General features: G+C 60.6%; 47 protein-coding genes and 1 pseudogene (2 of these 48 only partly in view). 20 read left to right on the top strand and 28 right to left on the bottom strand.

Going from position 1 to position 57,671, the window contains the following annotated elements; all coding sequences use genetic code 11:
* The 18 genes and pseudogenes from JFY56_RS18225 to plsB all read right to left on the bottom strand — a co-directional run.
* Positions 1-767, bottom strand: partial view of an undecaprenyl-phosphate glucose phosphotransferase gene (locus tag JFY56_RS18225; RefSeq protein WP_208315348.1) — the 5' portion only. The gene continues 649 nt to the left of window position 1, outside the view; the window shows 767 of its 1,416 coding nt (coding positions 1-767); it begins with the start codon at positions 765-767; its stop codon lies off the left edge, out of view.
* A 193-nt stretch (positions 768-960) separates the two neighbouring features.
* On the bottom strand, positions 961-1,866 hold the full coding sequence (rfbD, locus tag JFY56_RS18220) for a dTDP-4-dehydrorhamnose reductase (RefSeq protein WP_208315347.1): 906 nt from the start codon (positions 1,864-1,866) through the stop codon (positions 961-963).
* A 1-nt stretch (position 1,867) separates the two neighbouring features.
* Positions 1,868-2,410: a dTDP-4-dehydrorhamnose 3,5-epimerase gene (gene rfbC / locus JFY56_RS18215; protein ID WP_208315346.1), complete on the bottom strand. Its 543-nt coding sequence runs from the start codon at positions 2,408-2,410 to the stop codon at positions 1,868-1,870.
* Positions 2,407-3,285, bottom strand: coding sequence for a glucose-1-phosphate thymidylyltransferase RfbA (rfbA, locus tag JFY56_RS18210; protein WP_208315345.1), 879 nt, complete (start codon positions 3,283-3,285; stop codon positions 2,407-2,409). The genes rfbC and rfbA overlap by 4 nt, the downstream gene beginning before the upstream one ends.
* Before the next feature lie 79 nt (positions 3,286-3,364).
* Positions 3,365-4,435 (bottom strand): dTDP-glucose 4,6-dehydratase, encoded by a 1,071-nt coding sequence (rfbB, locus tag JFY56_RS18205; RefSeq protein WP_208315344.1) that lies wholly within the window; start codon positions 4,433-4,435, stop codon positions 3,365-3,367.
* Positions 4,436-4,467: 32 nt separating this feature from the next.
* Positions 4,468-5,490, bottom strand: a complete 1,023-nt coding sequence (galE, locus tag JFY56_RS18200) for a UDP-glucose 4-epimerase GalE (RefSeq protein ID WP_208315343.1) — start codon at positions 5,488-5,490, stop codon at positions 4,468-4,470.
* A 40-nt stretch (positions 5,491-5,530) separates the two neighbouring features.
* Positions 5,531-6,949, bottom strand: a complete 1,419-nt coding sequence (locus tag JFY56_RS18195; protein ID WP_208315342.1) for a mannose-1-phosphate guanylyltransferase/mannose-6-phosphate isomerase — start codon at positions 6,947-6,949, stop codon at positions 5,531-5,533.
* A 60-nt stretch (positions 6,950-7,009) separates the two neighbouring features.
* Positions 7,010-8,068: a polysaccharide pyruvyl transferase family protein gene (locus JFY56_RS18190; RefSeq protein ID WP_208315341.1), complete on the bottom strand. Its 1,059-nt coding sequence runs from the start codon at positions 8,066-8,068 to the stop codon at positions 7,010-7,012.
* Positions 8,065-9,096 (bottom strand): glycosyltransferase family 4 protein, encoded by a 1,032-nt coding sequence (locus JFY56_RS18185; RefSeq protein WP_208315340.1) that lies wholly within the window; start codon positions 9,094-9,096, stop codon positions 8,065-8,067. Before JFY56_RS18185 ends, JFY56_RS18190 begins: the two co-directional genes overlap by 4 nt.
* 1 nt (position 9,097) lies before the next feature.
* The gene (locus JFY56_RS18180; protein WP_208315339.1) at positions 9,098-10,102 is read right to left on the bottom strand and encodes a glycosyltransferase; all 1,005 of its coding nucleotides are present in this window, start codon (positions 10,100-10,102) and stop codon (positions 9,098-9,100) included.
* A 2-nt stretch (positions 10,103-10,104) separates the two neighbouring features.
* On the bottom strand, positions 10,105-11,097 hold the full coding sequence (locus tag JFY56_RS18175) for an EpsG family protein (protein WP_208315338.1): 993 nt from the start codon (positions 11,095-11,097) through the stop codon (positions 10,105-10,107).
* 26 nt (positions 11,098-11,123) lie between these two features.
* Positions 11,124-11,852 carry a glycosyltransferase family 25 protein gene (locus JFY56_RS18170; RefSeq protein ID WP_208315337.1) on the bottom strand — a complete coding sequence of 243 codons (729 nt, stop codon included), beginning with the start codon at positions 11,850-11,852 and terminating at the stop codon, positions 11,124-11,126.
* An 11-nt stretch (positions 11,853-11,863) separates the two neighbouring features.
* The gene (locus JFY56_RS18165; RefSeq protein WP_208315336.1) at positions 11,864-13,102 is read right to left on the bottom strand and encodes an oligosaccharide flippase family protein; all 1,239 of its coding nucleotides are present in this window, start codon (positions 13,100-13,102) and stop codon (positions 11,864-11,866) included.
* A 552-nt stretch (positions 13,103-13,654) separates the two neighbouring features.
* Positions 13,655-13,855, bottom strand: a pseudogene (locus JFY56_RS24450) (hypothetical protein); the annotation flags it as partial.
* A gap of 684 nt (positions 13,856-14,539) precedes the next feature.
* Positions 14,540-15,043, bottom strand: coding sequence for a transcription/translation regulatory transformer protein RfaH (rfaH, locus tag JFY56_RS18155; RefSeq protein WP_208315335.1), 504 nt, complete (start codon positions 15,041-15,043; stop codon positions 14,540-14,542).
* A gap of 169 nt (positions 15,044-15,212) precedes the next feature.
* Positions 15,213-17,441, bottom strand: coding sequence for a polysaccharide biosynthesis tyrosine autokinase (locus JFY56_RS18150; RefSeq protein ID WP_208315334.1), 2,229 nt, complete (start codon positions 17,439-17,441; stop codon positions 15,213-15,215).
* 25 nt (positions 17,442-17,466) lie between these two features.
* Positions 17,467-17,913 (bottom strand): low molecular weight protein-tyrosine-phosphatase, encoded by a 447-nt coding sequence (locus tag JFY56_RS18145; RefSeq protein ID WP_208315333.1) that lies wholly within the window; start codon positions 17,911-17,913, stop codon positions 17,467-17,469.
* 412 nt (positions 17,914-18,325) lie between these two features.
* Entirely contained in the window at positions 18,326-20,794 is a 2,469-nt protein-coding gene (plsB, locus tag JFY56_RS18140; protein WP_208315332.1) for a glycerol-3-phosphate 1-O-acyltransferase PlsB, read from the bottom strand.
* A 382-nt stretch (positions 20,795-21,176) separates the two neighbouring features.
* Here plsB and JFY56_RS18135 point away from each other — a divergent pair, with 382 nt between their 5' ends.
* The 5 genes from JFY56_RS18135 to JFY56_RS18115 all read left to right on the top strand — a co-directional run bounded on the left by JFY56_RS18135 (position 21,177) and on the right by JFY56_RS18115 (position 26,447).
* Positions 21,177-22,097 carry an ABC transporter ATP-binding protein gene (locus tag JFY56_RS18135; protein ID WP_208315331.1) on the top strand — a complete coding sequence of 307 codons (921 nt, stop codon included), beginning with the start codon at positions 21,177-21,179 and terminating at the stop codon, positions 22,095-22,097.
* Positions 22,094-22,828: an ABC transporter permease subunit gene (locus JFY56_RS18130; protein WP_208315330.1), complete on the top strand. Its 735-nt coding sequence runs from the start codon at positions 22,094-22,096 to the stop codon at positions 22,826-22,828. Before JFY56_RS18135 ends, JFY56_RS18130 begins: the two co-directional genes overlap by 4 nt.
* Positions 22,829-22,982: 154 nt before the next feature.
* Entirely contained in the window at positions 22,983-24,815 is a 1,833-nt protein-coding gene (locus JFY56_RS18125; RefSeq protein WP_208315329.1) for a GldG family protein, read from the top strand.
* Positions 24,816-24,826: 11 nt separating this feature from the next.
* Entirely contained in the window at positions 24,827-25,804 is a 978-nt protein-coding gene (locus JFY56_RS18120) for a DUF4340 domain-containing protein (protein ID WP_208315328.1), read from the top strand.
* 433 nt (positions 25,805-26,237) lie between these two features.
* The gene (locus tag JFY56_RS18115; RefSeq protein ID WP_015476243.1) at positions 26,238-26,447 is read left to right on the top strand and encodes a cold-shock protein; all 210 of its coding nucleotides are present in this window, start codon (positions 26,238-26,240) and stop codon (positions 26,445-26,447) included.
* A 154-nt stretch (positions 26,448-26,601) separates the two neighbouring features.
* On the opposite strand, the gene JFY56_RS18110 is transcribed toward JFY56_RS18115, so the two are convergent.
* The 6 genes from JFY56_RS18110 to mfd form a co-directional block, all read right to left on the bottom strand.
* Positions 26,602-26,985: a hypothetical protein gene (locus JFY56_RS18110; protein ID WP_208315327.1), complete on the bottom strand. Its 384-nt coding sequence runs from the start codon at positions 26,983-26,985 to the stop codon at positions 26,602-26,604.
* A gap of 15 nt (positions 26,986-27,000) precedes the next feature.
* A complete protein-coding gene (locus tag JFY56_RS18105; protein WP_208315326.1) occupies positions 27,001-27,804 on the bottom strand; it encodes a putative RNA methyltransferase in 804 nt (267 codons plus the stop codon).
* Entirely contained in the window at positions 27,804-28,952 is a 1,149-nt protein-coding gene (dapE, locus tag JFY56_RS18100; protein ID WP_208315325.1) for a succinyl-diaminopimelate desuccinylase, read from the bottom strand. The genes JFY56_RS18105 and dapE overlap by 1 nt, the downstream gene beginning before the upstream one ends.
* Positions 28,953-29,247: 295 nt before the next feature.
* Complete coding sequence (locus JFY56_RS18095) at positions 29,248-32,544, bottom strand: DEAD/DEAH box helicase (protein WP_208315324.1); 3,297 nt, start codon at positions 32,542-32,544, stop codon at positions 29,248-29,250.
* A gap of 15 nt (positions 32,545-32,559) precedes the next feature.
* Positions 32,560-33,243 (bottom strand): CsiV family protein, encoded by a 684-nt coding sequence (locus JFY56_RS18090; protein WP_208315323.1) that lies wholly within the window; start codon positions 33,241-33,243, stop codon positions 32,560-32,562.
* Positions 33,244-33,252: 9 nt separating this feature from the next.
* Positions 33,253-36,714, bottom strand: a complete 3,462-nt coding sequence (gene mfd, locus JFY56_RS18085) for a transcription-repair coupling factor (RefSeq protein WP_208315322.1) — start codon at positions 36,712-36,714, stop codon at positions 33,253-33,255.
* Positions 36,715-36,854: 140 nt separating this feature from the next.
* Here mfd and JFY56_RS18080 point away from each other — a divergent pair, with 140 nt between their 5' ends.
* The 4 genes from JFY56_RS18080 (at position 36,855) to sthA (ending at position 42,808) form a co-directional block, all read left to right on the top strand.
* Entirely contained in the window at positions 36,855-38,321 is a 1,467-nt protein-coding gene (locus JFY56_RS18080; RefSeq protein WP_208315321.1) for a glyceraldehyde-3-phosphate dehydrogenase, read from the top strand.
* Between the two features lie 95 nt (positions 38,322-38,416).
* Complete coding sequence (locus tag JFY56_RS18075; RefSeq protein WP_208315320.1) at positions 38,417-39,817, top strand: amino acid permease; 1,401 nt, start codon at positions 38,417-38,419, stop codon at positions 39,815-39,817.
* Positions 39,818-40,261: 444 nt separating this feature from the next.
* The gene (locus tag JFY56_RS18070) at positions 40,262-41,254 is read left to right on the top strand and encodes an FAD:protein FMN transferase (protein WP_208315612.1); all 993 of its coding nucleotides are present in this window, start codon (positions 40,262-40,264) and stop codon (positions 41,252-41,254) included.
* A 159-nt stretch (positions 41,255-41,413) separates the two neighbouring features.
* A complete protein-coding gene (sthA, locus tag JFY56_RS18065; RefSeq protein ID WP_208315319.1) occupies positions 41,414-42,808 on the top strand; it encodes a Si-specific NAD(P)(+) transhydrogenase in 1,395 nt (464 codons plus the stop codon).
* A gap of 42 nt (positions 42,809-42,850) precedes the next feature.
* On the opposite strand, the gene JFY56_RS18060 is transcribed toward sthA, so the two are convergent.
* Complete coding sequence (locus JFY56_RS18060) at positions 42,851-43,573, bottom strand: glycerophosphodiester phosphodiesterase (RefSeq protein ID WP_208315318.1); 723 nt, start codon at positions 43,571-43,573, stop codon at positions 42,851-42,853.
* A 137-nt stretch (positions 43,574-43,710) separates the two neighbouring features.
* Positions 43,711-44,286, bottom strand: a complete 576-nt coding sequence (locus tag JFY56_RS18055) for a PilZ domain-containing protein (protein WP_208315317.1) — start codon at positions 44,284-44,286, stop codon at positions 43,711-43,713.
* A gap of 161 nt (positions 44,287-44,447) precedes the next feature.
* On the opposite strand from JFY56_RS18055, the gene JFY56_RS18050 reads away from it, so the two are divergent.
* The 3 genes from JFY56_RS18050 to JFY56_RS18040 are packed head-to-tail and all read left to right on the top strand — an operon-like array spanning position 44,448 to position 47,650.
* On the top strand, positions 44,448-45,701 hold the full coding sequence (locus tag JFY56_RS18050; RefSeq protein WP_208315316.1) for a lipoprotein-releasing ABC transporter permease subunit: 1,254 nt from the start codon (positions 44,448-44,450) through the stop codon (positions 45,699-45,701).
* A complete protein-coding gene (lolD, locus tag JFY56_RS18045; protein WP_208315315.1) occupies positions 45,694-46,392 on the top strand; it encodes a lipoprotein-releasing ABC transporter ATP-binding protein LolD in 699 nt (232 codons plus the stop codon). The genes JFY56_RS18050 and lolD overlap by 8 nt, the downstream gene beginning before the upstream one ends.
* A gap of 10 nt (positions 46,393-46,402) precedes the next feature.
* The gene (locus tag JFY56_RS18040) at positions 46,403-47,650 is read left to right on the top strand and encodes a lipoprotein-releasing ABC transporter permease subunit (protein ID WP_208315314.1); all 1,248 of its coding nucleotides are present in this window, start codon (positions 46,403-46,405) and stop codon (positions 47,648-47,650) included.
* Between the two features lie 98 nt (positions 47,651-47,748).
* On the opposite strand, the gene JFY56_RS18035 is transcribed toward JFY56_RS18040, so the two are convergent.
* Positions 47,749-48,267: a DUF2062 domain-containing protein gene (locus JFY56_RS18035; RefSeq protein WP_208315313.1), complete on the bottom strand. Its 519-nt coding sequence runs from the start codon at positions 48,265-48,267 to the stop codon at positions 47,749-47,751.
* Between the two features lie 149 nt (positions 48,268-48,416).
* Here JFY56_RS18035 and JFY56_RS18030 point away from each other — a divergent pair, with 149 nt between their 5' ends.
* From JFY56_RS18030 to murB, 8 genes are all read left to right on the top strand, one after another.
* Positions 48,417-50,627 (top strand): DNA internalization-related competence protein ComEC/Rec2, encoded by a 2,211-nt coding sequence (locus tag JFY56_RS18030; protein ID WP_208315312.1) that lies wholly within the window; start codon positions 48,417-48,419, stop codon positions 50,625-50,627.
* Positions 50,628-50,701: 74 nt separating this feature from the next.
* Entirely contained in the window at positions 50,702-51,337 is a 636-nt protein-coding gene (locus tag JFY56_RS18025) for a MotA/TolQ/ExbB proton channel family protein (protein WP_208315311.1), read from the top strand.
* Entirely contained in the window at positions 51,334-51,777 is a 444-nt protein-coding gene (locus JFY56_RS18020) for an ExbD/TolR family protein (protein WP_208315310.1), read from the top strand. Before JFY56_RS18025 ends, JFY56_RS18020 begins: the two co-directional genes overlap by 4 nt.
* Positions 51,777-52,775, top strand: a complete 999-nt coding sequence (gene lpxK, locus JFY56_RS18015) for a tetraacyldisaccharide 4'-kinase (RefSeq protein WP_208315309.1) — start codon at positions 51,777-51,779, stop codon at positions 52,773-52,775. Before JFY56_RS18020 ends, lpxK begins: the two co-directional genes overlap by 1 nt.
* Before the next feature lie 41 nt (positions 52,776-52,816).
* Positions 52,817-53,002: a Trm112 family protein gene (locus JFY56_RS18010; protein ID WP_081519465.1), complete on the top strand. Its 186-nt coding sequence runs from the start codon at positions 52,817-52,819 to the stop codon at positions 53,000-53,002.
* Between the two features lie 23 nt (positions 53,003-53,025).
* On the top strand, positions 53,026-53,790 hold the full coding sequence (gene kdsB / locus JFY56_RS18005) for a 3-deoxy-manno-octulosonate cytidylyltransferase (RefSeq protein WP_208315308.1): 765 nt from the start codon (positions 53,026-53,028) through the stop codon (positions 53,788-53,790).
* Positions 53,790-54,254, top strand: coding sequence for a low molecular weight protein-tyrosine-phosphatase (locus tag JFY56_RS18000; protein WP_208315307.1), 465 nt, complete (start codon positions 53,790-53,792; stop codon positions 54,252-54,254). The genes kdsB and JFY56_RS18000 overlap by 1 nt, the downstream gene beginning before the upstream one ends.
* Entirely contained in the window at positions 54,251-55,270 is a 1,020-nt protein-coding gene (gene murB, locus JFY56_RS17995) for a UDP-N-acetylmuramate dehydrogenase (protein ID WP_208315306.1), read from the top strand. The genes JFY56_RS18000 and murB overlap by 4 nt, the downstream gene beginning before the upstream one ends.
* 331 nt (positions 55,271-55,601) lie before the next feature.
* Here murB and rne read toward each other — a convergent pair whose 3' ends face one another.
* Positions 55,602-57,671: the 3' portion of a ribonuclease E gene (gene rne / locus JFY56_RS17990; RefSeq protein WP_208315305.1), read on the bottom strand. Its footprint extends 1,044 nt past the window's final position; the window shows 2,070 of its 3,114 coding nt (coding positions 1,045-3,114); its start codon lies off the right edge, out of view; the stop codon is at positions 55,602-55,604.

Raw genomic sequence — 57,671 nt, 5'->3', positions numbered from 1 at the left:
CGCGCATGCAGTAGTTCGAAGATGAACACGTCTGGAACGATGAATACCGAAGTGGTGGTATCGCTCAGTTGATCGACCAGCCAGCGAATGCGCGCCTCGCTGCGCATCGGTAGGGTGATGTAGATACGGTCGATCTCTCCGGCCCGCGCCTCGGCCACCAACTGCTCCAGCGTCCCGGAAACCGGCAGGCTCAGCTTGCTCTTCGGCAGGTGTACCGGATCACGACGCTTGTCGTCATAAAAGCCCAGCAGCTCCAGCCCCATCCAGGGTGCACCAGCGATATTGCGCGCCAGCCGCTGCCCCAGCGCACCGGCACCGGCGATGGCTACCGAACGGGTATTGAAGCCCTTGCGCCGCAGCAAATTCAGGGCCAGCCGCAGGCCAACCCGATAGATGCACAGGCCCAGCAATGTCTGGCAGAACCACTGCGCCAGGTCCAGTGCATCGAGCACCGGCATACTGACTACGAACTTATCGACGAGCAATACGCTGGCAAAACTGATTGCCCAGATCCAGCAAACCCGGCGCAACTCCACGATGACCCGCTCGCCGCGCCAGGAACTGTACAACTGGGCGAAATCGCTCAACAGGTAGAACACCACCAGCGCAAGCAAGGTCGCGATCAGTTGACCCCTATCGAAGTCGTCCCCGTGCAGGATCACAGTGCCGACGATGCCGGCCAGGATAACCAGCAGATCCAGCAGTCTTTGCACTATCGAGATATTGGCCTGATGGGGGCGGAGAATTCCGCGGTCCCTGCTGTTCATTGCGGCACTCCTTTACGTCTGTAGGTCAGAGGCATGTGAGAGTTGTTGATGGAAAGTGTTCTTGCGGGGCAGCGTAATGACGCCGTGAATCAGGCTGTTCCGGGTGTCGCTGGAGTTCTTGTCGTTATTCGGGCGTGCCAACGTCTAGCCCGCATCACGTAACGGATGCGGGCCAGGGGCATGCTTCTATTGATTACTGTTCAGGAGTTACTTTATCGGCAGGGCCGTTCAGTTCCTGTAGTACATCGAGCAGATCGTGGTGCCAATCGGAAGCCGCTATGCTGAATGTTTGTTGCAGCTTCTGACTGCTCATCACCGACCAAGCTGGGCGTTTTGCAGGCGTCGGGTAGTCGCGAGTTGCAATGGCATTCACCAGCGGTTGTCGTTCGATCATTCCCAACGCGTGCGCCTGCTGGAAAATTTCCATGGCAAATTCATGCCAGGTGCAGGCCGGGGCGCCACTGAAGTGGTAAATCCCCCATGCCGCTGTGCCTTCATCTCGAATCTTTGCGGCAACGCGCCATAGCGCACCGGCAATGCTCGCTGCGGAGGTCGGACATCCGCGCTGATCGGCCACCACGCCCAGTTCACTGCGCTCGCGTCCGAGGCGCAGCATGGTCTTCACGAAGTTGTTGCCATGCACGCCGAACACCCAACTGGTGCGCAGTATCAGGTGTTGTGCGCACAAATCGACCAAGGCCTGTTCACCGGCCAGCTTGCTGGCACCGTAAATACCGGTAGGGCCGGTGGCATCGTTTTCCCGATAGGGCACATCCGCATCGCCGGCGAAGACATAGTCGGTGGAAATATGCAGCAGCGGAATTCCTGCTTCATTCGCCGCTTTCGCCAGATGCGCAACGCCGTCCCGGTTGATTGCATATGCCCGCTCCGGCTCGCTTTCCGCTTTATCGACAGCGGTATAGGCAGCGGCATTGATGATCAACTGCGGACGGATGCGTGCAACAGCTTCCCGGATCTGTTCTTCATTGGTGATATCCAGCTCACTGGAGCCCATACCGGTCACAACGAAGCCAGCAGGTGCGCGGCGCAGCAGTTCGAATCCAACCTGACCGCGTGCACCGGTAACCAATACCTGCATGTCAGTTCCCCTTGCCAAGCAATTCGCGCAGGCTGGGGTTGAGCTTGTCCTTTTCGGACAGCAGCGGATCGGTCAACGGCCACGGAATGTTCACGTCCGGGTCGTTCCAGATCAGCCCGCCTTCGTCGGCAGGGAAGTACAGGTCAGTGCATTTGTACTGGAAGTCCGCAACATCACTCAGCACACAGAAACCATGGGCGTATCCTGGCGGAATCCATAGCTGGCGATGGTTGTCGTCGCTCAACTCCACGCCAACGAACTGGCCACAGGTCGGCGACTCGGGATTGATATCCACGGCGACGTCGTACACCACGCCGCGACTCACACTGACCAGCTTGCCCTGTGGGCGAGTACGCTGGAAATGCAATCCGCGCAAAACACCACGCGGCGACCGGGAGTGATTGTCCTGGACGAATGGCAGGTCGATACCAGCGTCGCGGTAGCGCTCGATGTGGAAGCTCTCGAGGAAGAATCCACGAGCATCGCCGAATACCTTGGGCTCGATGATCAGCACGCCCGGCAGAGCAGTTTCGATCACTTTCATGGATGAGTCTCCTGTGCCAGTACGCTCAGCAGATACTGACCGTATCCCGTCTTGCTCAGCACCTGGGCTTGCTGGCGGAGTTGTTCTGCCGACAGCCAGCCCTGGTGGTAGGCAATCTCTTCCAGACAGGCCACTTTGAGGCCTTGGCGGGTTTCGATGGTCTGCACGTAGTGGCTGGCCTCCATCAGGGAGTCATGGGTGCCGGTATCCAGCCAGGCGAAGCCACGGCCCAGCAGGCTGACATGCAGGTCGCCACGTTGCAGGTAGGCGTTGTTCACATCGGTGATTTCCAGTTCGCCGCGAGCGGAAGGTTTTACCTGCTTGGCGATCTCCACAACCGAGTTGTCGTAGAAGTACAGACCGGTAACCGCGTAATGGGATTTCGGCGTCTTGGGCTTCTCTTCGATGGAGATGGCTTTGCCGTTGGCGTCGAACTCGACGACCCCGAAACGCTCCGGATCATTCACGTGGTAGCCGAAGACGGTTGCACCATGCTGACGGGCGGCCGCTTCACGCAGCATGGCGGTGAAACCATAGCCGTAGAAGATATTGTCGCCGAGGATCAGGCACACACTGCTGTCGCCAATGAACTCCTCGCCAATCAGGAACGCCTGGGCCAGCCCGTCCGGCGACGGTTGTTCGGCATAATTGAGGCTGATACCGAACTCCGAGCCATCGCCCAGCAGCTTACGGAAGTTGGGCAAGTCCTCCGGAGTGGAAATCACCAGGATTTCCCTGATTCCCGCCAACATCAGGACCGACAGCGGGTAATAGATCATCGGCTTGTCATAGATCGGCAGCAACTGCTTGGAAATACCGCGAGTGATCGGGTGAAGACGTGTACCGGAGCCGCCGGCCAGGACAATGCCTTTCATTCAAAACTCCAGAAACTCGAAGATCGGATCGAAACTGTAGGAGCGAGGGGGACGCCTAGTCCTTGCTCGCGAGCAGCGTTCAGGCGCCTTCGCCCAACCGGCCCAAACGATAATCACCGCTCAGCACCCGTTCCCACCACTGACGATTATCCAGATACCACTGTACCGTCTTGCGGATACCCGACTCGAAGGTCTCCTGCGGCTTCCAGCCCAGCTCACGCTCGATCTTCGAAGCATCGATGGCGTACCGCCGATCATGCCCCGGCCGATCCTTCACAAAAGTAATCAGCTCCTTGTAGGAGCGAGCTTGCTCGCGATCGCCCTTTCGTGGAACCAGCTCATCCATCAGGTCGCAGATCGTCTCCACCACCTCCAGATTACGCTTCTCGTTATGCCCACCAATGTTGTACGTCTCACCGACCACCCCACGCGTAACCACCTCGACCAGCGCCCGGGCATGATCCTCGACATACAGCCAGTCACGAATCTGCGACCCGTCGCCATATACCGGTAGCGGCTTGCCGGCCAGGGCATTGAGGATCATGTGCGGGATTAGCTTCTCGGGGAAGTGATAGGGCCCGTAGTTGTTCGAGCAGTTGGTCACCAGCACTGGCAGGCCGTAAGTACGCTGCCAAGCGCGGACCAGGTGATCCGAACTGGCCTTGGAGGCCGAGTAGGGCGAACTGGGCGAGTAGGGAGTGCTTTCGGTGAACAGATCATCCGTACCTTCGAGGTCGCCATACACCTCATCGGTAGAAATATGGTGGAAGCGGAATGCGGCCTTGGCTTCTACTTCCAGACCGCTCCAGTAGCGACGGGCCGCCTCCAGCAGCGTATAGGTGCCAACGATATTGGTCTGGATGAACTCGGCAGGCCCATCGATGGAGCGGTCCACGTGCGACTCGGCGGCCAGGTGCATCACAGACGTGGGGCGGAGTTCGGAAAATACCTTGTCCAAGGCCGCTGCATCGCAGATGTCCACTTGGTAGAACCGGTAACGAGGCGAGCCGGCTACATCGGTCAGCGACTCCAGATTGCCGGCATAGGTGAGCTTGTCGAGGTTGGCGACCTCGTGATCGGTGTTCTGGATCAGGTGGCGAACCACTGCTGATCCGATGAAGCCGGCGCCGCCGGTAACTAGAATTCGCACAAATTATTGCTCCGCATTTTTGACGCGCCAGTCTACTCCATATACCCCTGTGGGTTGCCTGATTGCCATCGCCAAGTATCGAGCATCATTTCTTCCAATCCTCGTTTGGCTTGCCAACCTAGCTCGCGAGCGGCCTTGGAGGGGTCTGCCCAGCATTCAGCGATGTCGCCGGGACGACGAGGTGCGATGCGATACGGTACAGGCACCCCGCTGGCGTGCTCAAATGCTTTAATCATTTCCAGCACGCTGTAGCCAGTTCCGGTTCCAAGGTTCCATACATGTATACCGCTCTGAGTGGAAATTGCTTGCAGGGCTTTTAGGTGACCGTCAGCCAGATCGACTACATGGATGTAGTCACGAATACCTGTTCCATCGCGAGTGGAATAGTCGTTTCCGAATACGGCAAGTTCCTTGAGCTTGCCGATGCTGACTTGACTGATGTAGGGCAGCAAATTGTTGGGAATTCCATTGGGGTCCTCTCCGATTAAGCCGCTCTCGTGAGCGCCAATCGGATTGAAATAGCGCAGTAGAGCAATACTCCAGCGCGGATCGGAGTGCGCCAAATCCTTGAGTAACTCCTCTACCATGAGCTTCGAGCGCCCATAAGGATTAGTAGGAGTACCTATAGGGGCATTCTCGCTGATCGGCATTTGCTCAGGTTCGCCATAGACGGTGGCTGAAGAACTGAATACCAAATGAAACACCCCTGCACGGGCCATTGCCTGATAAAGGTTCAGGCTGCCAGCGACATTGTTGGAGTAATAGTCGAGCGGTTTCTGAACGCTCTCACCAACAGCTTTAAGGCCCGCAAAATGCAGTACTGCGTCAATGCGATGCTCAGTGAAAATGTTATCTAGTATTGCATTGTTACGAATGTCACCCTGGATAAATACAGGTGCCTTACCGCATATACGCTCAATCCGCCGTAATGATTCAGCTGTGCTATTGCAAAGATTATCCAATACTACCACTTGGATGCCGGCTTCGAGTAGGGAAAGTGTCATGTGCGAGCCGATATAACCAGCGCCGCCGGTTACAAGGACCGTTTCAGTCATTATTGAGAGTCCCATGTGGTGTTTTCATTAGTTTTGAGGATCAAGCTCTGCCGTACTTGTCTTCGAAGCGAATAATGTCATCTTCGCCGAGATAAGTGCCGGATTGAACTTCGATCAGCTCTAGCGGAATCTTTCCGGGGTTTTCCAAAGCATGAATCTGGCCTGTAGGGATATAGGTCGACTGGTTCTCTGTTACTAAATAGATCTGGTCACCATTGGTCACCTTTGCTGTTCCGCTGACGACAATCCAGTGTTCTGCTCGGTGGTGGTGCATTTGAACAGAGAGTTTAGCGCCGGGTTGTACAGTAATCCGCTTTACTTGGTAGCGTTTGCCATTGTCGATAGATTCATAAATGCCCCATGGGCGATAAACTTCTCGATGGTTCAGATGCTCGCTGCGAGTTTCTTTCTTCAAACGGTCGACGATCTTTTTTACATCCTGAACATGATCTTTATGTGCAACGAGTACTGCATCCTTAGTTTCCACGATTACCAGATTTTCTAACCCGACGGTTGCAACCAGTCGGCTATCGGCATGGACGTAGGTCTGGCGCGTCTGCTCATCGAAAACGTCGCCTTTGAATACGTTTCCTTGTTCATTCTTCTGGCTCGCATCCCAAAGAGCAGACCAAGACCCAATATCGCTCCACCCTGCATCTAATGGCACCATTACTGCGTCGGTAGTCTTTTCCATTACTGCATAATCGATGGAGTCCTCTGGGCAGGCCAGAAACTCTGTTGGCTCAACGCGAGTGAAGTGCATGTCCTGAGTGGCGCCGGCGATGGCCTTCCGGCAGGCATCGAGAATGTCAGGGCGGAACCGTTCAAGCTCTTCTAGATATCGGCTAGCGCGGAACATGAACATGCCGCTGTTCCAGTAGTGTCTACCGCTTACAAAATACTCTTGAGCGGTGAGCAAAGTCGGCTTTTCGACGAAGCGGATAACCATATATCCACTGTCGCTTACTGGCTCACCTTTTTCGATGTAGCCGTAACCAGTTTCCGGGTGGTTGGGGACAATTCCAAAGGTAACCAGCTTGCCTTCTGCAACAAGCGGCAAAGCTGAACGGATGCCTGAGTGAAACGAAGCAACGTCCCGGATCAGATGGTCAGCTGCCTGCACCAAGAGGATTGGATCATTCGCTTCATCTATGGCCTGCAGTGCAGCGAGTGCAATTGCTGGCGCAGTATTACGGCCAGCTGGCTCAAGCAAAATTTTGGCCTGTTCCATCCCCAATTGGCGGAGTTGTTCGGCTGCGAGAAATCGGTGCTGATCGTTGCAGATTAGATATGGAAGAGCGACATTGAGCCCTTCCAAACGCCGAATTGTGGCTTGCAGCATCGATAGCTCACCGTTCGCTAGTGGAAGAAATTGCTTAGGATTGAGTTGGCGTGACAATGGCCAAAGACGTGATCCTGATCCTCCAGCCATAACTACAGGAACTAATGAGAGGTTCATTTATTTTCCTATGTGTAGGGAGTGATTTTTTATAAGAATGTTGGGTGGGTTAGTTTTGCTTTAATTGGTTGCTAGTTTTCTTATGTGTTTGAGTATGGAGTCGTGCTCTAGTAGTGTCTTGCTTTTAGCGCTTGCTATACATTTTTTATAGGCGCTACGAACATCTATGTCTTCAGTTAGCGAGTGTATTTGACTATAAATGGTGTCGATACAGAAGTTGTTGACATTGTGGACGTATTGGGGAAGTCCTAGGTCGCCAAAGGCGCCGAATCCCTTTCTTTCATAAGAGAGATGTATAACAAAGTGACCGGCAGCGAGCGCCATTAATGCCGCATGTAACCGCATTGCAATAACAACTCTGGGTTTATTGTTTCGGTCTATAAAATTCTCTCTTGGAATTATATGTTGGGGCCTCAATAAGCTTGTGGCGGGTCTGTCATCATTGCTGCGAACAGTGCTTTGAATATAGGCGTCATAAATCTCAAAGCGTGATATTAAGTCTAGCACGCCTATTGGGATGATGCCGTTTAAGAAACGTACAGAGAAAATTGGTTCGAGGCTAGCTAGTTCTAGCTTACATTCAGTGTTTTTGAAAACCTCAAGTATGGCTAGATCGGCCATTCTGCTTGCTGTTGGAACAGGAAAATCGCTCATGCTCCTATTGTCTCGGAGGAACACATTGCGTAGTTTACTAAGGAGTAAATAGAAGGTGGGTTTTAATATTCTGTGAATAGGGCCAATGCTCTGGGGGAGGTATATTGATTTGCGGCCATTGAATGCTGCGCAAATAAGCTGTGGCCCGTGAACTAATAATGTCTTTAAAGCCTCATTGTAATTTCCGGCTCTCAAGTATCCTCCGCCGACACCAATGATGACATCAAACTTTCTTGCCGAAAAAAGGGTTCTTAAGTATCTTGTGTTGTATCCATACCATTTGGGCATGGAGTCCAGTATTTTTATGTTGCTAAGTTGGGCGAATGATTTCGGGTGCGATGCGCAGATTGTAATTTCAATTTGTTCGCCAAGAGCTTCTTTGGCGAGATTTATGGCTTGTGAGACTAATAGCCCGTCACCGGCATTTTCTGCGCTATAAGCATGCAATATCAGAACCTTATTCATGAGTTTATTAGCTCTTTGTAGGTTTCAATATGCTTGTCTATGCTTGAGTTCCAACTGAATTTTGAAACCCAGTCGGGGGCATTTTTTATGCAGTTTAGTCGTTCCTTATTATTGGTTAGCGCGTCATGGATTCCTGATGCTATGGATCCTGAGTCTAACTCTTGAAATGCTAAAGAAGGGCCTGAAACCTCTGCCAGAGAACCTTTTCTTGAGGTAATTACAACTGTTCCAGCTGCCAATGCTTCTAGAATTGGAAACCCGAAGCCTTCGTATAAGCTAGGAAAGGCAAAGAGTGACGAGTTTTGCATAAGTGCCACTCTGTCACTGTCATCTACAAAGCCTAGATAGATAACATTTTTTGAGTTGTTGATAGCTTTGAGAATTTCCTTGTAGTTCCAGGCTGGTCTTCCGGCAATTACAAGTGGGATATTTAGAGCTCTGAGATCCGGCGACCTAAAAGCGTCTATAAGAGGGATTATGTTCTTCCTCGGTTCTAGGTTGCCAAGATATAGTACATATTGGCTCGGCAGTATCTTCGCAATATTTTCAGATAATTGCGTTTTTTGGGAGAAGACATCGGTATCGATACCGTGATGAATTACTTTTATACTCTTGCGGTCCACGCCAAATATTTCAGCTATGTCGTCAGCGCTCGAATTTGAAACAGTTATTATGTTGTTGGTGGATTTGATTGCAAGGCCAACTCTTCTTCGCCATATGTACTCTTGCGTTGAGGTGCGCGCTACATTAATCCAGCGGCTTGCGACTCCGTGAACTGTTACAATTGATTTGCTCCTTGTCTTAAAAAGAGGCCCTGTGTCTGCTGAGTAATGCAGAATTGTGTCCTTGCTGAATTTTCTTAAACCATAAAGTGATTCGTAAAAGATCGTACTGTATGGAGATCTTCCTGCCGGAATCCTTCTGACATTCACTCCCCTAGCCTGCAAACCTTGTGATATTTTTCGAGTATAGGTAGTGTTCCCACCTACGTGGCGATCAATTATTCGCTCAGGAAAGTGCACCTCCATATTATTCTCCATTATAAATATTGAGCAGTGCTTTTTTCTGTGTGGAGTAGTTCATTCGTGCAAGTGTCGCATTATTCGCTTGTCGTGCGAGATTAAGTTTTTCTGTGTCCTTTATTAACTCCAGAATGGACGCTGCTGCTTCTGAAGGGGTCTTCACTTTGATGAATGTGTCTTCACTAAAGGCAGGAATGTCACGAACTAACACAGCGAGCCCACTGGATGCGGCGTCAAGGACACTTAATGGATATCCTTCATAGCTAGCAGTGTGGAAATAGATGCATGCAGAGGATAGCCGATTGGCTAGTTGCACCTCATCAAGCCAGCCTGTGACTTCAACACCTAATTTGGATAGCATCTTTCTATATTTTTCTTCGCCATCACCTATCCAGGTGAATTTAATATTCTCTTCAGTTGTAATTAATTTTATTGTTTCGGCAAAAAAAAATGGCGCTTTTTGGGGGGCCAGACGTCCAACCATGACAATTTCTTTTATTGAGTTAGATTTTTTTTTGCTCGGGAGATTTTGAATTGTCGGCGCATTGGGTAAGTATAAGGATTTGGCTTTTGAGTTGATCTTACACGCTAGTTTTTTTTCGTGCTCAGAGAGATGAATTATGCATTCCGAGTTTCTACTTAGTATGGACTCCGCTAGGAAGTAGAATGCTCTTGTTGTTGGCTTTCTTTCTGGGTCATCGAATGCAAAGCAGTGTGGTTGGTATATGACTCTGCATGGCAGTGGTAGAAGCCTAGTGTAAACACCTGCCCAACTAGAGTGAGCGTGGACAATATCAGGCCTAATTATGTTTACTAGTGTTCGTACTAGCTTTACTTTTTTTAGAATTCCACCATGAATTTGGAAGGTCTCGATGTAATTTGATTTTTCTGTTGGAGATTCTTTTCCGGACCACGCAAGGTAGTGGTCGTATGTTGGAGTGATTTTGGTAATTGTGTCTATAGCTCTGCTAACTCCACCAGCGTAACAGTCTGTTACGTGAAGAATTTTCATAATTATATCCTTCTTATAGTGGGTAGTTTATACAGGCTCCCCAAGTTATAGGAGCGAAGGAGGTTTTCAAGGGATAGTGTTAAGAATATTCCTGGTAGAAAGTATGCGGCATAACCAAGACGATTGGCCAATATAGGGTTCGTATAGAATATGAAGAAAAATGCAGCAGTTAATATAAAGATTGATGTAATTTTATGGATGTCCTTATGTGATTTCTCACGACGAGATAGCAAAAGAAAGAAAAGAGACACATAGATCGCTATTGTATTTTTAATTGACGCCGTGCTCGCCGAATCAATGGAGTGATGCCCTGATGTATAGAAGTCAACTTTTGTCTGAAGGTTGTTTGAGAATATTCCTGAAATATTAATTATATCGTTGGATATTTGGATAAATGGGGAGTGGAAGTCAAGTTTGAAAACTGAGTTGACGATTCCTATAAATAAAATTGTGCCCAGCATTGATTTATTGAGAAAAATTTTTGAAAGATCCCGCAAAATTAGTGGAAGCCATAATATTGATGATATCTGACTAAATATCATCAATATTGAGTAAATTAATTTTGTGCGCGGATTTCTAGATGTAATAGCAAGTATCGCAAATTCAAAAGCAAAAGATTGCCTTAATAAGAAGGCTGTGATTGAGTGGAATGAAGGTAATAAAAATGCGAGCATTAAAATTATTTTTATGATGCTGCCTTTTCCAATGGTGTTGGATATTCTATTTAATATGAATATCCAAGAAAGGCTTTTTATGAATAGAAATTCAAAATAAGAAAGTCCGAGCAGGGAGCTGGCGTGCATTATAAGGGCTGGCACAAACTCAATGCCGAAGGGGAAGGGATTCATAGAAATATTCATATATCTAGATAGATACATTTCATTATCCAGAATCATTTCTGTTTCGAATGCAGATGTCCAGGAAATAAATATGAATATAGGTAGGAATGCTATTCCCGCTATTAGCTTTGTTGGTGAAATTCGAAGCGTATTCATTTTGATTGGAGATTGCTCTGGGGCTTCTAAGAAAAGGCTAGTTTTATACTTCTTGCAAAGCCTCGAGCGTATCGTATTATATTGAATAATGGGTTGTTTTCTTTGAAATTCATCCGCTCTTTTTCAATTGCGCTATCAAAATTTCTGTATCCCTCTAGGACAAGCAAGGGGTTACTATGCCAGATCTCAATGTCATTATTGCGGAAGTGATTCCAGTCATCAGCAGTTGCAATAATGTTTTTAGTGAGGCTCGACAGCTTTGAGGCTCCAGTTTTTGTAACTAGGTAAGCAACTGTCCCGCATTTCCATTCTCTATGAGGGTGGCCTAACTTCACCAAGTCTGTGCTTTTCTTTATTTTAAGTGGATTGAACCTGAATATTTTTCTTTTGTCCTCTGGTGGGATTTTTGAGTAGCCCAGGATAATGACATCAGGCTTTTTGTTCAAATTTTCAATAATATTGATTATTTCGAGTACTGTTGCGTCGAAATTCTCTTGTAGAATTGCGTCGTCTTCAAGTATCACTGTGTAGTTGTGATTTTTTGCCACGGAGTAGATTAGGTTATGGCACTTAGCACAACAATATTCCCCTTGTGTTAGGCGAGTGTCTTCTGGGATTTTTTCTGGAAGTTGTTCTGGAGTTAGTGCGTCAAAAAATGAGAATGCCAGTCCTCTACTCTCAAGTTGAGACTGGATGTTTGCCCTTCGCAAGTTCTCTTGCGGAAGGGATAGAACAATAATTTTAGGGAAATTCATGAGGGATGATTTTAGTTTGAAATAGTGATGTTTGTGTTGTTTCTTTTTCTTTTGTATAGGATGTGTAGCGTTATCATTATGAGTACGCCGAGAGTTTCACCCGCTAATAGCCCAATTATCGCGCTTAAGTACCCATACTCTTCGTGAAGTGAATACATTGTCAATAAGCTTGTTGCGGATACGAATATATTTGATGCTGTGTTGATTTTTTCTAGTTTTAGCGGAATGCTGATTTGAGTGTTTATGAATACTGCTGCGGATGTGCTTAAGGCTACACCAGCGCATAGCGCTATATCTTTGAAAGAGTAATCTGCTTGGCTGGCCGTCAGGAAGTTGATAACCGGGAGCCCAAGTGGTAACCCTATAATAGCTAGTGCTAATAATAATAATACGAACCCCTTGAGAGTTCTTTTTATAGTCTTTTTGTAGGTCCCAGTACTCCTCGATAATACAGCTTGTGTGGTGAAGAATTTAGAATAAGTGCCGGTTATGTTTGTTGGGACTAGAATTAGTTGTTTTAAGATATTTAATTTTGCAAGATGAGCTTCACCTAGTAAGGAGCCAATTAGTATCTGGTCTAGTTGTTGGTAAGATGTTGCGATTCCCGAGTTGGTATAGAAATGCTTTGCGCTTTTAATTTCTTGCCATGCGTCGAGAAGTTTTGTGATTTTTAATGGCTTGGTTACGTTTTCTTTCCAAGCCATAAGAAAACCGAGGAGATTCGTTGAAACTATTAAGGTGCTTGTTATTAGTGCATAGATTGTTATGTCGCCTTCATTTTTTATGCTGAGCAGCAAAAGAATTATGGCGATTGCCCTTAGTGAAAGGTTTCTCCAAAATAACATTTTGTATAATTGTTTGGCGTAAAAATACCAGTCGACATTTAATGAAGATGAAATTGTGGCTATAAGAAATAGGCATGTTATTGCTTTGTTGTTTGTTGGTATAATGGTTGTTGCTGTTGTATAAATTAAAAATAATGGTATTGTCAATAAAAATTGGCATGTGATTAGTTTTATGAAACACTTTTCTTCTTCTTTTCTTAATGTCGACTCTAGATAAGATCGGTTTGCGCTTGATGAAAATGAGAGGATGACTATGCTGTTGGCAATTGTATATGCGAGATAGATACTTATGTATTCACCATACGTATCCAAAGGTATCTTATGTAGTACTATAGGGATTGTTATAACTGGGAAGATGGCGACTGCTATATTGTTAAGTAGTGAGTAACTGATTTTTCCCAGCATATCTCTGATGTCCAATGGCGTTTTGGTTGCTCTGTTTTTTGATTGGCGCTTGAGTTTCTTCTCTATTGACCTTTTTAGCGCTTGGCTGGGCGGCGGTTTGTATGTGGCTTAAGAAGGCGTTATTGAACTTTTGCTGAGCGGATCCTTGTCTGAGTGTATGCATTCATATGTTTTTGGTTATATTGAGTGCTTCTTGTGCGATGTCTTTTTGGTTGTCGCACGCAGCTCTTTAAAAGTCATGTGGGAGCTGACATTTTCTAGGATTTCTAAATGTCTCTTTTAAACTATATTTTCCGAAAATTTCTTTGGGTTAGTGTTTGTCGTTGTCAATAAGTTGCGGTATGGATTTTGTCAAGAAAAATGTAATTCTGAATATGTACTATTGGAATTAGATTGATTCAGCTTTTCTCTTTGCGAGAGGTGTAGTTTTTTAAAAGAGCGAGCGCATTTTGCACGCTACCGCCCCACGATTGGCGGTCGATTTCCTGAGGACACAATTTCGGTGGTGGGGTTTTGGTTGGTCGGACGCTTGCGAAGGCGAGGAAGAGAAGCGAGAGGTGCTGCGCTGTGGCTTTCCTTTACTAGCCTTTCCAGTCCGGGGTCGTAGGCTGGAATGCGGCCTTGCTTCAGGCGTTCGACTTTCTGGGTATCGACACACACATCGTGGCCAACTTCCGCCAATACGGCTCCCTGCACGAGCCCAACGTATCCAATGCCGTAATCAAGTCGTTTCTCTTTGAGTCTGGTTTTGATGATGACGACCGGCCACTTCGGGAGGAGAGGGATTGTGCCGGTGCTTAAGGTGGATTGTTCGTTTGTAGTAGCCGGGTTGGGCTTTGCAGGATGTTCGCCAGCAAACTGGCTCCTACGAATGGTACGTGTGAGTAGTACGAGATCTCATTTGTGAAATTATGGTGACGTATTTACCGTAAGTTACTTACTGGATTGGGGCATGGCGCTCTAGAGGGGGCGGGTTACAGTTCAGTAAGTACGTGTAGGAGCGAGCTCTCCTCGCGAATTTGCCTGGCACTGGATTCATTCGCGAGTAAAGCTCGCTCCTACAAGAACTTCTCATGCAGGAGGAGTGGGTAAAGTACAAGATGAAGGCGACCTGGTACGCTACCGCCACAGGATTTGACGTCAATTTCCTGAAAACGTGATTTGTCTGGCAGGGGAAATTGGCATGCGGCCGGCTTTTAGCCAGTCGGATGTAATCGGGCTCGAGGAGGAGAGGTGCAGGGGTACTGCGAAATCATCCTTGGCCTCTGAGTGCGCTCTTGGTCGAGCGTCTCTGCGATTCTGCCGTGTCTAGGTGTACTGTACAGATATTAAGCAAATGGGGCCGGAATGTGAAGGCTTTCACGTTTTTCCAGATCGGCGGAAATGGCCGATCTAGAGCGGTCCCATCAATGGTTGACAAATCTTTACTTGGGATAATTAGGCAATGGCAGCGACGCGTTTCAGTGGTACGCGTACGACTGTTTGGCGCTGGAGGATATTCAACAGCAGCAACACTCGTTCTTCGCCATCTCTTGCCACGAAGATGGCCTCCAGGTTTTGCAGGCCATCCTCATTGATGACTACCTTGTCACCTTTTTCGAATACTGGACTGGGATTTTCGATTTCCCTGGTTTGCAGGCGCTCGATAACCTCCGGAGGAACCGGGATGGATTGGTTGCCAAAAGTCACGATATGGCTAACGCCGCGAGTCGATCGGATGGGGAGCCAGTTGTCCTCGACTCTGTCCAGGTGAATGAACAGATAGCCGGGAAACATGGGTTCATTGCTGTAGACCAACTTGCCCTTGGTCAGGCGTTCCACCTGTTGTTCGAACAGCAGGCAGGAATAGCCCTGGCGCTCAAGATGTTCCTGTGCGCGTCTGTCCTGGCGAGGTTTGCACTGGACGAGATACCAGCGTTTTCCATAACTTGCGGCTTGCATGGCGCCCCCCTGTTCAGAAACCTATCCCTGTTGCTTCTGAAGTTCCGTTCTTCAACCCGATGCGTTGTGGAGTGCACCGGCAATCGCTGTGCGTTATTGGTGTGAAGAGGAGAGAGGGGCTCGCTCTTCAGTCTCGGGGCAAAGTCATTGGCTTTGCCCCGGCCCCCAATCAGGCCTTGTCCGACTTGTATTCGTATTGGTAGTAGCCATAGCCGCCGTAGCCGTAATAGGCCGAGGCGCGCTTCTCCACGCCGTTGAAAATGGCGCCTTTCAGTTCGATACCGTTCTGCGCGAAGCGCCGCATGGTCAGGTCCACTTCGCGGACCGGGTTCAGGCCGAAGCGGGCGACGATCAGGCTGGTGCCTGCCTGGCGGCCGACGATGGCGGCGTCGGTTACGGCCAGCAGTGGCGGGGTGTCGAGGATCACCAGGTCGAAGTGCTTGCTGGCTTCTTCCAGCAGTGCGGTGAAGTTGGCGTGCATCAGCAGTTCCGACGGATTCGGTGGAATCTGGCCGCGTGGAATGAAGAAGAAGCCATCGACATCGGTCTTGCGAGCTGCGGTGTCGAAATCGCAGCGCTTGGTCAGCAGGTCGGACAGGCCGTTCTGCTCATCGGTACCGAGTATCTTGTGCAGGTAGCCCTTGCGCATGTCCACGTCGATCAGCAGCACGCGCTGCCCGGCTTGGGCGATCACGGCGGCGAGGTTGGCGGAGACGAAGGTCTTACCCACGGATGGGCTGGGACCGGAGATCATCAGGCGGTTGTTTTCCGCTTCCAGTGTGGCGAAGTGCAGGCTGGTGCGCAGGCTGCGCAGAGATTCGATGGCCAGGTCGGTGGGGTGGCTGATGGCGAGCAGCGGCGCGGCCTTGGCAGCACGGCCCTTGCCCTTGCCGCGTTTATCTTCCTCGGCCTTCTGCAGCACGCTGTAGGGGATCGAGGCGTATACGGGCAGGCCCAGTTGCTCGATGGCTTCCGGATTCTCGATGCCGCGGTTGAGCGCCTTGCGCACCAGCACCAGGGCAATGGCGGCGAACAGTCCGAGCATGGTGGCGATCAGTACGATCAGTGGCTTCTTCGGCTTGACCGGCTTGGTGACGTCGACGTCGGCGGTATCGATGACCCGCACGTTGCCTACGGCGCCCGCGCGCATCACGTCCAGTTCCTGGGCCTTGTTCAGCAGTTGGGTGTAGATCTGTGTGCCAACCTGCACGTCGCGGGTCAGGCGCAGCAGTTCCTGCTGAGTTTCCGGCAGGCCTTCGACCCGCTTCGACAGCCCATTCTGCTTGCCGCTGAGTTCGCCGATCTGTTTGATCAGTGCCTGGTAGGCTGGGTGCTGGCGGGTGAACTTGCGGTCCATTTCCGCCTGCTGCAGCTTCAGCTCGGAGATGCTGGTATCCAGGGCGACGATCTGGTCGAGGATGGCCTTGGTCTCCAGACTGATATCCACCGACTTGCTGCGGGTCTGGTAGGCATTCAGGGCATTCTCGGCCTTTTCGAGGTCGCGACGCACTTCTGGCAACTGGCCGCGGAGGAACTCCAGGCTGGATGCGGCTTCCGCCGAGGTGCGCTCGACGTTCTGGCGCACGTAGAGTTTGCCGATTTCATCGAGTACCTGAATGGCGCGGGCTGGGTCGTCGTTTTCCAGGGCCATGGCGATGATCCCGGATTCCTTGCCGCGCTCGCTGACGTCGAGATCTTCCTGGTAGTTCAGGATGGTGGTCATGCGGCGCTCGCGGACCACGTCGAATTCGGTGCCGGCGTTGGCCTTCAGGGTTTCGACCTGGATCTTCACGCCGTTCTGCTCGAGTTGCTGGCCGACTTCGCCCTGCACCAGGGTGTTGTCTTCATCATCCAGTAGGGTGAAGGTGCCGTTCTCGCCGGCGATCAGCGTGAGGTTCTTTTCCAGCAGGGCTTCGGGTACTTCCAGCTGGAAGATGCTGATTTCTTCACCGCCCCAGCCGTAGCTGGTCAGGCCGAGCAGTGGGGCGGCCACTTCGCCGGCGGTTTCCGGCTGGAATTTTCGGGCGATGAACTTGCCAACGATCGGGAAGCGCTTCGGCTCGGCAATGATGTTCAGGTGCAGGTTATCCACAGCCTTGCCGAGGATCGAGCGCGACTTGATTAGCTCGATTTCGGTGACTGCTTCGGATTGACCGCCAAACATCTCGCCCATGTCCGACAGGCCGGGAATGGCCGGCTTCTTCTGTTCCACCTGGACGATGGCATTGGATCGATAGATGGGCGTCGCCAGCAGCGCATAGGCAACGCCGACAGCCATGAAGCCCGCGGTGATGCTGGCGATCATCCATTTATGATCGAGCAGGGTGCCGAACAGACCAAGGAGGTCGATTTCGTCATCGTCGTGGTCTTGTATGGCAATCGCGGGTTGCTGCTGCATGGTTGTACTTCTTTATATGTAGGACTTATCGGTTGGGGCGGATGCGTTTGGACCAGGCTTCCACACCCTCCTCGATAAGGGCGTAGGCGTGCTCGAAAGCGGCTTCGCTCTGGCGATAGGGGTCGGGGATTTCGCGGTCGTCCTGCCATTTGCCGAGCAGGAAGGTCTTGCCACGGGCTTCCGGGGCCATCTGCGAGATGCCTTGAAGGTGGCGCTTTTCCATCACCAGGATCAGGTCGGACTCGCGCAGCATGCGGGAAGTGAGCTGACGCGCACTGTGTTCGTGCGGCTGCTGGCCGTGCTGCTGGAGAGTGGCCAAGGCGTTGCGTTCGATGGGTTTGTCGACCAGCGCACCGAGGCCGGCGGAGCTGACTTGGACGTCAGTCCCAAGTAGCGCCTGGCGTAGCAGGTGCTCGGCGGTGGGGCTGCGGCAGATGTTGCCGACGCAGACGATCAAGATCCTTTTGAACACAACAGCTGTCCGTGTGGGGATGGTTAGGGAGCTTACGTACGGCGGCGAATGTACCGGCTAAGTGTGAAGCGGGTCAAGGAAACTCATCGGAAAGGTCTGTTTTGAAAGGGAACTTTTCGATGAGGTGGGTGTCTGCTGCGCGTCTGTGAACTCGTGTGGAATGCGGGGTTGAGGCGTTTGGGATGGGGTGTCCGGGGTGCGGCTTTCCGCCTCTCCCATGAGGCGCTGCGGATGTTGGGCTGGAGTGTAGGTTGGTGCTGAGCCTGCGAAGCCCAACGTCCGTTGCATGTGGCACCGTTGCGCTTCGCTACGCTCAGCACAACCTACACTCGCAAAGCCCAACGGTATTGGAGTGGGCCCTGACAGATGTTGGGCTTCACTGCGTTCAGCGCCAACCTACGGATGGCCCAACCTACGGGGCGGGGTGTTCCAGTGCGACTTGCCGGATCGACAGCCGGATCTCCGCCGGCAGCACGCGCTTGGCGGCGCCTTCGGCGAGGTCGCCGAGGAGGCGGTGGTAGCTGAGTTTGCCGGCGTCGTCCTTGCGCAGCACGCGTTGGTCGAGGAGGGTTTGGATGAAGTGGCGGAACAGGCTCTTGTCGAAGAATTCCGGAGCGTTCAGGCCGTGCAGGATCGACAGGCGCTGGGCCATGACGGTGCACAGGTCTTCCAGTTCTTCCGCGCTGAGCTGCTTCTGCCCGGCTTTCAGCAGCAGGGCGACGGCCATGTAGAAGCGCTGCAGCGTCTGGGTGATGGCGCGGGCCAGCAGCGTAAGTTGCACGAACTCCCGCGAACTGGGCGCCGGGCGGAGGTAGGCGTCGTTCTCCTGGCGCAGCAGGCCTTGTTCCACCAGCGCTTCCAGCCATTTGTCCACTTCGCCGGTCAGTTCCTCCGCGCTCCAGCGGATGAACAGTTCCGCCTGCAGATACGGGTAGAGCGCGTGGGCGAAGCGCAGCAACTGCTCGCGGCTGATCCGCGCGTTGCTCTGGAAGAAGCTGGCGATCAGCGCCGGCAGGGCGAACACGTGCAGGACGTTGTTGCGGTAGTAGGTCATCAGCACCGCGTTCTGTTCGTCGAGGTAGAGGATGCGGCCGAGGGCGTCCTTCTGTTCGGCGAGCAGGTTCAGGCTGCGGGCGTATTCGATCAGGTCGCGGCCGCTGCCTTCCGGCAGGGTGGCGCTGGGCGAGTAGGGCACCTTGCGCAGCAGGCTCAGGTAGAGGTCGAGAACCCGGGTCAGGGCGATTTCGTCCAGCGCCTGTCGGCCTGTGGATAACAGCGCCAGGGCGACCAGGTTGATCGGGTTGATCGCGGCGGCATCATTGATGCGGCGGGCGACTTCGCGGCCCAGGTGGTTGGTGGCGTCGGTCAGCCAGGCGGGACGGAATTCCGGGGCGAGTTGCTGTTTGCGCCAGCTCGGCTCGTGTTGTTCGAGGAACGGCGTGAGGTGGATCGGCTCGCCGAAGTTCACCCAGACCTGGCCGAAGCGCTGCTTCAGTGCGCTCAGCACCTTGAACAGGTCGAAGATCGATTCCTTCTTCTTCGCCGCGCCGCGCAGTTCGCCGAGGTAGGTGCGGCCTTCGAAGACCCGTTCGTAGCCTATATATACCGGCACGAAGACGATCGGCCGGCGCGAGTCGCGCAGGTAGCTGCGCAGGGTGATCGCCAGCATCCCGGTGCGCGGGTTGAGCATGCGCCCGGTGCGCGAACGGCCGCCTTCGACGAAGTATTCGGTGGAGAAACCGCGGGTGAACAGCGAGTGCAGGTATTCGTTGAACACCGCCGTATATAGCTGGTTGCCCTTGAAACTGCGGCGCATGAAGAACGCCCCGCCGCGACGCAGGATCGAGCCGACGACGGGCATGTTGAGGTTAATGCCGGCGGCGATGTGTGGCGGAGTCAGGCCGTTGCGGAACAGCAGATAGGACAGCAGCAGGTAGTCGATGTGGCTGCGGTGGCAGGGCACGTAGACGATCTCGTTGCCGTGGGCGACGTCCTGCACGCGCTCGATGTGGTTGACCTTCACGCCCTCGTAGAGCTTGTTCCAGAACCAGGTCAGCACCACTTCGATGAAGCGGATCACCGGGTAGGAGACGTCCGCCGCGATCTCGTTGGCGTAGCGCAGGGCGCTGGCTTCGGCCTTCTCCTGGGAGATGTTCTGCTCATTGCTTTCCCGCAGGATCGCCTCGCGTACCAGCGGCGCGCGCAGCAGGCCCTTGACCAGCGTGCGGCGATGGGAGAGGTCGGGGCCGATTACCGCCGTCTTCTGGTTGCGGAAATGCACGCGGAGGATGCGCTGGACCATGCGCAGGGTGCGCTCCGGGCCCTTGCCCTGGTCGACCAGTTCGCGCAGGTGGATTGGTGCGGAAAGCTGCAGGCGCGTCTTGCGTCCGAGAATGAGGATGCGCGCCAGCTTGCGCAGCCGGCCGGTCACCGCCCAGTTGTCGGCGAACAGCAGCTTCCAGGCGCTCTTCTCGCTGTCCGGCGACTGCCCCCAGAACACGCTGACCGGGATGACTTGCGCGTCGGCCGTGTCGTTGTGGGTGATCGAGGCGAGGCTGCGCACCAGCGCCGGCGGGGCGCCGCGCTTGTCCTGGCGGCCGAGCCAGTCCGGTTCCGGGGTGAGATAGAAGAAGGCCGCCGGTTCGCTATTGCCGCCTACCGTCACCGGCATCACCGGGCGCGGCAGCCCGATCTTGCGGCATTCCGTGTCGAGCACCGCCAGGTCGCTCACCGACGGCTGCTGAAGCACGTAGAGGACCGGCTTGCTGCGGTCGATCCTCAGGCTGACGGCCGACTGGTTGATGGTTTCCGAGCGGACCCAGAGATAGAGCAGACGACGCAGGGCGCTGAAACCGAAGCGACGGAACGGGTAACGGGGCATACGGGCAAGCAAGCGATTGATAGGGGCGGGTAGTGTGCCGGAATCGCATGGGCGCGGCAAAAGGCGGGATTTGGATGTGCCGATTCTACCCTCACCCCAGCCCTCTCCCGGAGGGAGAGGGGGTTGTACGGTGTACGGGCTTGAGCACGGCGCTTCGCTTCACACCTAGGGAGTCCCCTCTCCCTCCGGGAGAGGGTTAGGGTGAGGGGCGAGTGCAACGACGATACCTCCGGAAACTTTTGGTATCGACCTGTAGTCTTGCTTTGCCGCCGGTCGGCTTTTTATAGTCCCGCGGCATTTTCGCGAGCCGTTCGCCACTCCGGACGGTTCCGGCGGGCCCCGCTGGTGGCTCTGGGGCCCTTACCGATAACGGTGAGAGACCATGATCGAGATAAAACGACTAACGAAGCGTTTCGCGCAGCACACGGCGGTCGATGACCTGTCGTTCACTGTGCAGCAGGGGGAGGTGCTGGGCTTTCTTGGCCCGAACGGCGCCGGCAAATCCACCACCATGAAGATGCTGACTGGCTTCCTGACGCCGACGTCGGGCACCGCGAGCATCCTCGGTTTCGATGTGCAGACCCAGACGCTGCAGGCCCAGCGGCAGATCGGCTATCTGCCGGAAGGCGCGCCGTGCTATGGCGACATGACCGTGCGCGGCTTCCTCGAATTCATCGCCGGCGTGCGCGGTTTCCGTGGTGCCGAGCGGCGCGAGCGGGTTGCCCGTGTCGTGGCGCAACTGGAGCTGGAACACGTCCGCGAGCAGTCCATCGAGACGCTGTCCAAGGGCTTCAAGCGCCGCGTCGGCCTGGCCCAGGCGATCCTGCATGATCCCAAGGTGCTGATCCTCGACGAGCCCACCGACGGTCTCGACCCGAATCAGAAGCATCAGGTGCGCGAGCTGATCCGCAGCCTGGCGCAGGACAAGATCATCATCATCTCCACCCACATCCTCGAAGAGGTGACGGCGCTGTGCACCCGCGCGGTGGTGATCGCCAACGGCAGGTTGCTCGCCGATGGCACGCCGTTCGAGCTGGAAAGCCGCTCGCGCTATCACCAGGCGGTGACCCTGGTCGGTGACGGGCTGGACCAGGCCGCGCTGGCGGCGCTGCCGGGTGTCGCGGGCATCGAGGCGAACCCCGTGGAGAACAGCCTGACCGTGCTGGCCCAGCCGGGGCAGGTGATCTTCCCGCAGGTCAATGCGCTGGTTTCCGAGCGCGGCTGGCAGATCAGGGAACTTGAAGTGGAGCGCGGCCGCCTCGACGAGGTGTTCCGCAGCCTGACCAGGGGGGAAGCGGCATGAGGCAGTTGCCGATCGTCTTCAAGCGCGAGCTGGCGAGCTATTTCGCCACGCCGCTGGCCTACGTGTTCATCGTCATCTTCCTGGTGCTGTCCGGGGTCTTCACCTTCTATCTGGGCAGCTTCTACGAGCGCAACCAAGCGGACCTGAACGCCTTCTTCAACTTCCACCCCTGGCTCTACCTGTTCCTCATCCCGGCCGTCGCCATGCGCCTGTGGGCGGAGGAGCGCAAGTCCGGCTCCATCGAGCTGCTGATGACCCTGCCGATCACCCGCTTCGAGGCGGTCGCCGGCAAGTTCCTCGCCGCCTGGGTGTTCGCCGGCATCGCCCTGCTGCTGACCTTCCCGATGGTGCTCACGGTGAACTACCTGGGCGAGCCGGACAACGGCGCCATCCTCACCGGCTACATCGGCAGCTGGCTGCTGGCCGGCGCCTACCTGGCGATCGGCTCGTGCATGTCGGCGCTGTCGAAGAACCAGGTGATCGCCTTCATCCTCGCCGTGGTGGTGTGCTTCCTGTTCATCGTCAGCGGCTTCTCGCTGGTGCTCGACGCCTTCAGCACGTGGGCGCCGCAGTGGCTGATCGACGCGGTCGCCTCGCTGAGCTTCCTGACCCGCTTCGATGCGATCAGCAAGGGCGTGATCGACCTGCGCGACCTGCTCTATTTCGTCAGCCTGATCGCCGCCTGGCTGGCCGCCACGGCGGTGGTGGTCGACCTGAAGAAAGCCGACTGAGAGCCTGTTCAAGATCTAGCCGAGCGCAGCTCAGGCAAGGCGAAAACAGGCGAAAAAGCGCAGTTTACGAGCTGTAAATGAGCATTTTGAGCCTGTTTTCAACGCCGCATGAGCAAGCGCAGGCAGATATTGAACAGGCTCGGAGGATACCCAGATGAAGAAATTGATGTATTCCGGGGCCGGGCTGCTGGTCATCGCCTTGCTGTTCCTGGCCTTCAACATGGTCTCCGGGCTGGCCTTCACCGGCGCGCGCCTGGACCTGACCCAGCAACGCCTGTACACCATCTCCGACGGCACGAAGAAAATCCTTGGCGAGCTCAAGGAGCCGATCAACCTGTACTTCTTCTATTCCGACAAGGGCACCAAGGACCTCGTGCCGCTGCGCAACTATGCCCGGCGCGTCGAGGAACTGCTCAAGGCCTACGAGCGCGAGGCTGGCGGCAAGATCCGCCTGCACGTGATCGACCCGCAGCCGTTCTCCGAGGAGGAAGACCGCGCCGCCGAGTTCGGCCTGCAGGCGGTGCCGCTGAACCAGGGCGGCGACCAGATCTACTTCGGCCTGGCTGGCACCAACGCGCTGGACAATACCCAGACCATCCCGTTCTTCCCGCTGGATCACGAGGAGTTCCTCGAATACGACGTCAGCCGCCTGATCCAGGGCCTGGCGCAGCCGAAGCGGCCGGTGGTCGGGCTGATCAGCGATCTGCAGATGAGCGGCGGCTTCAACATGCAGACGCAGCAGCCGGGTTCGCCGTGGATGATGCTGGAGGGCATCCGCCAGCAGTTCGACCTGCGCAGCCTGACAGCGGAAGTCGACCAGATTCCTGAGGATGTCAGCGTATTGCTGCTGGTGCATCCCAAGCAGCTCCCGCAGCAGACGCTCTACGCCATCGACCAGTTCGTCCTGCGCGGCGGCAAGCTGCTGGCGTTCGTCGATCCCTACAGCGAGGCCGATACCGGCATGCCGATGGCGGCGGAAACCCCGGAGGACCGCTCGTCCAACCTCGAACCGCTGTTCAAGGCCTGGGGCCTGAAGCTGGAAGAGGGCAAGGTGGTGGCCGATGGCTCCTACGCCATGTCCGTAGCCATGGGCCAGGGGCAGCGCGCCGAGCGCCACCCGCTGTGGCTGAACATGGACAAGCGCGCGCTGGACCAGAGCGATGTGAGCACCGCCGGCCTGGAGAACCTCACCGTCGCCAGCGCCGGCATCCTCGCACCGCTGGAGGGGGCGAAGACCCGCTTCATCCCGCTGGTCCAGAGCTCGCAGTACGCCATGCCGATGGATGCCCAGCGCCTCGCCGCGCTGCGCAACCCGGGCGGGCTGATGGGCGAACTGCAGCCGTCCGGCGAGCGCTACACCATCGCCGCGCGCATCCAGGGGCCGGCGCAGAGCGCTTTCCCCAACGGCATCGAGGGCCACAAGGACGGCCTGAAGGAGGCGGCGAGCATCAATGTGATCGCCGTGGCCGACACTGATCTGCTCACCGACCGCATGTGGGTGCAGGTCCAGGACTTCTTCGGCCAGAGCATCCCGCAGCCCTGGGCGGACAACTCCAGCTTCGTGATCAACGCGCTGGACAACCTGTCCGGCTCGGACGCCCTGATCAGCGTGCGCTCCCGGGGCCGCTTCAGCCGTCCGTTCACTGTGGTCGACGAGCTGCAGCGCAAGGCCGAATCGAGCTTCCGCGAGAAGGAAGAAGCGCTCAAGCAGCGCCTGACCGACACCGAGCAGAAGCTGGCGGCGCTGCAGAACCAGGACCCGAGCAAGGTCACCGAGCTGACCCCGGAGCAGCAGTCGGCGGTGCAGCAGTTCATCCAGGAGCGCGTGCGCATCCGCAAGGAGCTGCGTGACGTGCAGTTCCAACTGAATGCCGATATCGAGGACCTGGGGCGCAAGCTCAAGCTCGTCAACATCGCCCTGGTGCCGGTACTGCTCACCGTGGGCGTGCTGGTGCTGTGGTTCTGGCGTCGTCGCCGTCAGGCCTGAGGAGTCCGCATATGCAACGCAAGAGTCTGATTCTGCTGGTCCTGCTCGTGGTGCTGCTCGGCGGGCTGTACGCCTGGCTGCAGCGTGCGCCGGAAATCGCGCCGGAACAGGAGGTTCGCTATCTGCCGGGGCTCGATCCGCAACAGGTGACCGCCGTGCAGATCGCCCGTCCCGGCCAGCCGGTCATCCGTGTCGCGCGCAAGGAAGGCGGCTGGGTGATGCCGGCCAAGGCCGACTATACGGCGGCCGGGCGGCTGGTCGGCGACCTGCTGCAGGAGTTGGCGCAGGCGCGCAAGGTCGAGGCCAAGACCCGCGAGCCGGGCAACCATGCGCAGCTCGGCGTGGCCGAGAAAGGCGAGGGCGCCGCCGTGCGCCTGACCCTGGAGCGCAGCAGCGGCGGGCCGGTCGACATCCTGGTGGGCAAGAGCGCCCAGCAGGGCGGGCAGTTCGTACGCCAGCCGGGGGACGATCAGGTCTGGCTGATCGACAAGAGCCTGCAACTGCCGCCGAACGAGCTGGACTGGCTGGATCGCCGCGTTACCAGCATTCCGTTCGAGCAGATCGGCGAGGTGTCGGTCAACCATCCCAAGGGCGAGACGCTGACGGTGTACCGCGACAAGGCCGACGAGCCGAACCTCAAGGTGCGGCAGTTGCCGAAGGACGCCAGCCTGGCCTATGAGGCGGTGGCCAACGGCATGGCGACGCCCTTCGGCCATCTGACCTTCACCGACGCCGCGCCGCTCGACCAGGTGCAGTTCAAGGAGCCGCCGAGCCTGACCCTGAGCCTGAAGACCCTGGATGGCGCCGAGCTGAGCGGCGAGCTGCAGCAGCAGGGCGGTTTGCCCTGGCTGATCCTGAAGCGCGTCGAGCAGTTCCCCGAAGGCCAGATCCAGGCCCGCCCGGACTGGGCCTACCGCATCGAGCCGTACCAGTACGAATCGATCGCCCGGCACTTGTCAGACATGCTGGAAAAGAAACCCAGCCCGTAGGTTGGCGCTGAGCTTGCGAAGCCCAACGATGCAGCGCCCGACAGATGTTGGGCTTCGCTGCGCTCAGCACCAACCTACGTCAGTTCGTAGGATGGGTTGAGCGAAGCGATACCCATGACTGCCCCGCGCAAGTGTCTACAACACGCTTTGGAGCTATTTCATGGAACTTCCAAAGTCGCGTTGCAATTCTTCACAAGGCGACTTTTTTGCCACTACAGGCGGGTATGTTGCCAGTGTGAAAAAGTGCTTTTCACTCGCAACTTTTGATTTATATACTCCGGAGTGCGGTTGTCCCAAGGGCGTTATTCGAAGTACCGCTCCAGCATTGGCCTAGGCCACGGACCGGCATGAGAACGACGTTTCCCGGCATACCGTCGAAGTCCTCATTTCGGGGGCCACCCAAAAATAAAATGTATAGCTGGAGAGTGTGGTAATGGCTGATCGTGAGGTCGGAACCGTCAAGTGGTTCAATGACGCCAAGGGTTATGGATTCATTCAACGCGACAGCGGTCCGGATGTTTTCGTCCACTACCGTGCCATTCGTGGCGATGGTCACCGCTCCCTGGTCGAAGGCCAGAAGGTGGAGTTCTCGGTGATCCAGGGTCAGAAAGGCCTGCAGGCAGAAGACGTCGCCAAGGTCTAAGCCCCCGAAAACAAAGGCCCGTCGAATGACGGGCCTTTGTTTTTCACGCTCTGTAGGTTGGCGCTGAACGCAGTGAAGCCCAACATCTGGCGGGCGTGGCATCGTTGGGCTTCGCTTCGCTCAGCACCAACCTACGAAAAACCGCGTTACAGCTTCAACCCGTCCGCCAGGTGATTTCCTGCACGCCCTCGGCGGTCACCTTCAGCCAGCGGTCGGCATCCTCTTCGCCCTGGTCCTCGCTCCAGCTTCCCGGTGCGCAGCGCACTTCCACGCCCAATGCGGCGCAGGCGGCCTGGGCGCAGGCAATGTCGTCGTCCCACGGCGTGGCGTCGCTGTCGATGAACAGGCTGTGCCACTTGCCCACCGCCTTCGGCAGCCAGGTCACCGGGATGATCCCGTGCGGGCTGTCGGCCTCGCACTTGAAGGTTTCGCCCTGCGCCCGCCATGCGGAGCAGGGGCCCAGCGCCTGTGCCAGCCAGGTGGAGACTGCGGCCTGGTCGGCGTCCTTCACATAGATCTCGATATCCGGTTGGCGCATCGGGGCCTCTTCAGGTTATTTGCGTGCCAGCCAATCGTAGCGTACCGCGACGGTAACCTCGAAAGGTTCGGCGAGGATTCGTTCGCGCCGCTGCGGGTTGACCCGCCAGCCATGCGGGGTCATCGCCAGCAGGTTTTCGCGGGCCTCGCGGGTGTCCAGCGACAGGCGATAGCTCAGGGTTTCCGTATGCGCCAGGGAAAGTTCGGCGGGCAGGTCGGCGAGGTGCTTGTCGTCGATGTAGTCGCGCACTTCGTCGTACAGGCGCTGGCGCAGTTCCAGCAGGTGGTCGCGGGCCGGCCCCAGGCGCAGCACGCCGCCACCCGGGGCGAGCAGGCGCGTGGCTTCCTTCCAGTCGATCGGGCTGAACACGCTGGCCAGCAACTGGCAGGACGCATCGGCCAGCGGCACCCGCGCCATGCTGGCGACCATCCAGGTTAGCGCGGGCGCGCGGCGGCAGGCGCGTTTCACTGCCTCGCGGGAGATGTCCAGGGCGTAGCCATCGGCGGCGGGCAGGGCTTCGGCCAGTTGCGCGGTGTAGTAACCCTCGCCGCAGCCGATATCCAGCCAGCGCGCCGGACCGCGCTCGGCGGCCAGTTCGGCCAGGCGCTGCGCCAGCGGGGCGTAGTGGCCGGCGCCGAGGAAGTTGCGCCGCGCCTCGACCATCGCGGCGTTGTCGCCCGGGTCGCGGCTCTTCTTGTGCTGCACCGGCAGCAGGTTCAGGTAACCCTGGCGGGCGCGGTCGAAGCGGTGGCCGGCGGGGCAGGCGACACCGTTGTCGACGCTGGCCAGGGCGGCCTGGCAGATCGGGCAGACCAGCATCAGGCGAGCAGCCTTACCAGGGTCTGGTAATAGATTTCGGTCAGCAGATCGAGGTCGCTGGCCAGCACCCGCTCGTTGACCTGGTGGATGGTGGCGTTCACCGGGCCGAGCTCGACCACCTGGGTGCCCATGGTGGCGATGAAGCGGCCGTCGGAAGTACCGCCGGAGGTCGAGGGCGTGGTTTCGCGACCGGTGACCGCCTTGATGCTGGCGGCGACCGCATCGAGCAGTTCGCCCGGCTGGGTGAGGAACGGCAGGCCGGACAGCGCCCAGTCGATGTGCCAGTCCAGTCCGTGCTTGTCGAGGATTGCCGCGACGCGCTGCTGCAGGCCTTCGACGGTGGATTCGGTGGAGAAGCGGAAGTTGAAGATCACCACCAGCTCACCGGGGATGACGTTGGTCGCGCCGGTGCCGCCGTTGATGTTGGAAATCTGGAAGCTGGTCGGCGGGAAGTAGTCGTTGCCGTCGTCCCAGTGTTCCGCCGCCAGTTCGGCGAGGGCCGGAGCGGCCAGGTGGATCGGGTTCTTCGCCAGGTGCGGATAGGCCACGTGGCCCTGCACGCCGCGCACCTTCAGCGTGGCGCCGAGGGAGCCGCGGCGGCCGTTCTTCACCATGTCGCCGACCAGGGTGGTGCTCGACGGTTCGCCGACGATGCACCAGTCGAGGCGCTCGTTGCGCACTTTCAGGCGTTCGACTACGGCCTTGGTGCCGTGCTGCGCCGGGCCTTCCTCGTCGCTGGTGATCAGGTAGGCGATGCTGCCGCGATGGTTCGGATGGTCGGCGACGAAACGCTCGGTGGCGATGATCATCGACGCCAGGCTGCCCTTCATGTCGGCCGCGCCACGTCCGCAGAGCATGCCGTCGGCGTCGATCAGCGCCTCGAACGGCTGGTGCTGCCAGGCCTGCGTCGGGCCGGTCGGTACCACGTCGGTATGCCCGGCAAAGCACAGCACCGGACCTTCACCACCATCGCGCCCGGCGCGGCGGGCCCAGAAATTGTCCACTTCCTCGATGCGCATCGGCTCCAGGGCGAAACCGCAGGCGGCCAGGCGCTGCATCATCAGTTGCTGGCAGTCGGCATCGACCGGCGTGACGGAGGGACGGCGAATCAACTCGCAGGCAAGAGCCAGGGTCGGCGAGAGGGACATGGGGAAGCTTCCTGGGGGCGAAACGGAAAAGGCGCTTATCTTAAAGCAAAACGACGGGGGAGGGCTGGAATGCTTGGTTTTCGCGGGCTGCCCTCACCCTAACCCTCTCCCGGAGGGAGAGGGGACTGTTCGGTGCGAGGGGAAACTCCGTGCTTACCCGCAACTCCATACTGCCCCCTCTCCCTCAGGGAGAGGCTGGGGTGAGGGCCTCGCCCCGTAGGTTGGTGCTGAGCTTGCGAAGCCCAACGGTGCCAGACATCAGCAGATGTTGGGCTTCGCTGCGCTCAGCGCCAACCTACGGCGGCAACGGGGCGAAGAGGGCATCGATATCGCTGCGCTCCAGCCGCAACCCCATATCCTTGCCGCTCTCCAGCACGCCCGCCGCCAGCGCCGCTTTCCGCTGCTGCAGTTGCTGGATCTTTTCTTCCAGCGTGCCGCGGGCGATCAGTTTGTAGACGAACACCGGCTTGTCCTGGCCGATGCGGTAGGCGCGGTCGGTGGCCTGGTTTTCCGTGGCCGGGTTCCACCAGGGATCGTAGTGGATCACTGTGTCGGCGGCGGTCAGGTTGAGGCCGGTGCCACCGGCCTTGAGGCTGATCAGGAACAGCGGCACCTTGCCGCTCTGGAAGTCCTGCACCGGACTGCGGCGATCCTGGGTGTCGCCGGTCAGCAGGTTGTAGGCGATCTCCCGTTTCCGCAGTTCCGCCTCGATCAGCGCGAGCATCGAGGTGAATTGCGAGAACAGCAGGATGCGCCGGCCCTCGGCGAGCAGTTCCTCGATCATCTCCAGCAGGCTGTCGAGCTTGCCCGACCTGGCCGCACTGCCGCTGGCGCTTTTCAGCAGGCGTGGATCGCAGCAGACCTGGCGCAGCTTCAGCAGCGCGTCGAGGATGACGATATGGCTGCCAGCCAGTCCCTTCCGCTCGATCTCGTCGCGGACCTTGCGGTCCATGGCCAGCCGCACGGTTTCGTAGAGATCGCGCTGCGCCTGGCTGAGTTCGACCCACTGGACGATCTCCGTCTTGGCCGGCAGCTCGGTGGCGACCTGGTCCTTCCGACGGCGCAGCAGGAAGGGTTTGATTCGTGCGTTGAGGTGCGCCAGGCGCTGGCTGTCGCCGAGCTTTTCGATGGGCGTGCGATAGAGCCGGGTGAATTCCCGGCCGGCGCCCAGCCACCCGGGCATCAGCAGGTTGAACAGCGACCAGAGTTCGCCCAAGTGGTTTTCCAGCGGCGTGCCGGTCAGGCACAGGCGTTGCCGCGCTTCGAGACGCAGCGCGGCCTGCGCCGCCTTGCTGGTGGCGTTCTTGATGTACTGCGCCTCGTCGAGGATCAGCAGGTGCAGCGGTTGCTTGCACAACTGCTCGATATCGCGGGGCAGCAGGGCGTAGGTGGTCAGAATCAGGTCGTGCTGCTGCAGGTCGGCGAAACCGCTGTGCCGCTGGCTGCCGTGCAGGGTCAGCACGCGCAGGTCCGGGGCGAAGCGCGCCGACTCGTCCTGCCAGTTGGCGATCAGGCTGGTGGGCATCACCACCAGTGCCGGGCGGTCCATGCGGCCGGATTCCTTCTCGACAAGGACGTGCGCCAACGTCTGCAGGGTCTTGCCCAGCCCCATGTCGTCGCCGAGGATGCCGCCGACGCCCAACTCGCGCAGGGCCTGCATCCAGGACAGGCCTTCGATCTGGTAGGGGCGCAGGTTCGCCTGCAGTCCGGCCGGCGCCGGGCATGGCTGTGCATGGTAGTCGCGCAGGCGCTGGGCAAAGACTCGCAGGCGCTCACCGCCCTGCCACTCCAGCGGAAGCTGGTCGAATGCACTAAGGCGGGCGGCATCCAGCGCGCTCAGGCGCAGGCGGGTGAACTCCTCTTCCTCGTCCGCAAGGTACAGCTCGCCAAGGGTGGCGAGAATGGGCTGGATCCTCGCCATCGGCAGGTTGACCTGGAGCTGCTTGTTATCCGCACTGCGGCGGGCGTCGAGCGACACGGTGAGCTTGCCGTCGGGGGTTTCCGTACAGCGGCGCAGCAGATCGGGGCGCTGGCGGATCAGGCGGAGCAGCACGGGTAGCAGGCTGATCCGCTGGTCATCGACGATGATGCCGAGTTCCAGATCGAACCAGTCGTTGCCGGGCGCCTCTTCTATTATATCGGCGAACCACCCATCGATCTCGCTGGTATCGAAGCGGAACTCTTCCGCCATCTCGATCACCCAGCCGCGGGCGCGCAGATCAGTCAGCCGCTCCATGAAGGCCAGCCAGCCCTGTTCGGATGGCAGGAGGAAATACTCATGTTTTCCCTCCAGGCTGTAGGGGACGTCGTATTTCTCCGCCTTGTAGAAACCGCAGTCTTTCAGGCGCTTGCGCAGAGCCTGCTCGGCCTTGACCTGGCGGGTGATGGAGACGAACTGCTGGCCATCGAAATGGCGGACCGTCAGCTCGCCACGCGGAGTGCCGACTACTCGCTGCTCGCCGTAGAAAAAACTCAACCCGGCCAGGTGTACATGTGTGTCTTTCTCGCGCCCGATCCGCTCGTAGGCACCCAGACGATGGCTTATGAGATGCAGGTGGGCGATGGGCTGTATGTCGTCCCGTCGCCGTTCCTCGCAGGGAGTTGGCGTCGGTGCCTGGGGTGCGATGTCTTTCAGCGCCAGGCTGAACAGCAGCGCCTGGTCGGCCTCGATCACCGGTACCTTGAGAATGTGCCGCGCCAGGGGCAGCGGTAGATCGAGCTGCATCAGTCCGATGCGATGCCCCGATTTGTCGAAATACCAGGGTGGGTCCAGGTGATCCAGGGCGATCAGGTCGGCGTTACCTTCCATTTTCCAGCCCGCGGTGAAGGAGCCATCCGCTCGGCCGCGCCAGGCAACGCTGGTCTTCGCCGGTTCGCCGCGCTGCAGCCGAGTGGCTACATCGCGCGGGTCGAGGAACAGCCGTCCGCTATCGACGAGCAGACCGAGGACTTCCGCGCCGATGGCGCCTTCGAGCAGGGTTTCAGGGTTGTAGGTGGTGGCGCCTGGGATGCCGATGGCCAGTGCAGCGATCTGCCGGTCCAGCGGGTCGCTTGTGCTGTGCGTTCCAGAGAGTGCCAGGGGGATGCCGTGGCTGTATTCGCGCACGCTACCGTCATCGCCCAGCCGGACCCGACAAGCGGAAACGCGGCCGCTCTTGGTCAGGCGGTAATGCAGGCGCCAGAGCTGTTCGGGTTCGGCTGGAGCGGGTTTGCCGCTCTCCCGGGGCAATTTCTTCAGCCAGGCGCGGAGGTCTTCGGCCAGGACCTTCGCTGGTTCGACTGCGGGCATTTCCCGTGCGGCGGGCGCCGGGGCTTGCTCCAGCAGATGCAGCAGCGTGGCGACGCAATGTTTGCAGCCGTAGCCCACCGGGCATTCGCATTCGGCATCGATATAGCCATCGGCTTCGAGGCAGATCTGCAGATGGTAGCTGTGTTTGCCTGAGCCCCGGCAGCGCGCCAGTACCTTGTCCGCCTCCAGTTGCAGGATGCGCACACGGTTTTCCCGAGCGTAGGCTTCACCGCGCACCAGGGCGCCGGAGTCGAAACTGCGGCGCCAGGGCAATTTGCTCAGACGATCGACGAAGTCGCTCATGACGCCGTGGCCGCGTCACTCATCCTGGGTGGATGGCGCGGGCTCCCCTTCGACAGGGGCGGAAGGCGGCGCGTCGAAGCCGCCGCTCGGCGGGGTGGCGCCGGGGGCCTGCTGTTCCTGCTGCTGGATCTGCTGCTCCTCCAGCTCCGCCGGGTTGGGCTGGGCGGGGCGGGCGTTGAGCGGGCTGACCTTGATCAGCATGCCCAGGCTCGGATGGTCGAGATAGGCCAGCACGCTGTTCTTCAGGGCTACATCCTGGTTCATGCGCTGGCTGCCGGCGAGCAGGCCTTCCTGGTCGAAGCGGTTGATCCAGAACTCGGTCTTGGCGTCGATGAAGCGCTGCTGGCTGAGGGTGACGGTGCCTTCCACCGGGAAGTGCCCGTCCTGCTTCTTGCCTTCGCTGAGGGCGATGGTCACCGGGGTTTCGCCGATATCCTGGCGCCAGGCCTTGTGCATCAGCACGCGGAAGCCTTCGGTTTCCTTCAGCTTGTTGGCCTGCGCGTCGAGCGCGGTCGGGCGCGCGCTGTCGGCGGACGGCGGCTGGGCGCCGCGGGCCCAATCGTCGGGTGCCGGCTGGCTGGCGAGCACGGCGTCGCCGGTTTGCTGGAACAGGATCAGTTCGACCTGATAGGGCTCGTCGGCGAACGCAGTGGGCGCAAGAAGGGCGAGCGATAGCAGGAGCGGGCGGAACAGACGCATGGATGGTCCTCAGGTGGTCTGCGGCGCGAGGCGCTCGAACAGCGCCTCGAGTGTGTTGAAACGTTCTTCCGGGCGCTCCATCGGCACCTGGAACTTGAACAGCGTCGCCCCTTCGAACTTGTAGCGGTTCGGCTGGCTCTGGATCATCTTGATCAGCACCAGCGGGTCGACCTGGGTATCGGCGGCGAATTCTACCCGGCCACCCTGTGGTCCCGCATCGACCTTGACGATGCCGAGCTTTTCCGCCTGCAGCTTGAGCAGGGTGAGGCGCATCAGGTTCTTCGCCGGGTCCGGCAGCAGGCCGAAGCGGTCGATCATCTCCACCTGCATCTCGCGCAGGCCGTCCTCGTCGGGGGCGTTGGCGATGCGCTTGTAGAGGATCAGGCGGGCGTGCACGTCGGGCAGGTAATCCTCGGGGATCAGCGCTGGCACCCGCAGGTTGATTTCCGGGCCGCCACCGAGCGGCTGTTCCAGGTTCGGTTGCTCGCCCTTGCGGATCGCCTTCACCGCGCGTTCCAGCATCTCCATATAAAGAGTGAAGCCGACCGCCTGGATCTGCCCGCTCTGGCCTTCGCCGAGCAGTTCGCCGGCGCCGCGGATTTCCAGGTCGTGGGTCGCCAGGACGAAGCCGGCGCCAAGGTCCTGGGCGTTGGCGATGGCTTCCAGGCGCTTCTCGGCGTCCGGCGTCATCTGCTTGCGCGGCGGCGTCAGCAGGTAGGCGTAGGCCTGGTGGTGACTGCGGCCGACGCGCCCACGCAACTGGTGCAGTTGGGCCAGGCCGAACTTGTCGGCACGGTCGATGAGGATGGTGTTGGCGCTCGGCACGTCGATGCCGGTCTCGATGATGGTCGACGCCACCAGCACGTTGAAGCGCTTGTGGTAGAAGTCGCTCATCACCTGTTCCAGCTCGCGCTCGCGCATCTGCCCGTGGCCGATGCCGATGCGCGCTTCCGGAACCAGCTCGGCGAGGTCGCGGGCGCACTTCTCGATGGTCTTCACCTCGTTGTGCAGGTAATAGACCTGGCCGCCGCGCAGCAGCTCGCGCAGCAGCGCTTCCTTGATGGTCGGCTTGTTCGACTCCATCACGAAGGTGCGCACCGACAGCCGGCGCGCCGGCGGGGTGGCGATGATCGACAGGTCGCGCATGCCGGCGACCGCCATGTTCAGTGTGCGCGGGATCGGCGTGGCGGTGAGGGTGAGGATGTCCACCTCGCTGCGCAGTGCCTTCAACTGCTCCTTCTGGCGCACGCCGAAGCGGTGTTCCTCGTCGATGATCACCAGGCCGAGGTTCTTGAACTTCACATCGTCCTGCAGCAGCTTGTGGGTGCCGATGACGATGTCCACCTTGCCCTCGGCGAGCTGGGCGACCGCGCCCTCCACTTCCTTGGCCGACTTGAAGCGGCTCATCACCTCGACCGTCACCGGCCAGTCGGCGAAGCGGTCGCGGAAGCTGTTGTAGTGCTGCTGGGCGAGCAGGGTGGTCGGCACCAGCACGGCGACCTGCCTGCCGCTGTGCACGGCGACGAAGGCGGCGCGCATCGCCACTTCGGTCTTGCCGAAGCCGACGTCGCCGCAGACCAGGCGGTCCATGGGCTTCTCGGCGAGCATGTCGGCGAGCACTGCTTCGATGGAGGTCTGCTGGTCTGGCGTCTCCTCGAAGGGGAAGCCGGCGGAGAAGGTGATGTAGTCGGCCTGCGGGTCCTTGAATGCATAGCCCTTGCGCGCGGCGCGGCGGGCGTAGATGTCGAGCAGCTCGGCGGCGACGTCGCGGACCTGTTCGGCGGCCTTGCGCTTGGCTTTCTGCCAGACCTCGGAGCCCAGCCGGTGCAGCGGCGCCAGCGCGTCGTCGGCGCCGGTGTAGCGGGCGATCAGGTGCAGGCTGGCCACCGGCACGTAGAGCTTGGCCTCCTCGGCATATTGCAGGGCGAGGAATTCCGCGCTCTGGCCGTCGATTTCCAGGGTGATAAGGCCCATGTAGCGGCCGACGCCGTGGTCGATGTGCACCACCGGCGCGCCTTCGCGCAGCTCGGTGAGGTTCTTGATCACGTTGTCGCCGGCGTCGCGCTGTTTCTCGCGGCGGCGGCGCTGCATTACGCGCTGGCCGAACAGCGGGCTCTCGGCGATCAGCGCGACGCCCGGCTGGCCGCCATCGGCATGCAGCAGACCTTCGTCCATCGGCGCGATGGTGATCGCCAGGCGGTCGGCGTGCTGCAGGAATTGCGGCCAGCCATCCACCTCGACCGGGCGCAGCTTCAGGCGCGCCAACAGTTCCAGCAGCACCTCGCGGCGGCCGGCGGATTCGGCGGTGAACAGGACGCGGCCATCGAACTGCTCGATGAACTGACGCAGGCGTGCCAGCGGTTCGGTAGCTTTCGCCTCGATAGCCAGCTCCGGCAGCGGCTGTGCCGGGAATTGTTCGCGGCCGACGCCGGGCTCGATCGGCTCCGGGCTGACCACCACGCGCGGCCAGTTCTTCAGGCGGGCGAAGCAGTCTTCCACCGGCAGGAACAGCTCGGCCGGTGGCAGCAGCGGGCGTTCCGGGTCGTAGCGGCGGTCTTCGTAGCGGTTGCGCACGTCGATCCAGAACTGCTCGGCGGCCTGTTCGATGCCCGGCAGGGAGAACACCTGGGTGTCCTGCGGCAGGTAGTCGAACAGGGTCGAGGTTTCCAGGTCCTCGAAGAACAGTGGCAGGTAATACTCGATGCCGGCAGGCGTCAGGCCGCTGGCGAGGTCCTGGTAGATCGGGCTGCGCCGGTAGTCGACGTCGAAGCGCTCGCGGAAGCGGTTGCGGAAGCCGGTCACGGCCTCCTTGCGCATCGGGAATTCCCTGGCCGGCAGCAGGCGGATGCTCTCCACCTTGTCGATGGAGCGCTGGTTTTCCGGGTCGAAGGTACGCAGCGTCTCGATTTCGTCGTCGAACAGGTCGATCCGGTAGGGCAGGTCGCTGCCCATGGGGAACAGATCGATCAGCGAGCCGCGCACGGCGAATTCGCCGTGTTCATAGACGGTATCGACGCAGCGGTAGCCGGCGGCTTCTAGACGCAGGCGCATCTGCTCGACGTCGAGCTTCTGGCCGACGTCCAGCACCAGGCTGCTGCCGAGCAGGAAGCGGGCCGGCGCCAGGCGGTGCAGGGCGGTCGCCACCGGCACCACGAGGATGCCGTGCTTCAGCTCCGGTAGCTGGTAAAGCGTGGCGATCCGCTGGGAAATGATGTCCTGGTGCGGCGAAAATACGTCGTACGGCAGGGTTTCCCAGTCGGGGAAATGCAGTACGGGAAGGTCGGGGGCGAAGAAGCGCAGCTCCTGCTCCAGACGCTCGGCGTTCTGGCTGTCGGCGGTCAGCAGCAGGGTGAAGCGCTTGGCAGGGCCGGCGGCTTCGGCGATGGCGAGGCTCAGCGCGGCACCGGGCAGGTTGCCCCAGGATTGCTTGCCGGCGGAAGTGGGCAGCTTGGGAATACGCAGTACGGACACGGGCGTTCGTGGCTCCGGTCGGGGAATTTGGCCGGGCGGATTGTAACTATCCGCATTGACTGCTGTCAGTCTTCCGACTACTGCAGATTGCCGCCGTTGTTGCGCGCCGTCATAATGTAGCCCCTTTTTTCTCGTCCTACATGTGGAAGGTATTGCCCGTGACTCAGAAGCCCGACCAGTGTCTCGGTGAGTGGATTGATCGTGAAGCCCTCGCGGAAGCCATGATTCCGCTGATTGGCCAGCTCTACCGCAATAACAACGTCGTGACCTCGATCTACGGCCGTGGCCTGATCAACCGTTCGGTGATCGCCATCCTCAAGGCGCACCGTTTCGCCCGTCACCGCCTGGCCAACGATGGCGAGCTGTCGGTGCACGACACCTTCCCGATCCTCAAGGCCATGAGCGAGCTCAAGCTGGGCGCCGCTTCGGTCGACCTGGGCAAGATGGTCGCCAAGTTCAAGGCCGAGGGTAACGGTCGCTCCGTCGAGCAGTTCGTCAAGGACGAACTGGCCGAGGTAGTTGGCAAGCAGAACGGTTCGGGCCGCGAAGGCACCGACGTCGTCCTGTACGGCTTCGGTCGCATCGGCCGCCTGCTGGCGCGCATCCTGATCGAGAAGACCGGTGGCGGCGACGGCCTGCGCCTGCGCGCCATCGTCGTCCGCAAGGGCGCCGAGAACGACCTGGTCAAGCGCGCCAGCCTGCTGCGTCGCGACTCCGTACATGGCAAGTTCGACGGCACCATCACCATCGACGAAGCCAACAACGTCCTGATCGCCAACGGCAACATGATCCAGGTGATCTACTCCAACGACCCGTCGACCATCGACTACACCCAGTACGGCATCAAGAACGCCCTGCTGGTCGACAACACCGGCAAATGGCGTGACGCCGAAGGTCTGGGCCAGCACCTGAAGTGCCCGGGCATCGACCGCGTAGTCCTGACTGCTCCGGGCAAGGGCGCGCTGAAGAACGTTGTGCATGGCATCAACCATGGCGACATCACCGCCGACGACAAGATCGTCTCCGCCGCTTCCTGCACCACCAACGCCATCGTGCCGGTGCTGAAGGCCGTGAATGACCAGTACGGCATCGTCAACGGCCACGTCGAAACCGTTCACTCGTACACCAACGACCAGAACCTGATCGACAACTTCCACAAGGGCAGCCGTCGCGGCCGCAGCGCTCCGCTGAACATGGTGATCACCGAGACCGGTGCCGCCACCGCTGCAGCCAAGGCCCTGCCGGTTCTGAAGGGCAAGCTGACCGGCAACGCGATCCGCGTTCCGACGCCGAACGTCTCCATGGCCATCCTCAACCTGAACCTGGAGAAGGCCACCACCCGCGAAGAGATCAACGAGTACCTGCGCCAGATGGCCATGCACTCCGACCTGCACAAGCAGATCGACTACGTTTCCTCGCAGGAAGTGGTTTCCACCGACTTCGTCGGCTCCCGCCATGCCGGCGTAGTGGATGCCGAAGCCACCATCTGCAACGACAACCGCGTTGTCCTGTACGTGTGGTACGACAACGAGTTCGGCTACAGCTGCCAGGTTGTTCGCGTGATGGAAGACATGGCTGGGGTCAACCCGCCGGCATTCCCGCGCTAATTCAGGCGACTGAGGAAAACGGGAGCTCTCGGGCTCCCGTTTTTCGTTACTGATACAACTACAACACGCCAACACCTCGATAGAGGAACACTTCAATGGATGTACATCATCTGCACGAAGGTGAGCTGAAGCGCGGTTTAAAGAACCGCCACATCCAGCTCATCGCGCTTGGCGGCGCAATCGGTACCGGGCTGTTCCTGGGTTCGGCCGGTGTGCTGCAATCGGCCGGTCCGTCGATGATCCTCGGCTATGCCATCGGCGGCCTGATCGCCTTCCTGATCATGCGCCAGCTCGGCGAAATGATCGTCGAAGAGCCGGTTGCCGGTTCGTTCAGCCACTTCGCGCACAAGTACTGGGGCGGTTTCGCCGGCTTCATGTCCGGCTGGAACTACTGGGTGCTGTACATCCTGGTCGGCATGTCCGAGCTGACCGCCGTCGGCAAGTACATCCACTTCTGGTGGCCGGATGTTCCCACCTGGGTCACCGCCGCGGTGTTCTTCGTCCTGATCAACGCGATCAACCTGTTCAACGTCAAGGCGTTCGGCGAGACCGAATTCTGGTTCGCGATCATCAAGGTCGTGGCGATCATCGGCATGATCGTCCTTGGCATCTTCCTGCTGGTCAGCGGCAAGGGTGGCCCGCAGGCTTCGGTGAGCAACCTGTGGGCGCATGGCGGCTTCTTTCCCCATGGCATCACCGGGCTGGTGATGGTGCTGGCAATCATCATGTTCTCGTTCGGCGGCCTGGAGCTGGTGGGCATCACAGCGGCTGAAGCGGCCGAACCGAAGAAGGTGATCCCGAAAGCGATCAACCAGGTCATCTACCGCATCCTGATCTTCTACATCGGCGCCCTGGCGGTGCTGCTGTCGCTGTATCCGTGGGACAAGCTGCTGGAGACCATGGGCGCCTCGGGCGATCCCTACAGCGGCAGCCCGTTCGTGCAGATCTTCTCGCTGATCGGCAGCGATGCCGCAGCCAACGTGCTGAACTTCGTGGTGCTGACCGCCGCGCTGTCGGTCTACAACAGCTGCGTGTACTGCAACAGCCGCATGCTCTACGGCCTGGCCGAGCAGGGCGATGCCCCGCGTGCCTTCGCCAAGGTGGACGACCGTGGCGTACCGCTGCTGGCGATTGGCGTTTCCGCACTGATCACCCTGGCCTGCGTGCTGGTGAACTACCTGATTCCGGCCCGCGCGCTGGAACTGCTGATGTCGCTGGTGGTGGCGGCGCTGGTGATCAACTGGGCGATGATCAGCCTGGCGCACCTGAAATTCCGCAAGGTCAAGCAGGCCGAAGGTGTCACCCCGGCGTTCCGTTCGCTGTGGTTCCCGTTCAGCAACTACCTGTGCCTGGCCTTCGTGGTGTTCATCCTCGGCACCATGCTGATGATCCCGGGCATCGATGTGTCGGTGTATGCGATTCCGGTGTGGATCGTGTTCATGGCCATCTGTTACTTCCTCTTCAAGCGACCCGCCGCCCTCAAGGCCGGGGCCTGATCGGAACGACAACGGGAGCTTCGGCTCCCGTTTTGTTTGATAGATGTTGCAGGAGCGTAGGGCGGGTGAAACCCGCCAGAATGGGTCGGCATCGTGGCGGGTTGCACCCGCCCTACAAGCTGCCTGTGGTGTGGCCCTGCACATGTTTGCATATGTGTAGGAGCGAGGGGGACGCCCAGTCCGATGCTCGCGAACATCGGCCCCGCAAAAGCTTCGCGAGCAGAGCTCGCTCCTACAGGAATACCCCCCCCGCGTCTGATCGTAGGGCCATGCCCGCGAATCGCGCCCATGGGGTGCTCCTACAGTCATGCATGCCATATCCGGCAACGCAGCTTTACCCTCTGGTAAACAGTCACTGCCAACACTTCGGGTAAAATACCGCGCGCCGCGAACTGGCGGTCCGGATCGAAGAGGTGTCGATTGCTGCGTACAAGCCTGCTGCTGATGCTGTTGACGCTGCTGTATGGCTGCGGCGAGCGGATCGAGCGCCTTTCCGGGCCGACCATGGGCAGCAGCTATTCGATCCAGTACGTGCCCACCGCACAGACGCCTGATCCGCAGCGGGTAAAGGCGGAAGTCGAGGCGATCCTCTCCGGCCTCGACGAACAGTTCTCCACCTGGCGCGCCGACTCCGTTGTCTCCCGCTTCAATGCGCAGCCGGCCGGCGCCTGCATGGCGCTGCCGGACGACATGCGCCAGTTGCTGGCCTATGGCGAGCAACTGTCCGGTGACAGCGGCGGGGCTTTCGATCTGACGGTAGGGCCGCTGCTGAACCTCTGGGGCTTCGGTCCGCAATCCCGCGGTGAAGGGGTGCCGGATGCCGCCGAGCTGGCCCGCGAACGCGCGCGCGTCGGGCATCGGCATCTGCGCGTCGAGGGCGACAAACTGTGCAAGGACGTGGCGGCGGAGCTGGATTTCGACAGCATCGTCGCCGGCCATGCGGTGGACCGGATCAGCGCACGCTTGGTCGAACTGGGCGTCCGCGGCTATCTGGTGGAAGTCACCGGCGAGCTCAAGGCGGCGGGTCGCAAGCCGGACGGCTCGCCCTGGCGCATCGCCCTGGAGGTGCCGAGCGGCGAGCGCGAGCGGCGTATCGAGCGCTCCATCGAACTGGATGGCTACGGCGTATCCACCTCGGGTGACTACCGCAACTATTTCGAGGAAGGCGGGCGACGCTATTCGCACACCTTCGACCCGCGCCGCGGTGAGCCGGTGCGCCATGCGCTGGCGGCGGTGACCGTGGTCGACCCTTCGGCGCTGCATGCCGATGGCTTGTCTACGCTGTTGATGGTGCTTGGCCCGGAGGAGGGCTATGCCTTTGCCGAGCGACGCGGGCTGGCGGCCTATTTCATCGTGCGCCAGGGGCAGGGTTTCGTCGCCCGGTCGACGCCGCGATTCCAGGCGCTGTTCCCCGGGCAGGACGGGGCGAAGCTGTAGTCGTCGGAAAATTCGCCTACCTGCCGACCAAGCGCTAATGTGCAGCGCTTCGCGACGCGACTAAGCTGCGCCACTGAACGTTTCGCCCTGCCGCATATGGTGGCGGGGTTCCAGCGGGGACATCCAACCGATGTCCCGGTTAGTAATGAAGGAGTATGCATGGCTGTCTACAACTACGACGTGGTGATTCTCGGCACGGGGCCGGCGGGCGAAGGCGCGGCGATGAACGCCTCCAAGTTCGGACGCAAGCTGGCGGTGGTGGACAGTCGGCGCGTAGTCGGCGGCAACTGCACGCACCTCGGGACCATCCCGTCGAAGGCGTTGCGCCATTCGGTGAAGCAGATCATCGAGTTCAACACCAACCCGATGTTCCGCCAGATCGGCGAGCCGCGCTGGTTCTCCTTCCCCGACGTGCTGAAAAGCGCGGAAAAGGTCATCGCCAAGCAGGTGACTTCTCACACCGGCTACTACGCACGCAACCGCATCGACATGTTCAACGGCACCGCCAGCTTCGTCGACGAGCGCACCGTGGAAGTGGTTACCCCGAAGGGCGGGGTCGAGCGCCTGGCCGCCGACCAGTTCGTCATCGCCACCGGCTCGCGCCCCTATCGCCCGGCGGACATCAACTTCAACCACCCGCGGGTCTACGACAGCGACACCATCCTGTCCCTCAGCCACACCCCGCGCCGGCTGATCATCTACGGAGCCGGGGTGATCGGCTGCGAATACGCGTCGATCTTCAGCGGCCTCGGCGTGCTGGTCGACCTGATCGACACCCGCGACCAGTTGCTCAGCTTCCTCGACGACGAGATTTCCGATGCGCTGAGCTATCACCTGCGCAACAACAACGTGCTGGTCCGCCACAACGAGGAATACGACCGCGTCGAGGGCCTGGAAAACGGCGTGATCCTGCACCTGAAGTCGGGCAAGAAGATCAAGGCGGACGCGCTGCTGTGGTGCAACGGCCGCACCGGCAACACCGACCGCCTGGGCCTGGAGAACGTCGGCATCAAGGTCAACAGCCGCGGCCAGATCGAGGTGGACGAGAACTATCGCACCTCGGTATCCAACATCTACGCGGCGGGCGACGTCATCGGCTGGCCGAGCCTGGCCAGCGCGGCCTACGACCAGGGGCGTTCGGCGGCGGGCAATATCGTCGAGGACGACAGCTGGCGCTTCGTCGACGACGTGCCGACCGGCATCTACACGCTTCCGGAAATCAGCTCGATCGGCAAGACCGAGAAGGAACTGACCACGGCGAAGATTCCCTACGAGGTGGGCAAGGCGTTCTTCAAGGGCATGGCGCGCGCGCAGATCTCCAACGAGCCGGTGGGCATGCTGAAGATCCTGTTCCACCGCGAGACCCTGGCGATCCTCGGTGTGCATTGCTTCGGCGCGCAGGCTTCGGAGATCGTCCACATCGGCCAGGCGATCATGAACCAGCCGGGCGAGCTGAACACGCTGAAGTACTTCATCAACACCACCTTCAACTATCCGACCATGGCCGAGGCGTACCGCGTTGCCGCGTTCGATGGCCTGAACCGGATTTTTTGAAGGACCCCAGCCGGCGGCCTGAGCCGGCCGGGGGAAACCCGCTCAGCGATTCCCGATCGTGGCAGTGGCCAAACCGGGAAAGTCTGTGATCAGGCTGTCCACACCGAAATCAGCGAGCCTGCGCATCAGCGCCGGTTCGTTGACCGTCCATACCGACACATGCAGTCCCTGCCGCTGCGCCTTGAGCAGCCGCTCGGGCGTGCAGAGCGACCAGTTCAGCGCCAGCATCTCGCAGCCATAGTGCTCGGCGACCTTCAGCGGATCGAGCCAGGCGTACTCGGCGACCAGCCCGCGCGACAGCTCCGGCGCCAGCTCGCGCAGCGACTTCAGCACGGTACGTGAGCTGGAGGTCACGGTGATCCGCTCGCGAATGCCGAAACGTCCCACCAGTTGCTGGATGGCCTGCACGGTGCGGGAGGCGCGCTCGCGCGAGGAGCTTTTCACTTCCAGCTGCCAGTGTTCGAACTCGCAGCGCTCGAACAGCTCGGACAGCCGTGGAATAGGGCAGGGACGCACCCAGCCGGGGCCGCCTTCGCGGGCGTCGTAGGTGACCAGATCCTCGGCCAGCTGTTCGGCGACCTTGCCGCGCCGGCCGGTGGTGCGCTTCAGGGTCGGGTCGTGGATCACCATCAGTTCGCCGTCGCGGGACAGGTGCAGGTCCAGTTCGCAGCGGGTGACGCCATGCTCCAGGCAGACCTGGAAGCTGGTGAGGGTGTTTTCCGGCGCTTCGCCTTTGGCGCCGCGATGTCCATAGATCAGAGTCACTTGGGCTCCTTGGCAGTCTGTTGGCGGGGCCGATTGCGAAGTGGCGCATCGATTGCCCGTTCGTTCTGGAAATGGATGCCGATCCCGCGGCTGGTCCGGTGCCGCGAAAATCCGCAAGGGTCGAGCGCACGCATGGATCAGGCGGGGCGGGCTTTCGCCAGCCGCCGCGCCTGTGCCTGGCGCTGCAGGATATGGCGCGCCAGTAGTTGTCGTTGGGCATCGCTGGGCGCTTCGAACTCGGCGCCGATCTCGTAGCCACCATCCGCCGCCGGCTGGCAGCGCAGGACCCGTGCGCGCAGCAACAGGCCAAGTCCCTGTGGCAGCAGCACGAGCTTCATCGCCAGCAACTGGCCCACGGAAAGCGGCTGTGCATCGTGGAAGTCCATGCCGTCTTCGGAAAGGGTGACCTTGCGCTTCGGGCCGATCTCGTGCAACAGGTTCTGCGTCAGCGCCTGGCCGATCAGGTCGATGCGCCGGTTGAGCAGCTTGAGGTAGCTCGCCAGATGGCGGTCGCGCTCGTTGATATGGCGCAGCAGATGCTGCGACTCGAAGTCCATCAGGTGCAGTTCGCTGAGCAGATTGAACAGCGCCGAATCATCGTGAAGTACATCTCCAGACAGAATTTCGCTGTCCTGCAATGGGCGAAATTCCAGTGCGAGGGTGTCTTCGATGCGATAGTATTCGCGGCGGTCATCCGCGTCTGGAGTGGACATGACGAACCCACGGCGGCCGAGATGGTCTGAGTGTAAAGCCGCCCGCCGTACCTCGCCACACAGCCACCGGAAACAACGCCGTTTCCCTGAAGCTTTTTCAGGAAGCTGCGAGCAGCGCAGCCGCCTCCAGAGGCTCCCTTCATCCTGTTGATCGGCCCTACATGTTCAGACCCCTTTCCGTTTACATCGGAACGCGCTACACCCGCGCCAAGCGCCGCAGTCACTTCATCTCCTTCATCTCGCTGACTTCGATGATCGGCCTCGCCCTCGGGGTGCTGGTGATGATCGTCGTGCTGTCGGTCATGAACGGCTTCGACCATGAGATGCGTACGCGGGTGCTCGGCATGGTGCCGCACGCCACCATCGAGTCCTACCAGCCGATAGACGATTGGCGCGGGCTGGCCGAGCAGGTCAAGTCGCAGCAGCCGAACGTGCTGGAAGTGGCGCCCTTCATCCAGATGCAGGGCCTGCTGAGCCACGACGGCGTGGTGCAGAAGGTGCTGATCAACGCGGTGGACCCGGCTCAGGAGAGCAAGGTTTCGATCATCGGCGACTTCTTCAAGGAAGGCAGCCTCGACAGCCTGAAGCCCGGCGAATTCGGCATCCTGATCGGCGACCGGGCGGCGAACAATCTCGGTGTGAAGATCGGCGATAAGGTCACCTTCGTCGCTCCGGAAGTCTCGGTGACGCCAGCGGGCATGTTCCCGCGCATGAAGCGCTTCACCGTGGCCGGTATCTTCCACGTCGGCGCCGGCGAGCTGGACGGTTTCGTGGCCATGACCCACATCGACGACGCCGCGCGCATGCGCCGCCTCAAGGATGGTCAGGTCGAGGGCCTGCGCCTGAAGCTCGACGACCTGTTCCAGGCGCCGCGCACCGCCTGGGAAATCGCCAACAGCCTGAAGGGCAACGACTACTACGCCCGCGACTGGACCCGCAGCCACGGCAACCTGTACCAGGCGATCCGCATGGAGAAATCCATGATCGGCCTGTTGTTGCTGCTGATCGTCGCGGTGGCGGCGTTCAACATCATTTCCACCCTGGTCATGGTGGTCACCGACAAGAAGGCCGATATCGCCATCCTGCGCACCCTCGGCGCCACGCCGGGGCAGATCATGGCGACCTTCATGGTTCAGGGTACGGTGATCGGCGTGATCGGCACCCTGATCGGCGGCGTCCTCGGCATCTTCGCCGCGCTCAACGTCAGCGGCGCGATCGCTGCGCTGGAGCGGCTGATCGGCCACAAATTCCTCAGTGCGGATGTGTACTTCATCGATTACCTGCCCTCGCAGTTGATGCGCGAGGACGTGATCCTGGTGTGCGGCGCCGCGCTGCTCCTGAGTTTCTTCGCCACCCTGTATCCGGCCTGGCGTGCCGCGCGCACCCAGCCCGCGGAGGCATTGCGTTATGAATGAGCCGACCCTCAACAAGCAGGCCGTCCTGAGCTGCCGCGACCTGGGCAAGAGCTACGAGGAAGGCCCGCAGTCGGTCGAAGTGCTGGCCGGCGTGCAACTGGAACTGTTCCCCGGCGAGCGGGTGGCCATCGTCGGCAGCTCCGGCTCGGGCAAGAGCACCCTGCTGAACATGCTCGGCGGCCTCGACACGCCGAGCCGCGGCAGCGTCTGGCTGGCCGGCGAGGAACTGTCCGCGCTGAACGAGAAGGCCCGCGGCCTGCTGCGCAACCGTGCGCTGGGCTTCGTCTACCAGTTCCACCACCTGCTGCCGGAATTCACCGCGCTGGAGAACGTCTGCATGCCGCTGCTGATCGGCAAGGCGTCCATCGCCGAAGCGCGCCAGCGTGCCTCGGCGCTGCTGGAGCGGGTAGGGCTGAAGCACCGCCTGCAGCACAAACCGTCGGAGTTGTCCGGCGGCGAGCGCCAGCGCGTGGCCATCGCCCGTGCACTGGTGAACAACCCCAAGCTTGTATTGCTCGACGAGCCCACCGGCAACCTCGACCAGCACACCGCCCACGGCATCCAGGAGCTGATGATGGAGCTGTCGCAGTCGCTGAAGACGGCGTTCCTGGTGGTGACCCACGATCTGCATCTGGCTGAGCAGATGGATCGGGTGCTGAGGCTGGAAGACGGCCGCCTGGTCGCTGCCTGAGAGACCTTTTATGTTCAGACCTCTCTCGATATTCATCGGCACCCGCTACACCCGGGCCAAGCGGCGCAACCACTACATCTCGTTCATCTCGCTGACCTCGATGATCGGCCTGGCCCTCGGTGTGCTGGCCATGATCGTGGTGCTCTCGGTGATGAACGGCTTCCAGAAGGAAATGCGCTCACGCATCCTCGGCATGGTGCCGCACTCGGTGCTGCAGCAGGTCAAGGGGCCGCTGGACGACTGGCATCCGCTGGCGCAGGCGGCCATGAAGCAGCCGCAGGTGATCGGCGCGGTGCCCTTCACCCAGCTGGACGGGATGCTTTCCTATAAAGGCATGATGCAGCCGATCGAGGTCAACGGCATCGATCCGCAACTGGAGCAGCAGGTCTCGATCATCGGCCAGCACATCGTGCAGGGCAGCCTGGATGCGCTGAAGGCCGGGGAGTCCGGCGTGGTGATCGGTGAGATCACCGCGCGGCGCTTCCGCGTCAGCGTCGGCGACAGTCTGCTGCTGATCGTTCCGGAGGCCAGTTCGGCGCCGGGCGGCATCACTCCGCGTATGCAGCGGCTGAATGTGGTCGGCGTGTTCAAGGTAGGCGCCGAGCTGGATGGCACACTGGCGCTGGTCCATGTCGAGGACGCCGCGCACATGCTGCGCTGGCAGCCCGGCCAGGTACAGAGCGTGCGCATCGCGCTGAAGGACCTGTTCCAGGCGCCGCAGATCGGTGCGCATATCGCTGCCGACTTCGGGACTGGTTATCGCTCGGTGGACTGGACCCACACCCAGGGCAGCCTGTTCAGCGCGATGAAGATGGAAAAGACCATGATCGGTCTGTTGCTGCTGCTGATCGTCGCGGTGGCGGCGTTCAACATCATCGCCACGCTGATCATGGTGGTGGCCGACAAGCGCACCGATATCGCCATCCTCCGCACCCTCGGCGCGACGCCCCGGCAGATCATGACGATCTTCATGGTCCAGGGCTCGGTGATCGGGGTGATCGGCACCATCATCGGCGGCGTGCTCGGCGTGCTGGCGGCGTTCAACGTGACCACCATCGTCGGCGCGCTGGAAAAGCTGGCAGGCACCCAGATATTCAGTTCGGATGTCTACTTCATCAACTACCTGCCCACCGACGTGCAGGTTCTGGACGTCGTGCTGATCTGTGCCGCGGCCTTGCTGATGAGCTTCCTCGCCACGTTCTATCCCGCCTGGCGCGCCGCCTCCACCCAGCCGGCCGAAGCCCTGCGCTACGAATGAAAGAAGCCGCCGAAAGGCGGCTTCTTCGTAGGTTGGCGCTGAGCGCAGCGAAGCCCAACACTCGGCAACACCGTTGGGTTTCGCAGGCTCAGCCCAACCTACTTATTGCGCAGCGCCTGCCGACGCCGCCAGTTGCGGCCGATCCACCAGCGCCAGTAGCTAAGGGTCAGCGCATAGGCGAGGGCGCCGACCAGCAGGCCGCAGATGATCGAACCGAGCAGGAACGGCTGCCACAGTGTCGTCAGTTCGGCACTGATCCATTCCCAGTTGAGGTGCTCGGGCAGCGTGCGCGGCGGCACCTGCATCACCCAGGCGCCCATCTTGTAGGTGCAGTAGAACACCGGCGGCATGGTGATCGGGTTGGTCAGCCAGACCAGTCCCACCGAGATCGGCAGGTTGGCCCGCACCCAGATCGCCAGGCTGGCGGCCAGCAGCATCTGCATCGGCAGCGGGATGAAGGCGGCGAACAGCCCCATGCCCATGGCGCGCGAAACCGAGCGGCGATTGAGGTGCCAGAGGTTCGGCGAGTGGACCAGCGGTCCGAGGAAACGCAGACCCTTGTGGTTTCTGATCAGATCCGGGTCGGGCATGTAGCGCTTGAAAAGTCGGCGCGGCATGGGGAAATCTCTGGCAGACAGAAGCGCCCTATTATGCCTAGCTAGCGGCACTGATTGGCCAGCATTTATGACCCGGTGTAACTGTCCCTGACGACTGGCAGCGACGGACGCCGGAGGCTCCGGGAGGGAGCCGGACGATGCGTTCAGGGATGATCGCGCTGGCGGCCGGATTGCTCTCGTTGCGCTTCCTGCCCGCTCTGCCGCCGCTTTGGGTATTGCTGTTGCTTGCCCTTGGAGCCATCGCGCTGCTGTTCAGCCGGGTACCCTGGCTGGGTATTTTCCTTATTGGTTTCGTCTGGGCGTGCCTGTCGGCGCAGTGGGTTCTCGACGACCGCCTGTCGAAGGATCTCGATGGCGGCACCCTCTGGCTGGAGGGGCGGGTCAGTAGTCTGCCCGACATTTCGGCCGATGGCGTGCGCTTCGACCTGGAGGATATCGGCGGAGCCCGTGCGCCGTTGCCGCGTCACCTGCGCCTGTCGTGGTATGGCGGGCCGCAGGTGCAGGGCGGCGAGCGCTGGCGCCTGGCGGTGAAGCTGAAGCGGGCCCACGGGCTGGTCAACGAATTCGGCTTCGACTACGAGGCCTGGCTGACCGCTCGACGCATCGGTGCGACCGGCAGCGTCAAGGACGGCAAGCGGCTGCAGCCGGCCAGTGGAACGGCCGCCTGGCGTGAGGCATGGCGACAGCGGCTGCTGGCGGTGGATGCCAATGGCCGCTCCGCCGCACTGGCTGCCCTGGTGCTGGGCGATGCGTCCGGGCTGACGAAGCAGGACTGGCAAATCCTGCAGGACACCGGAACCCTGCACCTGATGGTGATTTCCGGCTCGCATATCTCCCTGCTGGCCGGCTTGCTCTATGCGCTGGTAGCCGGACTCGCACGGATGGGAGCCTGGCCGCAGCGGATTCCCTGGCTGCCATGTGCCTGTGCGCTCGCGCTGCTGGGGGCATGGAGTTACGCGCTGATGGCCGGTTTCGAGATTCCCGCGCGGCGCGCCTGCGTGATGATTTCCCTGATGCTGCTCTGGCGCCTGCGCTTCCGCCATCTGGGGCTGTGGCTGCCGCTGCTGGGTGCCTTGTGCCTGGTGCTGCTGTTCGATCCGCTGGCCAGCCTGACGCCGGGCTTCTGGTTGTCGTTCGGTGCCGTGGAGCTGCTGATCTTCGGTTTTGCCGGCCGGCTGGGCAGATGGGCCTGGTGGCGCACCTGGTCGCGGGCGCAGTGGCTGATGGCGCTCGGACTGACGCCGATGCTGCTGGCACTGGGCCTGCCAGTGAGCCTTAGTGGGGCGCTGGCCAACTTGATCGCAGTGCCCTGGGTGGAGCTGGCCGTGGTCCCTTTGGCACTGCTGGGCAGTCTGCTGTTGGGGATGCCGCTCGTCGGTGAGGGACTGGTCTGGTGCGCGGGCGGGCTGCTGGAATTGTTGTTCCGCCTGCTGGCTGCCATCGCCGCTCTGGCGTCGGCCTGGCAGCCGATGTCTGCGCCAGTCTGGGCAGTGTCGCTGGCCATGCTTGGCGCTCTGCTGCTGTTGCTGCCCGCCGGTGTGCCCTTGCGTTTGCTGGGGATGGCGCTGTGGCTGCCGGCACTGTGGCCGCATTCTCTGGCACCGGATTATGGTCAGGCGGAGGTCCGGGTTCTCGATGTGGGGCAGGGGTTGTCGGTGCTGGTACGGACCCACGGGCATGCCTGGCTGTACGACGCTGGCCCGCGCAGCGGCGATTTCGACCTCGGCGAGCGTGTCGTGGTGCCGATGCTGCACGGCCTGGGCATCGGGCGCCTGGACATGATGATGCTCAGCCACGCCGACAGCGATCATGCCGGCGGGGCGCTGGCGGTATTCGCTGCCGTCCCGGTCGATAAGGTGATCAGCGGCGAGCCGCAGCGTCTGCCTCGCCAGCTTGTCGCGCAAGCGTGCCGGAAGCAGGACTGGGAGTTCGATGGTGTACGCTTCTCCAGTTGGGCCTGGGCGGGGGCGCGGGAAAGCAACGCGCGCTCATGTGTGCTGCGAATCGAGGCCGGTGGTGAAGTGCTGTTGCTGACCGGCGACCTGCCGCTCGACGGCGAGCAGGCCTGGCTGACGGAGCATCCGCAGGCACATGTGGACTGGTTGCTCGCCGGACACCATGGCAGCCGCAGCTCCTCCGGCGCGCTCTTCCTGCGGTCGCTGGCGCCGGAGGCGGTGCTGATCTCGCGTGGTCGCAACAATCCCTACGGCCATCCGCATCCACAGGTTCTGCAACGCCTCGGCAGCCTGGGTATCGCCGCGCACGACACGGCCGAGGAGGGCGCCCTGAAGATCCTCCTCGGCACCCGTCGGCCGCTGCGGGGAGAGCGAGAGAATGCGCGCTTCTGGCGGGAAAAATGAGAACGGTGGCGGTCGGTTCGAGGCTGGCGCTGTGCTAGAGTGACGCGCACTTTTTTCATGGGGAACTCGCCACTGTGTGGGAACTGGTCAAAGCCGGCGGCTGGATGATGCTGCCGATCATTCTCAGCTCTATCGCCGCCACCGCCATCATCGCCGAGCGTCTCTGGACGCTGCGTCGTAGCCGGGTGGCGCCGCCGCAATTGCTGGGACAGGTCTGGAAGCAGATCCAGGCCAAGAAGATGAACAGCCAGGCCCTCAAGGAGCTGAAGCATTCCTCTCCGCTGGGCGAGGTGCTGGCCGCCGGGCTGGCGAACTCCAAGCATGGCCGCGACATCATGAAGGAATGCATCGAGGAGGCGGCTTCGCGGGTCATCCATGAACTGGAACGCTACCTGAATGCCCTCGGGACCATCGCCGCGATGTCCCCGCTGCTGGGCTTGCTCGGTACGGTCTTCGGCATGATCGATATCTTCAGTGCATTCATGCAGGACGGCATGGCCAATGCGCCGATGCTTGCCGGCGGTATCTCCAAGGCGCTGGTCACCACGGCGGCCGGCCTGATCGTGGCGATCCCGGCGGTATTCTTCCATCGCTACCTGCTGCGTCGCATCGACGAGCTGGTGGTCGCCATGGAGAAGGAAGCGATCAAGCTGGTCGAGGTGGTGCAGGGTGATCGCGAAGTCGACTTCGCCGAGGAAGGCAAAGCGTGAAGTTCCGCCGCAGAGCGGGTAGCGCCGCCCGCGAGGATGTGTTCCTCAACCTCACGTCGCTGATCGACGTGATCTTCGTGCTGTTGCTGTTCTTCGTGGTCAGCACCTCCTTCACCAAGCCTTCGCAACTGAAGGTCGAGCTGCCGGAAGCGGTCAGCGGCACGCCGCCGGAAGCTACCGAGATCAAGCAGCTGGAGCTGGCTATCGATACCCAGGGCCACTATTCGCTGAATGGCCAGGCCCTCGCGCGCAATGATCTGGCGACCCTGATGGCAGCGATGCAGAAGGAATCCGAGGGCGACAACAGTCTGCCGGTGGTGATCACTGCCGACGGCAAGACCACCCACCAGTCGGTGGTCACCGCCATGGATGCGGCTGGCAAGCTCGGTTTCTCGCATCTGCGCATCACCACTATCGAGGCCCAGGCGGACAAGCCCTGATGGCGTTCTCCGAGCGTCTGCTGGACGCCTGGTACAAGGGTCATCCTGCCCTGACTCTGCTGCGCCCCCTGGAGTGGCTCTATCGTTCGGTGGCGCAGCGCAAGCGTGCTGCGTATCTGGCGGGGCAGGCCGGGTCCTGGCAGGCGCCGGTTCCGGTCATCGTGGTCGGCAATATCACGGTTGGCGGCACCGGCAAGACGCCGATGATTCTCTGGCTGATCGAGCACTGCCGGGCGCGTGGGCTGAAGGTCGGTGTGGTCAGCCGCGGTTACGGTGCGAAACCGCCGCACTATCCATGGCGGGTGCGTGCCGAGCAGCAGGCGGCAGAGGCGGGCGATGAGCCGCTGATGATCGTCCAGCGCTGCGGTGTTCCTCTGATGATCGATCCGGATCGCCCGCGCGCCGTGCAGGCGCTGCTGGCGGAAGAACCGCTGGACCTGATCCTTTGCGACGACGGCCTGCAGCACTATCGCCTGGCGCGGGACCTGGAACTGGTGCTGGTCGACGCCGCCCGCGGCCTGGGCAATGGCCGCTGCCTGCCGGCGGGGCCGCTGCGCGAGCCGGCCGGACGCCTGGCGGAAGTGGATGCGGTTCTGCACAACGGCGCCACCTCCGACCCCGAGGGCGCATTTTCCTTCGTGTTGCGGCCGTCCTCGCTGGTCAACCTGGCTACCGGGCAGGTCCGCCCGGTCGAGCACTTCGTCCCCGGTCAAGCAGTGCACGCCCTGGCCGGCATCGGCAACCCGCAACGTTTCTTCGCAACGCTCGAGGCGCTACACTGGCGGCCGATTCCGCATGTCTTCCCCGATCACGCGGCCTATAGCGCCGGCCAGCTGCAGTTCAGCCCGCCGCTTCCCCTGCTGATGACCGAGAAGGACGCGGTGAAATGCCGGGCCTTCGCCGCTCCCGACTGGTGGTATCTCGCCGTCGACGCGCAGCCATCCCCGGCCTTCGTCGCCTGGTTCGACGCACAGCTCGAGCGCCTGACCGCGCGCTGACAGGCAGCAATGCTGCCCCTGCTTTCTGCAAGGATTCCAAGATGGACCCGAAACTCCTCGATATTCTCGCCTGCCCGCTGTGCAAGGGGCCGCTGAAACTGACCGACGACAAGTCCGAACTGATCTGCAAGACCGATGGCCTGGCCTATCCGGTGCGCGACGGAATCCCGGTGATGCTCGAGGGCGAGGCTCGCACCCTGAACGTCGACGAACGTCTGGACAAGTAATGGCGAGCGAGCCGAGAGAACCGATGAGCACCGCTTTCACCGTCGTCATTCCCGCCCGCTACGCATCCACCCGCCTGCCTGGCAAGCCGCTGCAGGACATTGCCGGCAAGCCGATGATTCAGCACGTCTGGGAACAGGCTCGTAAGAGCGGTGCCGCCCAGGTAGTGGTGGCCACCGATGATGCCCGTATCCTGGATGCCTGCCAGGGCTTCGGCGCCCAGGCGCTGCTGACCCGCGCCGATCACAACTCCGGCACCGATCGCCTGGCGGAAGTAGCTGATGCGCTCGGCCTGGCCGACGACGCCATCGTGGTCAACGTGCAGGGCGACGAGCCGCTGATTCCGCCGTCGATCATCGATCAGGTGGCCGGCAACCTCGCAGCGCATCCGGAAGCCGGCATCGCCACCCTGGCCGAGCCGATCCACGACGTGGCCGCGCTGTTCAATCCCAACATCGTCAAGGTGGTCAGCGACTGCAACGGCCTGGCGCTGACCTTCAGCCGGGCCACGCTGCCGTGGGCGCGCGATGCCTTCGCCGCCAATCGCGAGCAACTGCCGGCCGGCGTGCCTTATCGCCGGCACATCGGCATCTACGCCTACCGCGCGCGCTTCCTGCGCGATTTCGTGGCCTGGGGTCCGTGCTGGCTGGAGGACACCGAATGCCTCGAGCAGCTGCGCGCGCTCTGGCATGGTGTGCGCATCCACGTGGCCGATGCCCTGGAAGCCCCGCAGGCCGGGGTGGACACGCCGGAAGACCTGGAGCGCGTGCGGCGCATTCTGGGGGCCTGATGCGCGTCCTGTTCGTCTGTCTCGGCAATATCTGCCGTTCGCCGACCGCCGAGGGCGTGTTCCGCCACAAGGTTCGCCAGGCCGGTCTGGAAGACCTCATCGAGATCGATTCCGCCGGCACAGGCGACTGGCATGTGGGCAAGGCGCCCGATCCGCGTACCCGCGTCGCTGCCATGCGCCGCGGCTATGACCTGTCGAGCCTGCGTGCCCGGCAGGTCGATGTGCTGGACTTCTCCCGCTTCGACCTGGTCCTGGCAATGGACCACGCCAACCTGGCCGACCTGCGACGTTTGCGTGGCAGCGCCGGGACGGCCGAGCTGGACTTGTTCCTGCGCCGTTATGGCGCGGCCTTGGACGAGGTGCCCGATCCCTATTACGGCGGCGAAGGCGGCTTCGAACAGGTGCTGGACCTGATCGAGCAGGCCAGCGACGCCCTGCTCGTCGAACTGAAGGGGCGCCTGTGAGCCTGGTCCTGCACGAAAACCTGTCGCTGAAACCCTTCAACACCTTTGGCGTGGATGTCCGCGCCCGCCTGTTCGCCGAGGCCCATGACGACCATGAGGTGCGGCAGGGATTGATGCTGGCGGCCGACCGCGGTCTGCCGTTGATGGTGATCGGCGGCGGCAGCAACCTGCTGCTGACTCGCGACGTCGATGCGCTGGTACTGCGCATGGCCAGCCGTGGCGTGCGCATCCTGTCGGACGACGGCGAGCGCGTGGTGGTCGAGGCCGAGGCCGGAGAGGTCTGGGACTCCTTCGTCCGCTGGAGTCTGGCCGAAGGGCTGGCCGGGCTGGAAAACCTGAGCCTGATCCCGGGTACCGTCGGTGCAGCGCCAATGCAGAATATCGGCGCCTATGGCGTCGAGTTGAAGGATGTGTTCGCCGGTCTGGTCGCGCTGGATCGGCAGAACGGCGAGCTGCGCGAGTTTTCCCTGGCGGAGTGTGCCTTCGCTTATCGCGACAGCCGCTTCAAGCGCGAGCCGGGACGCTGGCTGATCCTGCGCGTACGTTTCGCCCTGGCGCGCAAGGCGCATCTGCATCTGGACTACGGTCCGGTACGCCAGCGCCTGGTGGAGGAGGGCATCTCCAGCCCGACGCCCGCCGATGTCGCCCGGGTAATCTGCGCCATCCGCAGCGAGAAGCTTCCCGACCCCGCTGTGCTGGGTAATGCCGGCAGCTTCTTCAAGAACCCGCTGGTTTCCGCCGCTGTCGCCGAGCGCCTGCGCCGACAGTATCCCGATCTGGTGGCTTATCCACAGGCGGATGGCCAGGTCAAGCTGGCGGCTGGCTGGCTTATCGACAGGGCGGGCTGGAAAGGCTATCGCGAAGGCGCGGCGGGGGTGCATGCCCAGCAGGCTCTGGTGCTGGTGAACTATGGCGGCGCCAGCGGCTCGCAGTTGTTCGCCCTGGCTGAGCGGATTCGCCTGGATATCCAGGAGCGCTTCGGTGTCGAGCTGGAGATGGAGCCGAACCTGTACTGAGTCGGTTTTGTAGGAGTAACTGTCTTGCCGCTGATGGTGCTTTTTGTAGGGTGGACAACGCGAAGCTTGTCCACCGCCCCGTCACGTCGCGCTTGATGGTGGAAAGGCGGGGCGGCCATCCGCTTCGCCGTTTTCCACCCTACGTTCTGCACGAGCTAACCGTAGGAGCGGACCATGTCCGCGAACGCCGGCAACTCAAAAGCTTCGCGAGCAGAGCTCGCTCCTACAAAAAAGCACCATCAGCGGCAAGATAGGTGCTCCTGCAAGTAGCCGTGCAATGGAAATAAAAAAAGGGGATGCCTAGGCATCCCCTTTTTCATTGCTGGAGCGATCAGCCGTGGTGTTTTTCCACGGCTTCTTCGTTGCGCTCTTCGTCCTTTTTCTCGGCTTCAGTCTGCGCTTCGGCCTGAGGCTCGCTGGCTTCTTCAGCGGGCTGCTCAGCCTGGGGCGCCTCGACGGCGGCTTCGACCGCGGGAGCTGCTTCGATGGCGGCTTCCTCCACGCTGGCTTCTTCAGCTACGACTTCCGGCTCGACGGCAGGAGCTGCTTCGGCGACCGCCGCAGCGGCAGCGGCTTCCCGGGCCAGACGCTCGGCTTCGCGCTGCAGACGGCGCTTCTCGCGCGGATCGTTGAGTGCGCGACCGGTGGCGTTTGCCGGACGGGATTCAGCGGCTGCCGGAGTTGGCTCTTCCTGTACGACCGGAGCCGGTTCGGCGTTGACTTCGACAGCAGCAGGAGCGGCCGTTTCCTCGGTTGCGACAGCTGCCGGAGCTTCTTCGCGGACAGTTTCGGCCACCTCGGTGACTTCAGGAGTGCTGGACTCCTGAACAGCCTCGATAACCGACTCGACCGATTGAATTTCCTCGGCTACGGCCACCGCCGGCTGTGCGATTTCCTCAGCCTGGGCTTCCACCACCGGCTGCTGTTCATCTGCGCTGGCCGGAGCGATCGCTTCCGCGACTACCGCTGCGGCTGCAGTGCCGGCAACCAGGGCGCTGGCGTCAGTGGTTTCGCTGGTCGGCTCGGCGCCTTCCACCACTTCTTCGCCGTTGACTTCACGCTGACGCTCGCGACGGTTGCTGCGACGACGCTGGCCACGGGAGCGGCGACGCGGACGTTCGCCATCGGCGCCTTCCTGATCGTCCTGCTCCAGCAGTTCCTCGTTCGGCAGCTCCTCGGCTTCCAGGCTGGCCGCTTCGCGGGCCTGGCGCTCTTCGCGTGGCTGACGCTCCTCACGCGGCGGGCGCTCACCACGCTCGCGGCGTTCGCCACGTTCTTCACGCGGCTGGCGCTCTTCACGAGCAGGACGTTCGGCGCGCTCTTCAAGCGGCTGACGCTCCTCGCGAGCCGGACGCTCGGCGCGCTCTTCGCGTGGCTGACGTTCTTCGCGGGCCGGGCGTTCAGCGCGCTCTTCACGCGGCTGACGTTCTTCGCGGGCGGGACGCTCGGCGCGCTCTTCACGCGGCTGACGCTCTTCGCGAGCAGGACGCTCGGCACGCTCTGCGCGCGGCTGACGTTCTTCACGCGGCTGGCGTTCTTCGCGAGCCGGGCGCTCACCGCGCTCTTCCCGACGACGCTCGCCACGCTCCTCGCGAGGTTTGCGCTCTTCATCACGACGACTGCCTTCGCGACCATCGCGGCGACGGTTCTGCTGGCGACCGCTGCGGCGGTCTTCCTGGCTGCTGCTGCGCTCGGCTGCCGGTTTTTCCGCGACAACGGCGGGCTTGGGCTCTTCCTTGCCGGCGAACAGGCTGACCAGCGACTTCACCAGGCCCTGGAACAGACTCGGCTCGGGCATCGGCTTCGGCGGCTCCACCGGCGCTTGCTGCTCGGCCTGGGCCGGGGCAGGACGCTCGGGGGAAACGGTCTTGACTGCGGCTTCCTGGCGCACCAGCGTACGGGTAGCGCTGACCGGCTGGACTTCCTCGTGCTCGATCGCAGCCATTTCATAGCTGGATTGGCCGGCGAGGAGTTCCGGGCTGTCGTCACGCAGGCGCTGTACTTCGAAGTGCGGAGTTTCCAGGTGGTCGTCCGGCAGGATGAAGATGCGCGCGCGGGTACGCAGTTCGATCTTGGTGATGGCGTTGCGCTTCTCGTTGAGCAGGAAGGCGGCGACCTGGAACGGCACGCGCGCGCGGACTTCCGCGGTGCGGTCCTTCAGGGCCTCTTCCTCGATCAGGCGCAGGATGGCCAGCGACAGGGATTCCACGTCGCGGATGATGCCCTGGCCGTTGCAGCGCGGGCAGACGATGCCGCTGGTCTCGCCGAGGGACGGACGCAGGCGCTGGCGGGACATTTCCAGCAGGCCGAAGCGCGAAATGCGGCCAACCTGCACGCGCGCGCGGTCGGCTTCCAGCGCTTCGCGCACGCGGTCTTCCACGGCGCGCTGGTTCTTCGCCGG

Source organism: Pseudomonas schmalbachii, assembly GCF_017589465.1.
Classification (GTDB): Bacteria; Pseudomonadota; Gammaproteobacteria; order Pseudomonadales; family Pseudomonadaceae; genus Pseudomonas; species Pseudomonas schmalbachii.
Note: the sequence above shows the minus strand (reverse complement) of the source record. Positions and strands in the feature narration are given on the sequence as shown.

What these genes read in the sequence shown, in the direction of transcription:
- rfbD (WP_208315347.1), bottom strand. Translation starts at nt 1,866, where the DNA reads ATGCAGGTATTGGTTACCGGTGCACGCGGTCAGGTTGGATTCGAACTG.
- rfbC (WP_208315346.1), bottom strand. Translation starts at nt 2,410, where the DNA reads ATGAAAGTGATCGAAACTGCTCTGCCGGGCGTGCTGATCATCGAGCCC.
- rfbA (WP_208315345.1), bottom strand. Translation starts at nt 3,285, where the DNA reads ATGAAAGGCATTGTCCTGGCCGGCGGCTCCGGTACACGTCTTCACCCG.
- galE (WP_208315343.1), bottom strand. Translation starts at nt 5,490, where the DNA reads ATGACTGAAACGGTCCTTGTAACCGGCGGCGCTGGTTATATCGGCTCG.
- JFY56_RS18195 (WP_208315342.1), bottom strand. Translation starts at nt 6,949, where the DNA reads ATGAACCTCTCATTAGTTCCTGTAGTTATGGCTGGAGGATCAGGATCA.
- JFY56_RS18190 (WP_208315341.1), bottom strand. Translation starts at nt 8,068, where the DNA reads ATGAATAAGGTTCTGATATTGCATGCTTATAGCGCAGAAAATGCCGGT.
- JFY56_RS18185 (WP_208315340.1), bottom strand. Translation starts at nt 9,096, where the DNA reads ATGGAGGTGCACTTTCCTGAGCGAATAATTGATCGCCACGTAGGTGGG.
- JFY56_RS18180 (WP_208315339.1), bottom strand. Translation starts at nt 10,102, where the DNA reads ATGAAAATTCTTCACGTAACAGACTGTTACGCTGGTGGAGTTAGCAGA.
- JFY56_RS18175 (WP_208315338.1), bottom strand. Translation starts at nt 11,097, where the DNA reads ATGAATACGCTTCGAATTTCACCAACAAAGCTAATAGCGGGAATAGCA.
- JFY56_RS18170 (WP_208315337.1), bottom strand. Translation starts at nt 11,852, where the DNA reads ATGAATTTCCCTAAAATTATTGTTCTATCCCTTCCGCAAGAGAACTTG.
- JFY56_RS18165 (WP_208315336.1), bottom strand. Translation starts at nt 13,102, where the DNA reads ATGCTGGGAAAAATCAGTTACTCACTACTTAACAATATAGCAGTCGCC.
- rfaH (WP_208315335.1), bottom strand. Translation starts at nt 15,043, where the DNA reads ATGCAAGCCGCAAGTTATGGAAAACGCTGGTATCTCGTCCAGTGCAAA.
- JFY56_RS18150 (WP_208315334.1), bottom strand. Translation starts at nt 17,441, where the DNA reads ATGCAGCAGCAACCCGCGATTGCCATACAAGACCACGACGATGACGAA.
- plsB (WP_208315332.1), bottom strand. Translation starts at nt 20,794, where the DNA reads ATGCCCCGTTACCCGTTCCGTCGCTTCGGTTTCAGCGCCCTGCGTCGT.
- JFY56_RS18135 (WP_208315331.1), top strand. Translation starts at nt 21,177, where the DNA reads ATGATCGAGATAAAACGACTAACGAAGCGTTTCGCGCAGCACACGGCG.
- JFY56_RS18130 (WP_208315330.1), top strand. Translation starts at nt 22,094, where the DNA reads ATGAGGCAGTTGCCGATCGTCTTCAAGCGCGAGCTGGCGAGCTATTTC.
- JFY56_RS18125 (WP_208315329.1), top strand. Translation starts at nt 22,983, where the DNA reads ATGAAGAAATTGATGTATTCCGGGGCCGGGCTGCTGGTCATCGCCTTG.
- JFY56_RS18120 (WP_208315328.1), top strand. Translation starts at nt 24,827, where the DNA reads ATGCAACGCAAGAGTCTGATTCTGCTGGTCCTGCTCGTGGTGCTGCTC.
- JFY56_RS18115 (WP_015476243.1), top strand. Translation starts at nt 26,238, where the DNA reads ATGGCTGATCGTGAGGTCGGAACCGTCAAGTGGTTCAATGACGCCAAG.
- JFY56_RS18110 (WP_208315327.1), bottom strand. Translation starts at nt 26,985, where the DNA reads ATGCGCCAACCGGATATCGAGATCTATGTGAAGGACGCCGACCAGGCC.
- JFY56_RS18105 (WP_208315326.1), bottom strand. Translation starts at nt 27,804, where the DNA reads ATGCTGGTCTGCCCGATCTGCCAGGCCGCCCTGGCCAGCGTCGACAAC.
- dapE (WP_208315325.1), bottom strand. Translation starts at nt 28,952, where the DNA reads ATGTCCCTCTCGCCGACCCTGGCTCTTGCCTGCGAGTTGATTCGCCGT.
- JFY56_RS18095 (WP_208315324.1), bottom strand. Translation starts at nt 32,544, where the DNA reads ATGAGCGACTTCGTCGATCGTCTGAGCAAATTGCCCTGGCGCCGCAGT.
- JFY56_RS18090 (WP_208315323.1), bottom strand. Translation starts at nt 33,243, where the DNA reads ATGCGTCTGTTCCGCCCGCTCCTGCTATCGCTCGCCCTTCTTGCGCCC.
- JFY56_RS18080 (WP_208315321.1), top strand. Translation starts at nt 36,855, where the DNA reads ATGTGGAAGGTATTGCCCGTGACTCAGAAGCCCGACCAGTGTCTCGGT.
- JFY56_RS18075 (WP_208315320.1), top strand. Translation starts at nt 38,417, where the DNA reads ATGGATGTACATCATCTGCACGAAGGTGAGCTGAAGCGCGGTTTAAAG.
- JFY56_RS18070 (WP_208315612.1), top strand. Translation starts at nt 40,262, where the DNA reads ATGCTGTTGACGCTGCTGTATGGCTGCGGCGAGCGGATCGAGCGCCTT.
- sthA (WP_208315319.1), top strand. Translation starts at nt 41,414, where the DNA reads ATGGCTGTCTACAACTACGACGTGGTGATTCTCGGCACGGGGCCGGCG.
- JFY56_RS18055 (WP_208315317.1), bottom strand. Translation starts at nt 44,286, where the DNA reads ATGTCCACTCCAGACGCGGATGACCGCCGCGAATACTATCGCATCGAA.
- JFY56_RS18050 (WP_208315316.1), top strand. Translation starts at nt 44,448, where the DNA reads ATGTTCAGACCCCTTTCCGTTTACATCGGAACGCGCTACACCCGCGCC.
- lolD (WP_208315315.1), top strand. Translation starts at nt 45,694, where the DNA reads ATGAATGAGCCGACCCTCAACAAGCAGGCCGTCCTGAGCTGCCGCGAC.
- JFY56_RS18040 (WP_208315314.1), top strand. Translation starts at nt 46,403, where the DNA reads ATGTTCAGACCTCTCTCGATATTCATCGGCACCCGCTACACCCGGGCC.
- JFY56_RS18035 (WP_208315313.1), bottom strand. Translation starts at nt 48,267, where the DNA reads ATGCCGCGCCGACTTTTCAAGCGCTACATGCCCGACCCGGATCTGATC.
- JFY56_RS18030 (WP_208315312.1), top strand. Translation starts at nt 48,417, where the DNA reads ATGATCGCGCTGGCGGCCGGATTGCTCTCGTTGCGCTTCCTGCCCGCT.
- lpxK (WP_208315309.1), top strand. Translation starts at nt 51,777, where the DNA reads ATGGCGTTCTCCGAGCGTCTGCTGGACGCCTGGTACAAGGGTCATCCT.
- JFY56_RS18010 (WP_081519465.1), top strand. Translation starts at nt 52,817, where the DNA reads ATGGACCCGAAACTCCTCGATATTCTCGCCTGCCCGCTGTGCAAGGGG.
- kdsB (WP_208315308.1), top strand. Translation starts at nt 53,026, where the DNA reads ATGAGCACCGCTTTCACCGTCGTCATTCCCGCCCGCTACGCATCCACC.
- JFY56_RS18000 (WP_208315307.1), top strand. Translation starts at nt 53,790, where the DNA reads ATGCGCGTCCTGTTCGTCTGTCTCGGCAATATCTGCCGTTCGCCGACC.